61 protein-coding genes and 3 pseudogenes (1 of these 64 running past the window's edge) are annotated in these 53,625 nt (G+C 60.5%); 28 read left to right on the top strand and 36 right to left on the bottom strand.

What is annotated here, in order from left to right; genetic code table 11:
• The 3 genes from NKH01_RS06035 to NKH01_RS06025 form a co-directional block, all read right to left on the bottom strand.
• Positions 1-923: the 5' portion of an ABC transporter permease subunit gene (locus tag NKH01_RS06035; protein ID WP_353019490.1), read on the bottom strand. It extends 1,150 nt beyond the left edge of the window; only the first 923 of its 2,073 coding nucleotides appear in the window; the start codon lies at positions 921-923; its stop codon lies off the left edge, out of view.
• Complete coding sequence (locus tag NKH01_RS06030; protein WP_502912602.1) at positions 920-2,458, bottom strand: sugar ABC transporter ATP-binding protein; 1,539 nt, start codon at positions 2,456-2,458, stop codon at positions 920-922. Before NKH01_RS06030 ends, NKH01_RS06035 begins: the two co-directional genes overlap by 4 nt.
• A 73-nt stretch (positions 2,459-2,531) precedes the next feature.
• Entirely contained in the window at positions 2,532-3,659 is a 1,128-nt protein-coding gene (locus NKH01_RS06025) for a sugar ABC transporter substrate-binding protein (RefSeq protein ID WP_353019488.1), read from the bottom strand.
• 229 nt (positions 3,660-3,888) lie between these two features.
• Here NKH01_RS06025 and NKH01_RS06020 point away from each other — a divergent pair, with 229 nt between their 5' ends.
• A complete protein-coding gene (locus tag NKH01_RS06020; protein ID WP_292654482.1) occupies positions 3,889-4,569 on the top strand; it encodes a GntR family transcriptional regulator in 681 nt (226 codons plus the stop codon).
• A 168-nt stretch (positions 4,570-4,737) separates the two neighbouring features.
• On the opposite strand, the gene NKH01_RS06015 is transcribed toward NKH01_RS06020, so the two are convergent.
• The 4 genes from NKH01_RS06015 to NKH01_RS06000 all read right to left on the bottom strand — a co-directional run bounded on the left by NKH01_RS06015 (position 4,738) and on the right by NKH01_RS06000 (position 5,731).
• The gene (locus NKH01_RS06015; RefSeq protein WP_353019486.1) at positions 4,738-4,932 is read right to left on the bottom strand and encodes a ribbon-helix-helix domain-containing protein; all 195 of its coding nucleotides are present in this window, start codon (positions 4,930-4,932) and stop codon (positions 4,738-4,740) included.
• Complete coding sequence (locus tag NKH01_RS06010; RefSeq protein ID WP_353019484.1) at positions 4,932-5,057, bottom strand: hypothetical protein; 126 nt, start codon at positions 5,055-5,057, stop codon at positions 4,932-4,934. Before NKH01_RS06010 ends, NKH01_RS06015 begins: the two co-directional genes overlap by 1 nt.
• Positions 5,044-5,283: a hypothetical protein gene (locus NKH01_RS06005; RefSeq protein ID WP_353019482.1), complete on the bottom strand. Its 240-nt coding sequence runs from the start codon at positions 5,281-5,283 to the stop codon at positions 5,044-5,046. The genes NKH01_RS06010 and NKH01_RS06005 overlap by 14 nt, the downstream gene beginning before the upstream one ends.
• 133 nt (positions 5,284-5,416) lie before the next feature.
• On the bottom strand, positions 5,417-5,731 hold the full coding sequence (locus tag NKH01_RS06000; protein ID WP_353019479.1) for a hypothetical protein: 315 nt from the start codon (positions 5,729-5,731) through the stop codon (positions 5,417-5,419).
• Between the two features lie 55 nt (positions 5,732-5,786).
• Here NKH01_RS06000 and NKH01_RS05995 point away from each other — a divergent pair, with 55 nt between their 5' ends.
• A complete protein-coding gene (locus tag NKH01_RS05995; RefSeq protein ID WP_353019478.1) occupies positions 5,787-6,176 on the top strand; it encodes a VOC family protein in 390 nt (129 codons plus the stop codon).
• Positions 6,177-6,407: 231 nt separating this feature from the next.
• Here NKH01_RS05995 and NKH01_RS05990 read toward each other — a convergent pair whose 3' ends face one another.
• A complete protein-coding gene (locus NKH01_RS05990; RefSeq protein ID WP_353019477.1) occupies positions 6,408-6,707 on the bottom strand; it encodes a DUF1236 domain-containing protein in 300 nt (99 codons plus the stop codon).
• Positions 6,708-7,808: 1,101 nt separating this feature from the next.
• Between NKH01_RS05990 and NKH01_RS05985 the strand changes: the two genes are divergently transcribed.
• The 5 genes and pseudogenes from NKH01_RS05985 to NKH01_RS05965 all read left to right on the top strand — a co-directional run bounded on the left by NKH01_RS05985 (position 7,809) and on the right by NKH01_RS05965 (position 12,146).
• Positions 7,809-8,234, top strand: a complete 426-nt coding sequence (locus NKH01_RS05985) for a YidB family protein (protein WP_353019475.1) — start codon at positions 7,809-7,811, stop codon at positions 8,232-8,234.
• A 263-nt stretch (positions 8,235-8,497) separates the two neighbouring features.
• Entirely contained in the window at positions 8,498-8,983 is a 486-nt protein-coding gene (locus NKH01_RS05980; protein ID WP_353019473.1) for a YhjD/YihY/BrkB family envelope integrity protein, read from the top strand.
• A gap of 733 nt (positions 8,984-9,716) precedes the next feature.
• A complete protein-coding gene (locus NKH01_RS05975; RefSeq protein ID WP_353019470.1) occupies positions 9,717-9,959 on the top strand; it encodes a hypothetical protein in 243 nt (80 codons plus the stop codon).
• 678 nt (positions 9,960-10,637) lie between these two features.
• Positions 10,638-10,751, top strand: a pseudogene (locus NKH01_RS05970) (DUF3606 domain-containing protein); the annotation flags it as partial.
• A 690-nt stretch (positions 10,752-11,441) separates the two neighbouring features.
• Entirely contained in the window at positions 11,442-12,146 is a 705-nt protein-coding gene (locus NKH01_RS05965; RefSeq protein ID WP_353019825.1) for an SOS response-associated peptidase, read from the top strand.
• A gap of 9 nt (positions 12,147-12,155) precedes the next feature.
• On the opposite strand, the gene NKH01_RS05960 is transcribed toward NKH01_RS05965, so the two are convergent.
• Together NKH01_RS05960 and NKH01_RS05955 are read right to left on the bottom strand one after the other, a co-directional pair.
• Entirely contained in the window at positions 12,156-12,416 is a 261-nt protein-coding gene (locus NKH01_RS05960; protein WP_023677293.1) for a hypothetical protein, read from the bottom strand.
• 2 nt (positions 12,417-12,418) lie between these two features.
• Positions 12,419-12,679: a hypothetical protein gene (locus NKH01_RS05955; RefSeq protein WP_353019467.1), complete on the bottom strand. Its 261-nt coding sequence runs from the start codon at positions 12,677-12,679 to the stop codon at positions 12,419-12,421.
• Positions 12,680-12,813: 134 nt separating this feature from the next.
• Here NKH01_RS05955 and NKH01_RS05950 point away from each other — a divergent pair, with 134 nt between their 5' ends.
• From NKH01_RS05950 to NKH01_RS05925, 6 genes and pseudogenes are all read left to right on the top strand, one after another.
• On the top strand, positions 12,814-13,029 hold the full coding sequence (locus tag NKH01_RS05950; RefSeq protein WP_353019466.1) for a hypothetical protein: 216 nt from the start codon (positions 12,814-12,816) through the stop codon (positions 13,027-13,029).
• Positions 13,004-13,213, top strand: a complete 210-nt coding sequence (locus NKH01_RS05945; RefSeq protein ID WP_353019465.1) for a hypothetical protein — start codon at positions 13,004-13,006, stop codon at positions 13,211-13,213. The genes NKH01_RS05950 and NKH01_RS05945 overlap by 26 nt, the downstream gene beginning before the upstream one ends.
• Positions 13,214-13,383: 170 nt before the next feature.
• Positions 13,384-13,728, top strand: coding sequence for a hypothetical protein (locus NKH01_RS05940; RefSeq protein ID WP_353019463.1), 345 nt, complete (start codon positions 13,384-13,386; stop codon positions 13,726-13,728).
• Between the two features lie 136 nt (positions 13,729-13,864).
• Positions 13,865-14,155 carry a hypothetical protein gene (locus NKH01_RS05935; RefSeq protein ID WP_353019462.1) on the top strand — a complete coding sequence of 97 codons (291 nt, stop codon included), beginning with the start codon at positions 13,865-13,867 and terminating at the stop codon, positions 14,153-14,155.
• Positions 14,156-14,313: 158 nt separating this feature from the next.
• Positions 14,314-14,736: pseudogene (locus NKH01_RS05930) on the top strand (glucoamylase family protein); the annotation flags it as partial.
• 70 nt (positions 14,737-14,806) lie between these two features.
• Positions 14,807-15,142 carry a glucoamylase family protein gene (locus NKH01_RS05925; protein ID WP_353019461.1) on the top strand — a complete coding sequence of 112 codons (336 nt, stop codon included), beginning with the start codon at positions 14,807-14,809 and terminating at the stop codon, positions 15,140-15,142.
• 979 nt (positions 15,143-16,121) lie between these two features.
• Here NKH01_RS05925 and NKH01_RS05920 read toward each other — a convergent pair.
• Both NKH01_RS05920 and NKH01_RS05915 read right to left on the bottom strand, forming a co-directional pair.
• Positions 16,122-16,307, bottom strand: a complete 186-nt coding sequence (locus NKH01_RS05920) for a hypothetical protein (RefSeq protein ID WP_353019458.1) — start codon at positions 16,305-16,307, stop codon at positions 16,122-16,124.
• 382 nt (positions 16,308-16,689) lie between these two features.
• Entirely contained in the window at positions 16,690-19,080 is a 2,391-nt protein-coding gene (locus tag NKH01_RS05915) for a thiamine pyrophosphate-binding protein (RefSeq protein WP_353019455.1), read from the bottom strand.
• Positions 19,081-19,209: 129 nt separating this feature from the next.
• Here NKH01_RS05915 and NKH01_RS05910 point away from each other — a divergent pair, with 129 nt between their 5' ends.
• Positions 19,210-19,683 carry an Lrp/AsnC family transcriptional regulator gene (locus NKH01_RS05910; RefSeq protein ID WP_353019453.1) on the top strand — a complete coding sequence of 158 codons (474 nt, stop codon included), beginning with the start codon at positions 19,210-19,212 and terminating at the stop codon, positions 19,681-19,683.
• A 198-nt stretch (positions 19,684-19,881) separates the two neighbouring features.
• Here NKH01_RS05910 and NKH01_RS05905 read toward each other — a convergent pair whose 3' ends face one another.
• Entirely contained in the window at positions 19,882-20,514 is a 633-nt protein-coding gene (locus tag NKH01_RS05905; RefSeq protein ID WP_353019452.1) for an acyl-homoserine-lactone synthase, read from the bottom strand.
• 72 nt (positions 20,515-20,586) lie between these two features.
• Positions 20,587-21,297: an autoinducer binding domain-containing protein gene (locus NKH01_RS05900; RefSeq protein ID WP_353019450.1), complete on the bottom strand. Its 711-nt coding sequence runs from the start codon at positions 21,295-21,297 to the stop codon at positions 20,587-20,589.
• 166 nt (positions 21,298-21,463) lie between these two features.
• On the opposite strand from NKH01_RS05900, the gene NKH01_RS05895 reads away from it, so the two are divergent.
• Positions 21,464-21,679, top strand: a complete 216-nt coding sequence (locus NKH01_RS05895; RefSeq protein WP_292654544.1) for a helix-turn-helix domain-containing protein — start codon at positions 21,464-21,466, stop codon at positions 21,677-21,679.
• A gap of 26 nt (positions 21,680-21,705) precedes the next feature.
• Here the strand turns inward: NKH01_RS05895 and NKH01_RS05890 are convergent, their stop codons facing one another.
• On the bottom strand, positions 21,706-21,966 hold the full coding sequence (locus NKH01_RS05890; protein ID WP_353019446.1) for a helix-turn-helix domain-containing protein: 261 nt from the start codon (positions 21,964-21,966) through the stop codon (positions 21,706-21,708).
• A gap of 146 nt (positions 21,967-22,112) precedes the next feature.
• On the opposite strand from NKH01_RS05890, the gene NKH01_RS05885 reads away from it, so the two are divergent.
• The 6 genes from NKH01_RS05885 (at position 22,113) to NKH01_RS05860 (ending at position 27,754) form a co-directional block, all read left to right on the top strand.
• Positions 22,113-22,886, top strand: a complete 774-nt coding sequence (locus tag NKH01_RS05885; protein WP_353019443.1) for an IclR family transcriptional regulator — start codon at positions 22,113-22,115, stop codon at positions 22,884-22,886.
• Positions 22,876-24,069: a M24 family metallopeptidase gene (locus tag NKH01_RS05880; RefSeq protein WP_353019440.1), complete on the top strand. Its 1,194-nt coding sequence runs from the start codon at positions 22,876-22,878 to the stop codon at positions 24,067-24,069. The genes NKH01_RS05885 and NKH01_RS05880 overlap by 11 nt, the downstream gene beginning before the upstream one ends.
• Positions 24,066-25,358: a threonine synthase gene (locus NKH01_RS05875; protein WP_352515856.1), complete on the top strand. Its 1,293-nt coding sequence runs from the start codon at positions 24,066-24,068 to the stop codon at positions 25,356-25,358. The genes NKH01_RS05880 and NKH01_RS05875 overlap by 4 nt, the downstream gene beginning before the upstream one ends.
• 157 nt (positions 25,359-25,515) lie before the next feature.
• The gene (locus tag NKH01_RS05870; protein ID WP_352515855.1) at positions 25,516-26,262 is read left to right on the top strand and encodes a substrate-binding periplasmic protein; all 747 of its coding nucleotides are present in this window, start codon (positions 25,516-25,518) and stop codon (positions 26,260-26,262) included.
• Positions 26,263-26,369: 107 nt separating this feature from the next.
• Entirely contained in the window at positions 26,370-27,026 is a 657-nt protein-coding gene (locus NKH01_RS05865; protein ID WP_353019437.1) for an amino acid ABC transporter permease, read from the top strand.
• Entirely contained in the window at positions 27,023-27,754 is a 732-nt protein-coding gene (locus NKH01_RS05860; protein ID WP_353019435.1) for an amino acid ABC transporter ATP-binding protein, read from the top strand. The genes NKH01_RS05865 and NKH01_RS05860 overlap by 4 nt, the downstream gene beginning before the upstream one ends.
• Positions 27,755-27,799: 45 nt before the next feature.
• Here NKH01_RS05860 and NKH01_RS05855 read toward each other — a convergent pair whose 3' ends face one another.
• Both NKH01_RS05855 and NKH01_RS05850 read right to left on the bottom strand, forming a co-directional pair.
• The gene (locus tag NKH01_RS05855; RefSeq protein ID WP_353019432.1) at positions 27,800-28,846 is read right to left on the bottom strand and encodes a cysteine synthase family protein; all 1,047 of its coding nucleotides are present in this window, start codon (positions 28,844-28,846) and stop codon (positions 27,800-27,802) included.
• Positions 28,843-29,823, bottom strand: coding sequence for a GHMP family kinase ATP-binding protein (locus NKH01_RS05850; RefSeq protein ID WP_352857355.1), 981 nt, complete (start codon positions 29,821-29,823; stop codon positions 28,843-28,845). The genes NKH01_RS05855 and NKH01_RS05850 overlap by 4 nt, the downstream gene beginning before the upstream one ends.
• Positions 29,824-30,172: 349 nt before the next feature.
• On the opposite strand from NKH01_RS05850, the gene NKH01_RS05845 reads away from it, so the two are divergent.
• The gene (locus NKH01_RS05845; RefSeq protein ID WP_352589162.1) at positions 30,173-31,060 is read left to right on the top strand and encodes a LysR family transcriptional regulator; all 888 of its coding nucleotides are present in this window, start codon (positions 30,173-30,175) and stop codon (positions 31,058-31,060) included.
• 221 nt (positions 31,061-31,281) lie between these two features.
• The gene (locus NKH01_RS05840; RefSeq protein ID WP_502896868.1) at positions 31,282-32,286 is read left to right on the top strand and encodes an ATP-binding protein; all 1,005 of its coding nucleotides are present in this window, start codon (positions 31,282-31,284) and stop codon (positions 32,284-32,286) included.
• 442 nt (positions 32,287-32,728) lie between these two features.
• Here NKH01_RS05840 and NKH01_RS05835 read toward each other — a convergent pair whose 3' ends face one another.
• From NKH01_RS05835 to trbB, 11 genes and pseudogenes are all read right to left on the bottom strand, one after another.
• Complete coding sequence (locus NKH01_RS05835) at positions 32,729-32,956, bottom strand: DUF2274 domain-containing protein (protein WP_352589159.1); 228 nt, start codon at positions 32,954-32,956, stop codon at positions 32,729-32,731.
• A pseudogene (locus NKH01_RS05830) lies at positions 32,953-34,166 on the bottom strand (TraB/TrbI/VirB10 family type IV secretion system protein). Before NKH01_RS05830 ends, NKH01_RS05835 begins: the two are co-directional and overlap by 4 nt.
• Positions 34,163-35,161, bottom strand: a complete 999-nt coding sequence (trbG, locus tag NKH01_RS05825; RefSeq protein WP_352846351.1) for a P-type conjugative transfer protein TrbG — start codon at positions 35,159-35,161, stop codon at positions 34,163-34,165. The pseudogene NKH01_RS05830 and the gene trbG overlap by 4 nt, the downstream one beginning before the upstream one ends.
• 62 nt (positions 35,162-35,223) lie before the next feature.
• Positions 35,224-35,910, bottom strand: a complete 687-nt coding sequence (trbF, locus tag NKH01_RS05820; RefSeq protein WP_352790897.1) for a conjugal transfer protein TrbF — start codon at positions 35,908-35,910, stop codon at positions 35,224-35,226.
• Entirely contained in the window at positions 35,907-37,277 is a 1,371-nt protein-coding gene (gene trbL, locus NKH01_RS05815; protein WP_353019428.1) for a P-type conjugative transfer protein TrbL, read from the bottom strand. The genes trbF and trbL overlap by 4 nt, the downstream gene beginning before the upstream one ends.
• A complete protein-coding gene (gene trbK-alt, locus NKH01_RS05810) occupies positions 37,274-37,642 on the bottom strand; it encodes a putative entry exclusion protein TrbK-alt (RefSeq protein WP_353019425.1) in 369 nt (122 codons plus the stop codon). The genes trbL and trbK-alt overlap by 4 nt, the downstream gene beginning before the upstream one ends.
• A gap of 12 nt (positions 37,643-37,654) precedes the next feature.
• Positions 37,655-38,404 (bottom strand): P-type conjugative transfer protein TrbJ, encoded by a 750-nt coding sequence (gene trbJ, locus NKH01_RS05805; protein WP_353019422.1) that lies wholly within the window; start codon positions 38,402-38,404, stop codon positions 37,655-37,657.
• On the bottom strand, positions 38,401-40,908 hold the full coding sequence (trbE, locus tag NKH01_RS05800; RefSeq protein ID WP_353019420.1) for a conjugal transfer protein TrbE: 2,508 nt from the start codon (positions 40,906-40,908) through the stop codon (positions 38,401-38,403). Before trbE ends, trbJ begins: the two co-directional genes overlap by 4 nt.
• Positions 40,909-40,918: 10 nt before the next feature.
• Positions 40,919-41,182 (bottom strand): VirB3 family type IV secretion system protein, encoded by a 264-nt coding sequence (locus NKH01_RS05795; protein ID WP_352860558.1) that lies wholly within the window; start codon positions 41,180-41,182, stop codon positions 40,919-40,921.
• Positions 41,182-41,445 carry a TrbC/VirB2 family type IV secretion system protein gene (locus NKH01_RS05790; protein ID WP_254818676.1) on the bottom strand — a complete coding sequence of 88 codons (264 nt, stop codon included), beginning with the start codon at positions 41,443-41,445 and terminating at the stop codon, positions 41,182-41,184. Before NKH01_RS05790 ends, NKH01_RS05795 begins: the two co-directional genes overlap by 1 nt.
• A 74-nt stretch (positions 41,446-41,519) precedes the next feature.
• Positions 41,520-42,536: a P-type conjugative transfer ATPase TrbB gene (gene trbB, locus NKH01_RS05785; RefSeq protein WP_352589139.1), complete on the bottom strand. Its 1,017-nt coding sequence runs from the start codon at positions 42,534-42,536 to the stop codon at positions 41,520-41,522.
• A 519-nt stretch (positions 42,537-43,055) separates the two neighbouring features.
• Between trbB and NKH01_RS05780 the strand changes: the two genes are divergently transcribed.
• Positions 43,056-43,313 carry a type II toxin-antitoxin system VapB family antitoxin gene (locus tag NKH01_RS05780; protein WP_353019416.1) on the top strand — a complete coding sequence of 86 codons (258 nt, stop codon included), beginning with the start codon at positions 43,056-43,058 and terminating at the stop codon, positions 43,311-43,313.
• Positions 43,313-43,699 (top strand): type II toxin-antitoxin system VapC family toxin, encoded by a 387-nt coding sequence (locus NKH01_RS05775; RefSeq protein WP_352589137.1) that lies wholly within the window; start codon positions 43,313-43,315, stop codon positions 43,697-43,699. Before NKH01_RS05780 ends, NKH01_RS05775 begins: the two co-directional genes overlap by 1 nt.
• Positions 43,700-43,926: 227 nt before the next feature.
• Here NKH01_RS05775 and NKH01_RS05770 read toward each other — a convergent pair whose 3' ends face one another.
• On the bottom strand, positions 43,927-44,967 hold the full coding sequence (locus NKH01_RS05770; RefSeq protein ID WP_353019414.1) for a GSU2403 family nucleotidyltransferase fold protein: 1,041 nt from the start codon (positions 44,965-44,967) through the stop codon (positions 43,927-43,929).
• A gap of 268 nt (positions 44,968-45,235) precedes the next feature.
• Between NKH01_RS05770 and NKH01_RS05765 the strand changes: the two genes are divergently transcribed.
• A complete protein-coding gene (locus tag NKH01_RS05765) occupies positions 45,236-45,496 on the top strand; it encodes a DUF3072 domain-containing protein (RefSeq protein ID WP_352589131.1) in 261 nt (86 codons plus the stop codon).
• A gap of 747 nt (positions 45,497-46,243) precedes the next feature.
• Here the strand turns inward: NKH01_RS05765 and NKH01_RS05760 are convergent.
• A complete protein-coding gene (locus NKH01_RS05760; RefSeq protein WP_352515845.1) occupies positions 46,244-46,444 on the bottom strand; it encodes a DUF2905 domain-containing protein in 201 nt (66 codons plus the stop codon).
• A gap of 7 nt (positions 46,445-46,451) precedes the next feature.
• Complete coding sequence (locus NKH01_RS05755; RefSeq protein ID WP_352515844.1) at positions 46,452-46,574, bottom strand: hypothetical protein; 123 nt, start codon at positions 46,572-46,574, stop codon at positions 46,452-46,454.
• A 270-nt stretch (positions 46,575-46,844) separates the two neighbouring features.
• On the opposite strand from NKH01_RS05755, the gene NKH01_RS05750 reads away from it, so the two are divergent.
• Positions 46,845-47,729, top strand: coding sequence for a hypothetical protein (locus tag NKH01_RS05750; RefSeq protein ID WP_353019823.1), 885 nt, complete (start codon positions 46,845-46,847; stop codon positions 47,727-47,729).
• 681 nt (positions 47,730-48,410) lie between these two features.
• Complete coding sequence (locus NKH01_RS05745) at positions 48,411-48,716, top strand: hypothetical protein (protein WP_353019410.1); 306 nt, start codon at positions 48,411-48,413, stop codon at positions 48,714-48,716.
• A gap of 656 nt (positions 48,717-49,372) precedes the next feature.
• Here NKH01_RS05745 and NKH01_RS05740 read toward each other — a convergent pair.
• The 5 genes from NKH01_RS05740 to NKH01_RS05720 all read right to left on the bottom strand — a co-directional run bounded on the left by NKH01_RS05740 (position 49,373) and on the right by NKH01_RS05720 (position 53,338).
• Positions 49,373-49,549, bottom strand: coding sequence for a hypothetical protein (locus NKH01_RS05740; protein ID WP_352479403.1), 177 nt, complete (start codon positions 49,547-49,549; stop codon positions 49,373-49,375).
• Positions 49,550-49,931: 382 nt separating this feature from the next.
• Positions 49,932-50,387: a CopG family transcriptional regulator gene (locus NKH01_RS05735; protein ID WP_352661268.1), complete on the bottom strand. Its 456-nt coding sequence runs from the start codon at positions 50,385-50,387 to the stop codon at positions 49,932-49,934.
• Positions 50,371-52,368, bottom strand: a complete 1,998-nt coding sequence (locus tag NKH01_RS05730; RefSeq protein ID WP_352639212.1) for a conjugal transfer protein TraG — start codon at positions 52,366-52,368, stop codon at positions 50,371-50,373. The genes NKH01_RS05735 and NKH01_RS05730 overlap by 17 nt, the downstream gene beginning before the upstream one ends.
• 515 nt (positions 52,369-52,883) lie before the next feature.
• On the bottom strand, positions 52,884-53,087 hold the full coding sequence (locus NKH01_RS05725; protein ID WP_353019408.1) for a YybH family protein: 204 nt from the start codon (positions 53,085-53,087) through the stop codon (positions 52,884-52,886).
• Positions 53,084-53,338 (bottom strand): YybH family protein, encoded by a 255-nt coding sequence (locus NKH01_RS05720; protein WP_353019406.1) that lies wholly within the window; start codon positions 53,336-53,338, stop codon positions 53,084-53,086. Before NKH01_RS05720 ends, NKH01_RS05725 begins: the two co-directional genes overlap by 4 nt.
• Positions 53,339-53,625 lie beyond the last annotated feature (287 nt).

Raw genomic sequence — 53,625 nt, 5'->3', positions numbered from 1 at the left:
GTCGAATAGTAGGCCGAGACGTTGAGCACGAGCAGGATATTGACGACCATCATGAGGATGTAGGCGCCGAAGACAGTGCCCACCGGCCCGCCTTGACCGCCGCCCAGCCTTGTACCGCCGACCACGACCGCCGCGAACATCGACAGCAACAACGGGTTGCCGACCAGCGGATCGCCGCTGCCGGTCTGAGCGCTGATGAAAACGCCGGCAAGCCCATAGCAGCCGCCGGCAATGACATAGACCAGGAAGCGTACGAGAACGACGCGCACACCGACCGCGGCGGCGGCATCCGGATCGCTGCCGACCGCATAAAGCGCCGTCCCGAAGCGTGTGCCTTTGAGCCAGAACCAGCCGAGCAGGACGACGCCGATGACCACCAGCGGCATCGGTATCCAGCCGGCGATAGCATCACCGAGATAGAAGGCGCCAAGATCGGGCGAGACGAAGCCGCCCGGCTTGTCCATGACCAGCAGCGTTACCCCCTGCAGAATGAACATGGTCGACAGCGTGACCACGATAGGCTGCATGCGCAGGACGGCAATGAAAAAGCCGTTGAAAGCGCCGACCAGCATGCCGACCCCAATTCCGGCCAAAGTCCACAGCGCGACACTCGTGCTGGTCGCCATCGGATCCATGCCGTTTGCCAGGACGACATTGACCAGCGAGATCACCGCCCCCGCGGACAGGTCGAAACCGCCCGACAGGATGACCAGGGTCTGGCCGATCGCCGCCAGTGCCGAAGTGGCGCCGCCGCTCGACAGGAACGAAATGTCGAAATAGGTGAGCCGCCCGGCACTGACCAGATCGACGATCAGCAGGAGCGCCGCAAAGACGATCGCCGCGATGATGGCGCCGCGATGCCGCGCGAGGAGCCGCGACAATGTCGCGGCCGGTGCCGCGGCGGCCAAGCTCGTCACACTCATTCCGCCGCCTCCCGAACCACGTCGCCGTGGCCAAGCGCCGGCCGCATGATCGCGCCTTCAGTAATCTCGCCGCCGGCAAGCTCCGCCACCAGATGGCCATCATAGAGAACGAGCACCCGGTCGCATTGATGGACCAGCTCGGGAATTTCGGTTGAATGCAGGAGGATCGAGCCGCCGGCCGCCACATAGTCGCGCATCATCACGTAGAGCTCGTGCTTGGTGCCCACGTCAATGCCCCGGGTCGGATCGAAAAGCAGCAGGATCCGGCTTTCGGCGACGAGCCATTTGGCAATGGCTATCTTTTGCTGGTTGCCGCCCGAGAAGGCCCCTGCCCTCGTCCACAAGGCACTGCGGTCGACCTCCACGGTCGAGAAGGCGGACTGTACGGCCTTTGACTCCTCGTCTGTTCCAATCAGGCCAAACCGGGTGAAGCGCGCGACGACCGGCAGCGATGCATTCTGCCGGCCCGAGAGCTTCAGGAACAGGCCCTCGGTCTTGCGGTCCTCCGGCACCAGCCCGATTGCCATATTGGGCTTGAGCGCATCGGCGGGCGAGCCGAGCCATACTTTGCGGCCGTCGACCAGGATATGGCCGCGCTCGATCTCGGCCATGCCGAAACAGGCGAGGAACAGGTCGAGCTGACCCATGCCCTGCAATCCGGCAATGCCGAGGATCTCGCCCTTGCGCAGGTCGAAACCGACGCCGTCGAGCTTCCTCCCGGCTTTGAGATCGCGCACGCCGAGCACCGGCGGACCGAAGGCGGCCTCGCTTTCTGGCTTCGGCGGGAAGGTCTGGGCGATGCTGCGGCCGATGATCTTTTCGATCACCTCACCATCCGAAACGTCCGCAATCGGCGCGGTAACGATGTGGCGGCCGTTCCTGAGAATGGTCAGCGTGTCGCAGAAAGCCCGCACCTCGCGCATGCGATGGGTGATGAACACGACCGTGGTGCCGGCCGCTTTCAACTGCGCGATGATGGCGCCCAGCCACTCGACATCGCCACCCGACAGCGTCGAAGTCGGCTCGTCGAGCAGAAGGATGCGCGGCTTGCGATAGAGCGCGCGTGCGATTTCGATCTTCTGGCGGACGGCGAGATCGAGCGTCGCTACCTCGGCATCGAGATCGACCCTAAATCCCAGATCGGAGATGTGCTTGCGGACTGCCTTGCGCGCGTTTAACCGCCTGATCAGGCCGATCGGGCCAACGGGCGCGTAAGGCAGCAACATGTTATCGAGAACGCTGAGATCGCGTACCAGGGTCATTTCCTGAAAGGCTGTCTGCACACCTTTGGCGTGCGCGGCGCGAGGCGAACCGAGTGGCGCCGGTTCGCCAAACACTGTGATTTGCCCGGCGTCGGGCCGGACCAGTCCTGACAGCAGCTTGACGAGCGTGGACTTGCCCGCACCGTTCTCGCCAAGCAAGGCATGCACGCTGCCCGAAGCGATCTCAAAGGATACGTCGTCGAGGGCGACTGTTGCGCCAAACGCCTTGCGGACGCCCTCTATGCCGACAGCTGTCGAATGCGCAGACATCATGATCCCAGTCCCGCCTGCATGAAGGTGCGTGCGTGGAGTGCCTCGAAAGCACCCCACGCCCACTTTGGAGGGCCTACTCCTCGGGCTGGCCTACAAGGGCGGCCGCGAGACCGATTTCCGGTGTCTGATCGGAGAAGATCGAGGCGAACCAGCCTGGGTTCGAGACCAGCGATGGTTTGAACGCGTTGCAACCAGCCTTCATCTCCGCCCAGGTGCCTTCGTCACAAAGCTTTATCGTCTCGTTGGTGACGACAGGCAGCGGCAGGATCGTTTTCTTGGCAACGTCCTTGCCTTCAAGCGCCTCGACGGCAAGCTTGAGAGCGAGTGCCCCGGAATAAGGCGGCGAGGCGTAGGAAATGCGCGAGGCGCCGAGCGGCGCATAGGGAGACGTGGCGCCCTCGACCTCCGTGCCCTCCGGCAGCATCTGGATACGCCCGCCATTGGAACCCTCGCCGGCGCAAGGCAGGAGTTCGCTGGTCTTCTTGCCGGCCTCGAGCTGCATGGAATTGGCGGTGAAGCAGCCGACCTGCATCCATAGCCCGTTGATGTCGTCCCATCTGCGCGTCGCCAATATCTTGGAAAGTTCGGTACGGGCCACCGCCTGGCTCCACATGCCGACAGCTTCGCCGACGATCTTGATGTCGGGATGCTTGGCAAACACCTCCTTCGCGGCCTTGGTGCGCAGATCATCGACCGAGGTGCCGGGAACGCCGGTCACCGCGATGATGTTGCCCTTGCCATTGAGCTTCTTGACCAGCCACTCCGCCGTTACGCGGCCAGCCTCTTCCTGGTCGATATGGACATTGTAAGCGCAGGGCTCCGTGATCTCGGCATCATAGGCAAACACCTTCACGCCCTTATCGCAGGCGTTCTTCACCACCTGGTTGAGCGCTGTCGGCGAGATCGGGAAGATCACGATGGCTTCGGCGCCGGCCTGGACCATGGCATTGATCTGCTGGATCTGGCGCTGTGCGTTCGGCCCCGCCACCTGGACTTGGAGGTCCACCTTGTCGGCCATGCTCTTGTGCGACGCCATCGCCTTGACCATGTTGGCGGCCTCGGCCTGCCAATCATTGCCGATGAAGCTCATGCTGAGAAATATCTTGTGCTTTCCGGCCGCTTCGGCGGCGGACGTACCACAAACGCAAACAACCATGCCGGCAAGCAGCGCAAGCCGCCGGGCTTTCGATCCGATACCCATTCGAAACTCCTCCCAGTTCAGACGACCGAATGCCTCCCAAGGGTACGAAACGCACGCCTTGTCATTCGATGCGGCTGACCGTATCATGATTTGATCAAAGATCAATGATGAAATGGCTAAGAGGCAAAAGACGGAAACGGGGCGCTTGACGCGGCAATCCGAACCTTGCATCCGGACACAGGCGCCGGGTATGACAAGAGCGTCGCCGAATGGGGGAAGGTTGGCACAAATGGCTGGGGCGGCATTCAGGAAGCCGGGCGTCGAGATCACGCCGCTGTCCAGGGAAACCCTGCAAGACAGGGTTTACCGGCACGTTACCGAGTTGATCCTCGACGGCAGCATCGTTCCAGGTGAAATGGTGACGGTGCAGAGCCTCGCAGACGCTTTCGGCGTCAGCCCGATGCCGGTTCGCGAGGCTCTGAGGCGTCTGAGCGCGGCCAACGCCTTGATGGTGGTTTCGGGCCGTTCGATCGGTATCCCGGCATTAAGTCGTGCGCGGCTTATCGATCTCAGGAACGTCAGGTTCGAAATCGAGGCGATCGCCGCCGCATGGGCCGCAGAACGCATTGACGATCACGGCGTGATGCTGCTGGGCCAGCATCTGGAGGCACTCGAGCAGGCCAATGCCGCTGGCGACGTCAAATCCTATCTCAGGGCCAATTACGCCTTTCACTTTTCCATCTACCGGGCCGCGGGCTCGGAAAACATGCTCAGCATCATCGAGAACCTGTGGCTGCAGATCAGCCCCTATTTCAACATGCTGCACGATTCTGGAAACTATTCGACCGCCAACCAGCACCATCAGCAGATGTTTGCGGCTTTGCGAGACCGCAATGCGGAAGCGGTTCGGGCGGCGGTTCGCGCCGACATCGACGCGGCTTTCACAGTGCTGATCAAACTGCTGAAGTAACATTCCTCGAAGTCGCGCCGGTACGGCGGCGAGCCGCCGCTAGGCACGAATATGTCCATATGCATGTAGCGCCCGCCCGTCTGCTTCCCTGAGATCAGGAAGGTATAGACTCCGGCTCCATTTCAGAGGCTTGGAGCGCGGCGACCTCGTCCGCGCCGAGCTCCGCTGTCAGCTCGACCCGCCGGTCGCAACCTTGCGCTTACCCCACAGGCCGAAGCCATCCTCGACCTGTCCGCGATGATGGCGGTCGAGATAATCGTCTAAGGCCGCCCGGATCAGGGCCGCACGGGATTGGCGCGCCCGTTTGGCAAGACTGTCGAGGGCTTCAACCTGGGCATCGTTCAAGTCGATAAGGGCTCGCATCACACTCCAATGATATGCCTCGCGAGTTGCTGACTACCAAGCGCGGCCGGCTCTACACGCACATGGCTGGCGCGCTCGATCTCGGCAGCCCGGATAAGACGGTTCGCGATTTCACCGATGTTCATGGCCCGCCTCCTTTTCCTGGCTGTTCTGTTCCTCACCACCGTCCGTGCGGTTGATTGTCACCGTGCACGTGATCAAGGTATTCCAGTCCGGGCCGTGTTCAATGACGTTATGAAGCTCGGAACTCTCTTCCAGAAAATGCTCGATCGCAATGGGGCCGTTCTGGTGGGCGTAGACTAGAACCGCCTTCCAGCGCGTGTCACCATGAAGCGTTACGACGTTACTCATGCCGAGTGTCTCCTAGGTCACGAACAAATCCCGCTGGATGCCCGCGGGGCCAAATGCTTTGACCACCGCTCATATAGCACGCGTCGGGTGCAAACCTCAGTGGGACGACGCCGCGAAAGTCCTGGGCAACAATCTAAAGCTCACCGTTCGGGCAACCATCCCATGTCATCAATCGTTCGCCGGCGCGGCGCTCAATTTTCGCCGGGCAAGCTCGCACCAGCTCAGGCGGCGGATCGCGGCCGACAACGTGACGCAGAAGGAAACGCCAAGTGCTCGCGCGACGATGCGCATAGGCCGGCCTTGACGATTGCCAGACGGGCGCCAGATGGGGCCACGTGAAGCGGGTCAGGACTGACAACCCAAGCATTTCATCCATTGGCCGGTGTGCTGGCAGAATTTCGACGCGCACGACATCGGACAGGTGTCTCACCACGCCGAGCCGCAGCATCAGCCGCTTTGCCGAGCGGTAGCTGTTTTACGAGCGCCTAAACAGGTTGGACATTATGGCCAGACCAATCATCCACTTTGAAATAATAGGGCGCAATCCAGTGAATCTGCGGCGCTTTTACGCGCAACTCTTCGGATGGGAATTCGAGGTGGGCGGAGCGGTGTCGCCGCTTGTTTCCGACGCAGGCGACTATGGCTTCCTCGCCCCACCGACCGGGGCTCAACCGGTGGCAGGGGGTGTTGGAGGCGGGAGGAATTTTGATCCACACACCATCATTTACGTCAGCGTGACCGATATCGAGACATACCTGGCCAAAGCAGAGCAGTTGGGCGGGTCACGAGTTCTTGGGCCGGAACGCTCGCCCGGCACCCCGCTAACGATTGGTCAGTTCCGAGATCCGGAGGGTAACCTTGTCGGTCTGGCACAAATTGACGAAAACACCTGATCTCTTCAACAATCGATCCGGTGGCAGCACGGCGGCCAGCTCGTGCGACGAGCCATCGAACTCACCTGTCCAGGTGACGTTCTGCCGAGCGAGGATGCGTTCACTTGGTCTATCGACCCACGGGGTGCATGAGGGCGAGGCGTTTGCAAAGGCGATAATCGAAACTGTCGAGCGGCTGACCCGGACTATACGATTATTACCGCAATCCGGGCCAGCGCTCCCAAGATCAGATCAGTCGTAGACCTTGATGATCTTGCGCGTGCTCGGATCCACCAGAACGGTCCGGTTGTCGACCACCACGTAGCGGTATTTGACGTTCGGCACTTCATGAAGCTCGACTGTATCCGGCAGAGGCGAGCCGATGTTGAGCTCCACTCCAGGAATTTTCACCGAAGCGAGCGGCTGCTTCTTCACGTATTCCTTGATGACGGTTTCCTGCTGCGGTTCGATGATCACATCCTGGGAGGCAGCGGCACCAACGCCGGCCAACAACAGAAATCCCGCGGCTGCGGTGGAAAGATGCATTCTCATAGCCGTCTCCTTGTTGAGATTGTGCCGGGACGCAGCTTCATCGCGCCAAGCTCACCTCAACACGAGCCAACCAACGAACGTTCCTCGACGGGGCTTAAACCACTAAACCGTAAGACTTGAGTCTGGCCTGCCAGCGCAATGGTCCGGTGCACAGGACGCGGCGGGAACAGCCGCAGCCACTTTGTAGTTGGTAGCGTCATCTCCGGGAGGAGAAATCGGCGCAAGAACAGTCCCTTCATGCGCTGGTTAGGGTCCGCCGGCCATTGATGGATTTGGCAGGCGGACCCTTAGTTCCCCGACCGCCCCGGATCGTCGGCGAAGCCTAGCAGCGAAGCGTTTCGCCACGAAGAAACGCGAAACCCGACGCCTGTTGGCGCGGCGGGGCTGATCAAGCACTGAATGCACCTCGCTTAGGACTTTGGGGGTTGGGCTTGCCAGGCGCTCGCAGACCATTGCTAGAAGTAAGGCGCATGAGCTGCAACGCGCCCACGGAATAAGGCTACTGCAGAGCCGGGGGACTAGCCACCCCGGAGGCATTGGCAGCGCCGATTCCGCAGGGAACCAGAACTGCGGCCATCGCGACCCAAATCCTGGATCCCCCAACAACGCAATTTCACTGCGAAGCTGCTCCATCGCGTGGTTCCACGGGGTGAGTGGTTCCAGCCCTCAGCCGCTGCTCCCGGAGGCGAGCGGACTTTGCGTCTCGTGCCGTGCGCTCGCCGTCGATCAGCGCCCGTGCGGCGTCTGACGTGCGCTGCTCTCTATCGTGTCTTTGCTTCTCGGTGGCCAAGTGGCGCTCTCCTATGCGGGGCCTGATCTGGGCGAATAGTGCTACTGATCGAACCATCGTCACAGGCGGTTGTTCCACCCAAAACAACAAAAGCCCGCCGACCGAAGCCGACGGGCCAAGTGCGACCGACAGCTAATCACGATTTGCTGTCTGGCCGGAGTACAAAGCACCAACACGCGAAAGGGCCGAAAGTTCCGCAGATGCTAATATACAACAGGTTCGGAGCTAGCCCGGAATTCCGGTGGGAGACCCGAACCGTGGAACCTTTCAAAAGCGCATGACTTTTGCCTTCTTATTGAAGGAGATGCGAAATGAGCCTTGACATAGGAAAGGTCGCCATAGCGTTGCTTGGCCTGCTTGCCTACAAGAACAGGGACAAGATCGGCGAGTTGATCGCTGGCAGGAAATCGACAGATCCCAACGCTACCGCTGGCTCCCCCGGCGGCCTCGGCGATATCCTGGACCGTCTCAGACATGCGGGTGCGAGCGATCAGGTAGATTCTTGGGTAGGAAAAGGATCCAACCGACCCGTTCAGCGCGAACAGGTTGAGAAAGCAATCGACCCGCAAACGTTGGACGATCTGGCCGAACAAACCGGATTGTCCCATGAAGAGCTTCTCGACCGGCTCACAAGAGAACTCCCCGACGCAGTGGACAAGCTCACTCCCGACGGCCAGTTGCCAGCGAGCAAAGGTCCAAATCTCCTGGACGAGGTCCCAAGGACTGGTAGTACTTAGCGCCACCTCGCCAGCGACAGGTACGGTTGTCCCGGGTCGCTTTCGCTCGCAACCAGGCGGTTCGGAAACGGTTGCGAATGTGGTCGTTAAGTAGCGGCCCATCGCGAACGGGCCGAGGATTCCGACGAAACCAAGTGCAACTGGAGCGGCGGGCTGGACAGGAGGACCGCGGACGCAATGCCGGACGGCCATCGCGGATTTCCGGCCGCGGCTGGAGGGATGTGCTGTGGCGGGTGTTCGCTGAGGTAACAGAGGACCGTGTCATGCTGATCGCGGCCGGAGCCACGTTCTACCTGCTTCTTGCCCTGTTTCCAGCGCTTGCCACCTTCGTGTCCATCTACGGCTTCGTCGCCGATCCTCAGACCATCGCCGAGCACATTTCGTTCCTTGGCGGCATACTGCCTTCGGGCGGTTTAGATCTTACCAGATCGCAACTTAACTCATTGGCTGCTCAGAACACTGGCGCGCTCGCCCTTAATGTCGGCTCGCCCCAGGCGCTCCACGACCCGGCGCAAGACGATATTGGAGCGGATATCGGCAATCGCCTCCTCGAACGCACGCGCAGCTCGGCTCAAATCGAGTGTCATGTAAGCCGGCCCGGGCACCCTGTCGGGCCAAAGCCTAACGTCCCGACCGATAGCTTCGCTCCCGCGGGTGCCCAAGCTCGCGGCGTTGTGAGGCGGCTATTTCCCGATTTGGCACAATCGGATTGGCATCTGAGTTGCCTAGCAAGACTCGCTGGCGTGTAGCCACAGGCTCACTCAGGAGGTGGAAATGGTTTTGGCCCAGGATTTGTCTGATGTTGCGCTCACGTTCGACTGTCCGAATTGCTCGCATCCGATGGTAAGGAAGGGCTCTGCGATAAGAACGATCGCGCACTTCATATGCGACGGGTGCAAAGCCAAGGTGCCGCTCACTTATCCGCAGAAGCTGGCAATCTTCGAACTGCACAAGGGATTGGTCGGGCATCCGCGAAAGCACGAGCTGAGAGATCGTGCGCTCGCCACCGCGGCTGGATTGCCGCCGGCAAGATGACTCAGTGAGAAACGTCCAAAGTTGACGCACGGACGGGTCGCGCCATGATGTGCGCCGGAAAGACGCTCTATTCCCGAGGATCGTCGGGCGAGCGATACTGATGATACGCGATGCAGTGGACTTACGTCTGGTCGTGGTCAGCTCAAGACGAATCCCGCCGATAGGACCGTAAGGAGCAGTGACAGCGGAACGGCCAGGAGACAGCACAGTTCAAAAGTGTTGTTTTGGCGCCCGTCCATCGTGCGGATCCCGCTTTTGTGCTTTGTCATTTTGACAGCAGCGGGCGGTAGCAGGTAGCGGTTCCATACGAGTTCGTTCATGAAGCGCTTGTCGTGGCGTATATTAGCAACATCTTGACCACCTCCAAGGCTGCTCCACCCTCATTCCATGGCGCGGATCAGCATTGGAGATGAGGTTGCAATAACCGCTACAGTTCGGCGTCGGGTTATGGAGGATCGCGTAAGCGTCTCTATCCCGGGCTATAAATTCCCGCATTCCATCAGGGACAGCAACTCGAAGGTAAAGCGAGGCCAGCAAATCGAGCTTAGAGGAGAGGTTGCCCGGATCGATGAGGAGAAAGTGACGATCGATCTTGGACCGCTGGTGACAGTTGATGTGGACAATGTCCGCCTGATGGAGAAATACCGTCCCCAGCAGCGCAGAACGCACCTACACGACAAGACAGGCTAGGCCTATTCGTCAATGACTGGCCTTTGCGTCCTTCATTCGCATGCTTCGCTTCCATTAGCATGAGCTCATATTTCTATAGCCGGCGCTGCCCCTCTAACCCCGCCGGTCAGGCCCGGCATCTTGCTGACGGCCCCGCCGAGTGGGTGCCGGGCCGCACCGTTCCTCTAGCAGACGCAGCGTTTTGCCGAGCGTAGAGGCCGTGTTTGGGCCCTATGCGCCTCGCCCATCCACGAGCTGCCAAAAGCCACCATTGAGAACGTGGAACGGCTGACCGGTGCCCTGATTGAGTTACAACCGCGGCTTCACTTGGTTGCTGGCGTCATCTCCGGGAGAGATCGGCGCAGGACAGCCCTCATGTGCTGATTAGGGTCCGCAGGCCATTGCTGGATTTGGCACGCGGACCCTTGTTTGTGCACGCTTCAGATCGAAAGCGGGTAAGCTCTGGATCACTCGTCCGCCCCGAAATCCTGAACCGACCCACGGCGAATGTGGCTGTGATCGCCACGAGGATCCTTGACACGCAGCCTTCTCACACCAGGTTTGACCCCGGGCTCCTTCTTCAGGGCGGCTAGCGGTGGAACGGAAGGTGATTTCCCGGCTCCAGCGTCGCTATTGATCCAAAGGGAGCACCAGGATGGCTGACGACTACAGCAAGCTGGATATCTCCGAGATCACAACCTCGTATCGGTGTACGAAGTCTATGGGGTGGAATATTTCGCCGAGCAGAATGGCCTGACGCCAGACCAGGTTCGGCAGCTCATCAGGACCCACGGCAATGACCGGGCCCACTGAGGGAAGCTGCGAAGGCGCTGCGGGTAAGCTGATCCAGATGGCACGTTGACTTCCGAGGGCAAGCTTGCGCGGCGCGTCCAACTTTTCCACTGCAAATTTCGCCCGTTCTCAAATTTGTTCCTCCATTTCGCGCGACTCAATTAGCATCTGCTGATGGAACCTCGTCACGCCCTCCGAAGAGTCACGAACGGGTTTTGGGAGGTCTATGATATAGATGACGACGAGGTTGTCTTCACAGACGGGGTAGCTCTGACAAATTTGCAGGGGGAAGAGGCACTCGACGCCTTGGAGCTGCTAAAGGGCGGATTCCTGATTCCGAGCAAGCGAAGGCATTCCCGATACTGACCCGGCGGTGAACTGCTGTCCGACAAGGTGCGGCATGGAATTATCGCGCATTACAGATGCGCGACAATTCCTGCCGGCGCTCAGGTGGCAAGGTTTTTCGCGCACCTTAGATACGCGATATTCTTGCGCAGAGATCAGGCCGGGCGGAGCCGGCTCTCGTCGGAGGTCGCCACAGCCAACACCGCTCGGATGCATTCTAACGCTGCTAGGAGGGGCCCGCTGGTGTGAGCTTCACCAAAGCAAGTCTTGCTAAACTTCTGCTAGGCCATTTCAGGGGACTTGTAAGCCATGCCTATTGCCCTGTGGACGTTGCGACACAGCAGCGATTGGGGCACATTCCAGGCCATGTGCAATCTCTACAACATCACGACCAGCCAGGAGGCCATTCGCCAGTGGACCCGCGCCTTGCGCGATATCCTCGGCAATCTCGAACCCTCCATCGACGTCTATCCCAACCAGCCAGGCCCGGTGGTGCGCAACGCGCCGGACGGCGAACGCGAATTGGCCAATCTGCTGTGGGGCATGCCGACGCCACTGGAGCGGGTGAAGGGCAAGGCCGACTACGGCACCACCAATATCCGCAATCCGCAATACGGCCATTGGCAGCAATATCTCGGCATCGAGAACCGCTGCGTGGTGCCCGTCACCAGCTTCGCCGAGCCCAGCCCGACGCCCGGCGACAAGGACCCCGAGACCGGCATCCAGCGCAACTACTGGTTTGCACTCGGCGAGGACCGCCCACTGTTCTTCTTTGCCGGCCTGTGGACGCGCTGGCAGGGCATTCGCAAGGTCAAGGACGGCCCCGCCGATCACCAGGTCTATGGCTTCATGACGACCAGGCCCAACGCGCTGATCGCGCCGATCCACGAGAAGGCAATGCCAGTGATCCTGACCACGCCGAAAGAAACCGAGACCTGGCTCACGGCGCCGTGGTCGGAGGCAAGGCACCTGCAGCGCCCCGCGCCCGACGACACGCTGGTGATCGTCGACAAGCCGGCGACACAGATCAAGTTTCCGCAGCAGGCGCCGGCGCAAGGCTCATTGTTTTAGCGCTTGGTTTTAGCGCTTGAATTTCTGCAGCACCCAGATGTAGCCCTTGGGCGGATGATCCTGGTCGATGAACTGCGTCTTCACCGTCGTGTCCTTGCGGCTGCATCGCTTGCACCTGAACCTGATCGCTTCCAGCGGCTTGTTCCAGCCCACCACCTGCGCGACATCGTTGGCCCTGAAGCGCCCGACGTGGTAGCAGTGGCCGCACTCCACGATAAGCAGCATGTTGGCCTTGGCGGCACGCCCAACGCTGTCCATCGGCCCGGCCATGGTCATTTCCGCGTGGAGTAGTCCTCCGGGAGGGGAAGCAGGCCAAGCTCCGCCATCCGATAATCGGGCTCCTTCTCCGCGATGCTGGCCAGCACCTCGTGTAGTTTGTCGACCAGCCCACAAAGTTGCCAAAACAGCGGGCCGTTTGCTTTCAGGTTGAGTTGCGCGGAAAGCACCACGCGGCGGAGGCTTAGTGCCTCCTTTATGATCTCCTCAGCGTCCCGAGCAAACAGTCTGTCATACCTGCTTCTTCGTCTGCCCATGCGGCTCTCCTTGGCTGCAAGCACCCGCCCACACGCCGTCAAAATAGGAACCTATTCCTCGCCGAGTCAATTCGCTCTTGACTTTTTTGTTCCGTTTTTGTTCACTTGTAGAGAGAAGGTTTGGAGCAACGGCCATGGACCACATTGTGAGACTGGACAGTCGCCAGGAGGCTGCGCTGCAGGCGATCGTCGACAAATTCATCGCCCAGCACAAGGGCGACGCGGTGCAGGCGCTCAAGGAAATGATCGTCCTCAATGGCCACCTCCAGGACCGTCTTGACGAACTCTCGGCTCCGCGTCGGGCAAACATTAGGAGGAAGGACAATGGGCATTATTCGCCTGGACGCTGAAACGAAAGCTGAACTTCATTCTGAGGCGGTCAAGCTCATCGCCCGATACGAAAGCCCCCTTGAGACCGTAAAGGCTCTCATAGCTTACAATTGCGAACTTGAGACTCAAATTCTGGCCCTCGCTCACCGGCACCCTGGACTGGTGGCGCTCGGTTACGACGACACGCCGCCAATCTTGGGATGAGTCATGGACGTCCGAAAGGCCCTCATGCCGCCGGACGGCTATGGTGATGACGGCGAGCGACTCAGGATCCTCAATGAGCCCGGACAGTTCGCGACAAATAGGCCAACCAGAGCCGGCCAGCCGGTGATGACAGCAAGCTTGTCTTGCAGCATAACGGGGTCGAGTTGACGATGCAGGACCTTATCAGCTTTTTGGAAACCAACTCCGCGCTGATGCTGGCCAACCCGGCCGCCTTTGCCAGTTTTGCCGTTCTTTTCGGAGGAGGCGGATTTGCGGTCGGGCGCTATTTGTTGGCCGAGCGTCTCGCCAATCTGGAAAGCCGCATTGCCAGGCGTGATGAGGAAATCGCTGAGCTAAAAACCAGGAAAGTACAAGATGACGAGCCGCCCATGGTGCCGATAGTCGGCACTGCTGCAATAGGTCCAATCAGTCGAAGCGACCCTGTAGCTCTGGCCATCGGACGGGCCAAACGCACCGGCCCGGCAACCGCAAATGAAGGACGACGAGCATACTGAAGGCCAGCCATCCTCTGCAAAAAGCGCGGAAAATGATTGTTTACTGCCTTCGACCCACGATAGCCGCAACCTTGGCCAATCACGATCCAACTGAGCAGCAGGGCGAAGGCCGGATGCCATGCACCGAGTGATACCAATGACACGCCAGTCTGTTGCTGAAGATCTCGAAAGCGCAGCTCAGCGCATAGCCGACATGTCTCGCGCGGATTTGCAGATCCTCCTGCGTCGCGCTGCTTTGATGCTCCGAAACGTCGGTGGTGTGCCGCTGGAGTCCGCGACCGCAGATGCACTCGATTCCGTAGCAGCCGAGATGAAAATCGGCAGGCCAGACCTTATTCAGATCATTTTGCGAGAATGGCTGGAAACCAATGCCTATTTGCCGGTTCGGACGATCGACGAGGAAAGCGAGACGGACGGGAGCGCGTAACTACCCTCAGCTAGCTAGGCTGCGGACTCATAAAAGCGAAGCGACGATCTGATGACCGCCAAGGCGTGGCAACCGAGGAAGCACGCCTTCGCCAGCGCGTGGACGCGCTGTTGCTGCAGGCCGAATGGAACTGGTTTACACGCGGCGCTCGGCAACTCATGTGGCATTGGAGCCCTAATTTTGGCTGGGCGATGGACAGCCCGATCAGGGGTTGGAACGAATGCCTGCTCACTTTCGTGCTGGCGGCGGGATCGGCGCGCCACCCCATTGATCCGGGAATCTATCACGAGGGTTTTGCCGTAGGACCTGGCTTTCGGAACGGGCGCGACCATGACGGGATCGTGCTGCCGTTGGGATTGAATTCTGGTGGTCCGCTCTTCTTTTCGCACTATTCTTTCTGCGGGCTCGATCCCCGAGGCCTAAGTGACCGCTACGCCGATTACTGGCAACAGAACGTCAGTCATACGCAGATCAATTATCGACATTGCGTTCGCAATCCCCATAGCCATTTGGGATATGGACCGGACTGCTGGGGTCTGACCGCGAGCCATGGGCCGCGAGGATACGTCGCGCATGCACCCGACAGGAACTTTGGCGTGATCACTCCGTCTGCTGCCCTGTCGAGCTTTCCCTTATGCTCCGGGGGAAGCGATGCGCGCACTGCGCGGTTTCCTGACCAAGCCTCGAAACCGCATATGGGGCCGCTTCGGCTTTGTCGACGCGCTTTGCGAACCTCGCAACTGGTACTCCCGAACCTATCTGGCGATCAAGCAGGGGCCAATCATCGCGATGATCGAGAACCATCGTACAGGGCTTTTGTGGAGACTGTTCATGGGCGCGCCGGAAGTGCGCAGGGGCTTGGCGAGACTGGGCTTCACCAAGCCAGCACCTCGACACATCAACGTCTGCTCAGGGGCCACGAGCTGCCGCAGGTATGGCCCCACTGGGCTGCACTTAGCGCCGCAGGGTGGTTTCTTCCCTGAGTGATCTGCTGGCAAGTCGGAGCAGTTCGCGAAGCGCGTCCCCGCCGCGTCGTAGCTACTGCTCAGGATCGGGAAATGTCAGCGACTTGGTCTCGAGAAAGTCTAAGCGCGGGCTCCAAGCGCTATCATGTAGTCCCGAAAACCATGGAATAGATAGCGGTACCAATAAATAACGCAGTCGACATTCTCATGAATAGCTGAAATGAAAAATAATCTCTCATCGCGGCCTCCTTTGTTTCTCTTAATTTTTCTCGGCCAAGATTTGACCATATCACATAAGGATACGATCTGGTAATTTATTTCCAGGCTTTCTAGAGCAGGTCTCGATCAAGTCGCCGACCGTTTGCAGCTGCAGATCGAAGTCGGTTTCGTTAGATCGCCCGGTTTGATCGCCTCTCGCTTCGACGATACTCGCTCGCCCTTCAACTTTGGGCTGGATCGCACTACGTCAAACCAGCTTTGGGCGCAGTCGGGGCGGGCCAGTTGTCCCGTTGGCCGGTGGCCGTGCAAGGTTGCCCGCCGGTGGCACGCTGCCGCGCGAAAAGAGGCAGTATGACCGGAGAGAACGAGGCCGCAGATTTCACCTTCGATGGCTCGAACATGTTCGAGCCGCCCCTGCTGGCTGCTCCGTCATTCCGTGGGCAGTGGGACCCGTTCCCAGGGCGAGTGGCGCGATGGGCCGGAAGAACCGCCGTATCTTGCCGTCTCGGAGCTAGCACTCCACCCGATCCACAATCTTGAGGTCGGAGAGACAGATCGCTTCAGCGACATTTTCGATCTCGTCGAGCGCTGGATCGTCGAAGGCAATCGCCACGTGATGGAAGCCGCGATCGTCGCTCGAAGATCTGCAGAACGCGGACCTGCATCGCAGCACACACCCCGACGATTTCAAGCCATGGCTGCGGCCTCACTCGGCTATCTGGTGGACGAAACTCTATGGCATTCTGGTCCGACGGAACGCCATTGGTCTAAGCCAAGCGGCCTCAGGCACTGTCGCCCCAGTTCTCCCAGAGTAGTGTAACCGGCACCGGCATGGCATTGAAGGAGAAGACGGTTCGGTAGGCACCGCCCTGTCCGGTCGTTCTGGCTATCAACCCTGCCTTGGGTGGGGCGAGGCCGGCTTCACTAGCGGCGGCGCGCGAAAGCGTCCGGGGAAGACCTCGGCTCATTTGGTTTCTCCGTTTTTGAGGATTTGAGGAACGGTTCAGCTTGAGGGCCGCGGCATGTAACCTGCGGCATGTTGGGCCGGATGCGAATTGCCGATTTCAACTTAATTGTCGAATGCGAGCACGAAATTTCGCCACCCTTTCAGGACGCCAAAAGGCGCCCCCCGTTCCGCTCAGCGAAAGCTGTCATGATCGACACCGCTGCTGAATTCCGTGTCTGCTTTCGGTCGGTAGATGGGGCGGCAGAGGATGTCGAAATCACCGACTATCACTAAGGATATTGCGACTGTCGATGCCAAGGCGGCGAAGAGCCAAGCAGGCGAGGCTGCATCTTGGGCACAATATTCTCCGTCCGGTCTGCAACAGTCCTGAACGAGATCATCGGTCAATCCAGAGCGCGCAGATAGCGGATGGGGCGGCCACCAGCAATCCGGTCGGCGGCTGTGGCTATGGAATTGGCGTCGATGCCGAAGTGTCGGTAAAGATCACCGATTGTCCCCGATTGGCCAAAGTGTTCGACGCCGAGACTACGCGTGCGATGGCCGTAGATTGAGCCCAGCCAGCCGAGCGCGGCCGGGTGGCCGTCTGCGACGGTAACGATCCCACAATGGGCTGGAAGGTCGGCGAACAGCCTTTCGACATGGCTCCTGGCATGAACGAGGCCGCGCTCGCGTGCGCGGCTTGCCGCCGTCCAGCCTGCGTTCAACCGGTCGGCCGAGGTCACCGCCAAAAGACCGACGTCGCGTCGATCCTCCGCCATCATGCCGACCGCCTCGATGGCTTCCGGCGCCACGGCGCCTGTATAGGCCACGATGACATCGGCATTCGGACCCGGACGCCGCAGCCAATAGCCGCCATCTACAATGTCCTCCTCGAGCTCAGGCGTCATGGTGCGAATGATCTGCTCCACCGGGCGCGTCGAGAGCCGCAGATAGACCGAGCCGCCGGTCTCGTCGCGCAGCCAGGTGCGCTCCGACTGCACGGCGTCGCCGTCGCGCTGCATGTAGTCCAGCGCAAAACGCATGATGACGCTCAACTCATCGACGAATGCCGGCTCGTAGGCGGCAAGCCCGTCCTGCGCCATGCCGATCAACTGGGTGGCGATCGACTGATGCGCGCCACCCTCCGGTGCCAGCGTGACGCCCGACGGGGTGGCTGCAAGGAGAAAGCGGGCATCCTGGTAGCAGGCATAGTTGAGCGCATCGAGACCGCGCTGGATGAACGGATCGTAGAGCGTGCCGATCGGCAACAGCCGTTTGCCGAAGACCGAATGCGACAGCCCGAGGGCCGACAGCAGGATGAACAGATTGTTCTCGGCAATGCCGAGCTCGATGTGCTGGCCGGAGGGGCCGAATTCCCATTTCTGCGCCGAGGCTATGCGTTCACGGCGGAACGTGTCGGCGAGCGAGCGACGCGCAAACAGGCCCCGACGGTTGACCCAAGGGCCGAGATTTGTTGAAACGGTGACATCGGGCGATGTCGTGACGATCGCATCGGCAAGCGGCCCGCCGGCCCGTGCAATTTCATCCAGGATCCTGCCGAAGCCGACCTGGGTGGAAACGCTGCCCTTGGCTTCCGGGCCGAGACGATCGGGGACGAGGATGCGTTGGGCGTGCCGGCGGCGTCGACCTTTTTCGGCAAAAGGCACCGCATCGAGGAAACGTCGGAGATCAACCTTGCCGATATCCAAGCCTTCGAAGGCATCCCACTCCCGCCCCTCACCGATCGACATCGAGGCACGAAAGAGTGCCATCTGATCCCTGGTCATCAGCCCGGCGTGATTGTCTTTGTGGCCCGCGAGCGGCAGGCAGAAACCTTTTATCGTATAGGCGATGAAGCAGGTCGGCCGGTCATTGCCGCGCGCGGTTTCGAACGCCTCCATCAGGCAGGGCAGATCGTGGCCGCCGAGATTGGTCATCAGCGCGGCGAGCTCGGTATCGGAGCGCCGGTCGAGAAGTGACTTCAAGCCTGGCCTTTTACCGATGTCGGCGAGCAGGCGCCTGCGCCATGCGCCGCCGCCCTGATAGGTCAAAGCCGAATAGAGCTGGTTCGGGCAGGCGTCGATCCATGCCTTCAACGCCTCGCCGCCCGGTTCGGCAAAAGCAGCTTCGAGCAGCGAGCCGTATTTCAGGATGACCACATCCCAGCCGAAATTCCGGAAAATGCTTTCGAAGCGTTCCCACAGGCCTTCGCGAACAACGGCATCGAGGCTCTGGCGATTGTAGTCGACGATCCACCAGCAATTGCGCAAGCCGTGTTTCCAGCCTTCGAGCAGCGCCTCGAAGATGTTGCCTTCGTCCATCTCGGCATCGCCGAGCAGCGCCACCATGCGGCCCTCGGGCATGTTTTGGTCGCGAGCGCCGAGATAATCCTGCACAAGGGAGGCAAACAGCGTCTGCGCGACGCCGAGACCTACGGAGCCGGTAGAGAAATCGACGTCGTCGACATCCTTGGTCCGCGACGGATAGCTTTGCGCGCCACCGAAGGCGCGAAACCCTTCGAGCTTCTCCCTCGTCTGATTGCCCAGAAGATACTGGATGGCGTGAAACACCGGCGAGGCGTGCGGCTTCACCGCGACGCGGTCGTCCGGCCTCAGCACTAAGAAATACAGCGCGGTCATGATCGTCACCAGCGAGGCCGAGGACGCCTGGTGTCCGCCAACCTTCAAGCCGTCCGTGTTTTCCCGCAGGTGATTGGCGTTATGGATCATCCATGTCGACAGCCAGAGCACCTTCTTCTCCAGCGCCGAAAGTGCCTCCAGTTTTTGTTTGTCCATGTTGCAAGACTCCCGGTTGCGATGTCGCAATCATAGGGCTGAGCAAAAACCGATTGTCGCTAAACTTGCGTGAGATTGGCAGCTGCGTTAGCTGGTTTCGCCAATATCGACCCAATGGAGTAACGTTCGATGCCAAAAAGTCGACTGGACGATATCGACCGAAAGATCATTGGCGCGCTGCAGGTCGACGGCAGGATGACGGCGCAGCAGCTTGCCGAGCGGGTCGGCCTTTCAGCCTCGCCCTGCGCCCGCCGGGTCCGCCTGATGGAGGATATGGGGGTGATCACCGGCTATGCCGCCCTGATTGACCAGGACATGGTCGATCTGCCGATCTCGGTGTTTGCCTCAATCAAGCTTGAGCGCCAGCGCGAGAACGAGCTGAGGCGGTTCAACGCGGCGATCGCACGCTGGCCGGAGGTGGTCGATTGCTATCTGATGACTGGCCAGCGCGATTATCTGCTGCGTGTGGTGGTGCGCGACCTGCACGCCTATGAGCGCTTCCTCAAGGAAAAGCTGACGCGGCTCGATGGCGTCTCCTCCATCGAGTCCAGCTTCGCGCTTGCGCAGATCAAGCGGTCGAACCGGCTGCCGGTCGAGACATGATCTTGTCCAAACGTTGGCAAGTCAATCGCTTGGGTTCCGGTTTCGAACAGCACGATTTTTGGCCGATCGTGACCGGAGCGGCCGGTTCGCGATTGGCTCTTTTGGCTGACAGGTGGATGCTCCATCGCTGGCATGCACGAACCTGTCTGCAGGCAGAATGTTCGTTCGAGGTGTGACGCCCAAAAGGACGGCCCGCGGTCAGGCGAGCCGCTTGAGTGGCGTTTCGGCCCAAAGCGCTGGCTCCGTTATGCGGTAGAATTGTCGCGTCGCGGCCAAGGCAGACGGGCCGACGTCGACCATCACGCCGATAACGGTCATGTCATCGCATTTGAATGAAGACCCAAGCTGCCTTGGGCTCCAGCCGATCGATGCCAAGCGGTCGAACCAGTAGTCCTCGCAGACGATCGTCAGATTCGTTATACCTCGCTGAATGCAGAATTCCAGAATTCCGCAGTAGATCACGCCGGCGGCCTGGCAGGGTCGGCCGGGCTCGCGAAAATCCCGGGCCACGAAAAATCTCGTCCACTCATAGATATCGGGCCGGCGCGGAACGCCACCTTCGGCAAGTTGCGGAAAGATTTCGCTCATCAGATGCGGTCTGAGGCTCGGCACCAGGCGGGATCCGGCAACGACACCTTTTCCCGGCTGGATGCCGAGCAGATGAATCGCTTCTGGTGTGTCAAACGGGTCGATCTCGCGACTATCGGGACGCCTCAGCTCGTGCCAGCCACGTTCATCGACATAGATTTCATGTCGCAGGCGGAAGTAGCTGTCGAGATCCCCTCGATAGGCAAAGCTGTTTGACGCGTCGACGACGTGGACCTGAATCATTGCGGCTCCTCGAGTTGGACCCCATCCGACCACGCGACGATTGCCCATGAAATACCCAGATCTGAGGATGGATCAAAGTTCGATTTCGCGCCTGCGATAAGCCTCCACGATGGCGTGCACAACATTGGCGGTGCTCAGCTTCTGCTTGATGTTGCGCAGATGGGTCGTCACGGTGTTTTCCGAAATACCAAGTATTCGGGAAACCTCCCATGCGGTCTTCCCTCCCGCGACCCACTGCAGGATTTCACGTTCCCGTTCGGAAAGCCTTTGTCTCGGCCGCCTGAGCGAGCTGCCAACAAGTCGTTCGGCAGCTGAGTAGGCATGGCGCGCGAGGGCATGAATGGTGCAGCGCACCGTCGGCGCCAAATCAATTTCGCTTCCGGCAACCGTTACACAGGCCGGATCGCCAAACGCAGCCTGGATTGGGATGCAGATCCCGTCGCAAAGTCCAAACTCCTTTGCCTCATCCATCACCTTCCTGGCATTGCCGTTCGTCAAGCCGTGATGGACGTCCCTCCAAAGGAACGGCCCGATCGCACCACGGCACAAAGCAACGCAAGGGTCATGGCGATAGTGTCCGGCAGCCATATAGTGGCAGTACCATTCCTCAGGCCAACCGTTGACAAGGATGTGTCCATCCAGCGATCCGGTGTCCTGGCGTGGCAATTCGGTGACGAGACAGGCTGCATAGCCGTGACGTTCGATGCTCTTGCGCAGTTGCCGAATGATTTCGGCGGCGCTGGTTGCACGATCAATCCGCGCGGTTGCTTCAAAGATTTGCATTAGCTGATGCTGTAAGACGCTCCCGTGAACCGCCGACATTGCACGCCCTTTCAATGTACTGAGACAAAGAAAGAATAAATGACTTGGGCCTGACCGCAACCTGGGGCATGACGTTTGACTACTATAGTAGGTGGCACTAAAGGGCACGCTCTGACTGCCTCGCCGTATGAGACTGAGGTCGGTTTTTGCTCGCAATCTGAGGTTGCTTCGCCAAGGCACCGGCTTGTCGCAGGAGCAGCTCGCGGACCTTGCCGGTCTTGATCGCAACTATGTCGGCAAGCTCGAGCGGGAGGAGAACTCACCAACCGTCGATACCCTGGAGGTATTGGCGTTGGCATTGCAGGTTGACGTGGAGCAGCTCATCCGTCGCAACGCGCCGTGATCCACCGGCGAGGAGGCCGCGGGAGATCAGGGTTTTCTGCTGCGTCGCCCACGCGGCGCCACGACTGGGGCGTCTTTGCCTGACCGTTTGGTCAATTCTTCGATGTCGACCCTTAATGCAGTGGCAAGCTTTGCAAGCGACAGAATTGTGGGATTGCGCCGGCCGGCCTCGAGACCACTCAGATAGGCGCGCGTGAACCCTGAACGGAACGACAGTTCCTCTTGAGAGAGGGCTTGTGCGCGCCGAATCCTCTGTACGTTCAAGCCGACAACCACCCGTAGGTCCATGAGGGCATGGTCGTCGCTGCGTACACTTTAGGACGACACACTATAGTGAACATTCGTCATTGACAGGCGCCGCCATTGCTGCTTTTCTCATCATATTACGGAACGCCATTCCGAAATAAGGAACGCCAGTGACAGGAAATCTTTCGTTGGAACGTGGCCTTGCGGTTCTCAATGTCCTCAAGGAAGCGGACGAAGCGGTGGGAGTGCGCGACCTCGCCCGCCGGCTTGAGCAGAGTGCTCCCGCCGTGCAGCGAATTCTCAACACCCTGGCAGAACAGGGGTATGTCGAGCAGTCGCCAGACTCGCGGCGCTACCGGCTCGGCCACTCTGTTCTTGCGCTGGCGCGGAAGGTCCTGGGCAGAGATCGCATGGTTGGTTTGGCTGAAATCGAACTGCAGGCGCTGGCCGCCGAAGGTTGCTTCAACGCATTCCTGGGCATCAGGCGAGCCAATCGCGGTATTTATCTCCTGACCGTGCAAAGCAAGAGTCCGGTCGTCATTCGCTCGTCACCCGGCGAAACGTTCCCCTTGCACTCCACCGCGCTGGGTAAGGCACTCCTCATGGAGCTGAGTGGCGAAGCGGTCATTGAGATTCTCGGACGGGGTCCGCTGGAGCAGGTTGCCGTCCGCACCGTCACGGACCCGCACAAGCTCGTGGCTCAGATCAGAGCGTCCGAGTCTATCGGTTACACAACCTCCCTGGACGAGAACTTTACCGGGCTGATCGCGGTCGGCGCACCGCTTCGCGATGCATCAGCCTCAATCATCGCGGCGATAAGTGTGGCCTACCCCCGGTCTGTGGGGCCGCATGTGGAGATCGCCGAGATTGGAGAGGCAGTAATGGCGGCGGCGGCGCGCATCTCAGCCGGCCTCGGCTTTCCAGAAACAAAACAGCCTCGGGATTCCCACCATGCTGCTTAGCGAGGCCCGCCTGAAACAATGCATGTCGGCAGCCCGACTTGATGCCGTCATAGCGACGACGCCGGAAAACGTGACCTATATGAGCGGCTTCTGGGCTCTGCCGCAATGGATTCGTCGTGGCCCGCAGGCCTATGTGGTGTGGCCGGCTCCTGACAAGGGCACGCCTGAAATCATCGCCAGCACCAGCACCCTCGACCTCGTTGCCGATCAGGAAGTCTGGATAAGCAAGGTGCGACGCTACGGCGACTTTTACGCCGATGTCGGTTCCTCCACCACCCTGGACCGCGCCAATGAACGACACCTCCAGCTTCGCGACCTGCCGAGGCATGGTGATGCCATAGCGGCCTTGGTCGCCGCATTGGTACAAGCCCAGCTCGGCCGTGGGCGGATCGGCATAGACGAGGCGGGGCTCGCGCCAGGATACCAGGAAACCCTCAGAGCCCATTTTCCCAATGCGTCGTTCCTACCAGCCACGGCGCTGCTTCGCGCGGTTCGTGCCGTAAAGACGGCGGATGAAATCGAACGGCTCGGCCAAGTTGCCCAGATTGCCGAACGCTCCATTCAAGCAGCACTCGCAGTTGCTCGGGAAGGCGCCACCGAAGCAGACCTGGCGCGTGCTTTTCATGTCAAGACGGTTGAGGAAGGCGCCCTGCCCGTACTGGGATGCATCGGCTTTGGCGAGCGCAGCGCGCTCATGAACGTCCAGCCGTCGGACCGCAAGTTGCGCGCTGGAGAAATCATCCGCTTCGACGTCGGTGGCCGGTTTCGGCACTACCGCGCCGACATTGCCCGCATCGCCACGCTGGGCGAGCCGCCGCCGCAGGCGCATCGGCTTCAGCAGGCTCTGCTGCGCGGCGTTCAGCACGCCTGCGACATTATCCGGCCCGGCATGGCAGCAGCACAGCTCTTCGAGGCGGTGATGCGTGTGGTTCAGCGCGAAGGAATTGCCCACTACGAGCGCGATCACGTCGGCCATGGCATCGGCCTTGATGGTTATGATGCGCCGACGCTCTCGGCGCGCAGTACAGACGTCCTTGAAGAAGGCATGGTGCTGTGCGTGGAGACGCCCTACTACGAAATCGGCCGCTGGGGCCTCCAGGTGGAGGACATGGTTGTTGTTCGCCAGGGCGGAGTGGAGCGGCTGACGCAGACGCGCGATGCAATCACGCGGGTGCCGTCATGAACCGCGCGGCAGGTCTTTCCTGTATTCGATGCGGCGTCTTGTTCCGGATCGATACCAAAATCGATTCTCGCGGCTGCCCGATATGCTGTGCGGAAGCGCCAGCCAATCTTAGGGTCGTCTACGATCCATCAGGAGCTACATCGGCCGCTTCCGCAGCGGGTGCCGCGCTGCCCTCGCTCTGGCGCTACGCCAACATGCTCCCTTGTGCGCTCAGCGATGCAATCTCTCTGGGCGAGGGTCTGACGCCGTTGCTGAGCGCCGAGAGGCTGGGGAAGCAGCTCGATGTCCCCAAGTTGCTTATCAAGGACGAGGGCGCAAACCCCACCTGGTCCCACAAGGACCGCTTCTCGACCGTGGCGGTGTCGATGGCACGTTTGAGTGGCGCACGCGTCGTGGCGACGGCTTCGTCGGGCAACGCCGGGGCCTCACTTGCCGCCTATGCTGCTCGGGCAGGCTTGAAATGCGTCGTTGTCACATTCTCAGGCACTGCTGGCGCAATGTTGGCGCAGATCCGCAAATACGGCGCCAGCGTCGTATCCCTGGCCGACAAGTCCCATCGCTGGCCATTGCTGGCCGCTGGTACCGAGCGCCTCGGATGGTTTGCGACGTCGCCGTTTCACAGCCCCGTCGTCGGCAGTCATCCTGTTGGGATCGAGGGCTACAAGACCTTGGCTTACGAGATCGTCGAACAGATGCACGGAGCCGTGCCGGACTGGTGCGCCTTGCCTGTTTGCTATGGCGACGCGCTTGCCGGGCTCTGGGCGGGATTCAAGGATCTTCTTAGCCAAGGCAGGATCGATCGGTTGCCGAGACTCGTGGCGGCGGAAGTGCACGGATCCTTGGCCAAAGCGCTTGCCGGGAAGGCCGATCTGGTCGCCGAGGTTCCCGCGGGTTTCGACACGCTTGCCATCTCGATCGGCACCACACGAAGCACGTTTCAGGCGCTCAACGCGCTGCGTGAATCTGGCGGCATGGCAATGCCGGTCGGCAACTTCGGCCTGATAGACATGCAGCAGCAGCTTGCGGCCACCGAGGGAGTGTTTGCCGAGCTTGCCTCGGTGACGCCATTTGCGGCCATTGAATCCTTGAGACGGGAGGGCACGATCGCGCGCTCGGACAGCGTCGTTGCCATCGTGACAGCGAGCGGCCTCAAGGATTTGGATCGTTCGACCGGCCCGGACCACGCACCACAATCGTTTCGGTCAGTTGCCGACGCGTGGCAACACCTGGCCGGGGACTGTGACCATTTCACGCCCTCTCATGAACAACGCGCGGCGAAGATGTCCTGAAGAGAAGATAGAGACGATCATGAACAGATGCGACTTCTGATCGACTGATCTCGTCCATCACTGGGCGGTATTGCGACTTCCAAAAACTATCCACGAGAGGCAAATTCAACTCGCTTAGCGAGCGGAACCTCGATTCAAACATGAAAGGGGAATTTTCATGCTTTGCAAAACACTCATCGGCTGGCTCGCAGCCCTCGGTGTCGCAATGGCAACTCAGACGATGGCTGAGGAAACCCTCAGGGTCGGCGTCACGCCGACCGGGGTGCCGTTCACGTTTGTGGACACGGCAACCCGAAAGCCAACTGGCGCGATGGTCGATCTGGCAAGTGCGATTGCGGCGAACCTTGGTACGACCGCCGACTTCCAGGTAAACGCTTTTCCAGCCCTGATCCCGGCATTGACGACCGACAAGATCAATCTGATTTCCGCAAGCATGTTCATAACGGACAAGCGCAAGCAGGTGATCGATTTCAGCACGCCGGTTTACGCCTATGGCGAGGCGATGTTTGTTGCTGCCGGCGACAGCAAGAACTACACGATCGAAGAGCTGAGAGGTGAGACCGTCGGGGCGCAGATCGGCTCGACCTACGCTGACGCCCTGGAAGCGATTGGCGTCTTCGGTCAAGTCAAGCTCTACGACTCAATCGCTGACATGATGCGTGATGTGGTCTTGGGCCGCATCAAGGCCGGCTTTGGTGACGCCCCGATCGTCGCATATCAGCTTTCAAAGAACCCCGAACTGGGTGTTCGCCTCGTCGACGGCTATCGGCCGATGAAAAAAGGCGAAGTCGCGTTGGCGGTTGCCAAGGAAAATCCACTGCTTCTCGAAAAGGTGAATGCCTCCATCGCCAAGCTGAAGGAAAGCGGCGAATTAACCCGAATATTTGCCAAATATGGCCTCTGAAGCCATCCCGCAATGACCTCGAAACAAGCGCCGGCTGGCAGGGCCATAGGATTGCATCGGAATGACCGGCTGTGACGGCCGGGGTACGTGCCAAAAGGAAGCCGGCCATGACCAAGTTCATCGCGCACGCAACGGAATATCTACCGCTTCTTCTTCAAGGCGTTTGGCTGACCGTCATGATAACCCTTCTTGCGCTGTGTCTTGCGACGGCGCTAGGCCTTGTCTGGGCGCTGTTTAGGACATCGGGGATACGCTGTCTCGCCGTGCCGACGCGGCTCCTTGTCGACTTCGTGCGCGGCATACCACTGCTGGTGGTTCTCTTTTATATCTACTTTGTCGCGCCCGAGATCGGCATCAACTTGACTGCGCTCCAGGCCGGTACGATCGGGCTGGGCCTGGCTCACTCCTGCTATCTCGGGGAAACCTTCCGGGCGGGCATCGAGGCGGTCGATAAGGGTCAGGTCGAAGCGGCAAAATCGATCGGGATGAAGCGTCCGTTGATGATGCGCCGCGTCGTGCTACCGCAGGCAGTCAAGATTATTCTGCCGCCCTACGCCAACAACATGATCATGCTGCTGAAGGACTCCTCGCTTGTGTCGGTGATTTCGGTTCAGGAGTTGACCATGCAGGGTAAGATGCTTGCCTCGTCCACATTCGACAACGTGACGGTTTTTACCTTGGTGGCACTGCTTTACCTGTGCCTGACGGTTCCGCTGAACCTGTTCATGCGTAGAGTCGAGAGCTATCTTGGGGCGGCGGGATGATCACCTTCGACGACGTGCACAAGTCCTTCGGCGCCCATGAAGTCCTCAAGGGAATCAACGCCGAGATCGCCAAGGGACAGGTCGTATGTTTGATCGGGCCTTCGGGTTCCGGCAAATCGACGCTTCTACGATGTGTGAACGGGCTTGAGACCTATCAGCGCGGTCGCATCAGCATCGACGGCACCGTGGTGGATGCCGCCTCACCTCAGGTTCACGCCATCTGCACCCGTGTTTCCATGGTTTTCCAACGCTTCAACCTGTTTCCGCACCGCACAGCCCTGGAAAACGTCATGGAAGGCCCGCTCTACGTGCTGAAGGAAAATAGGAACCAGGTGCGCGAGCGGGCCGTGGCATTGCTCAATCGCGTCGGCTTGGCCGACAAGACGAATGCCTATCCCGCGTCATTGTCGGGCGGCCAGCAGCAGCGCGTGGCCATCGCCCGCGCCCTGGCGATGCGCCCACAGGCCATTCTTTTCGACGAGCCTACCTCCGCACTTGACCCCGAAACGGTCGGTGAGGTCCTGCAGGTCATGCGCGCGCTCGCAAACGAGAACATGACCATGCTCGTCGTTACGCACGAAATTCAGTTCGCGCGCGAGGTTTCTGACAGCGTCCTCTTTCTCGACGGCGGCAGGATCGTTGAGCAAGGCCCGGCCAAGGAGCTCCTTCGACATCCGAAACACGAACGCACTAAGGATTTTCTTCACCGGGTCATGCACCCTGTCTGACTCCTAGCCGATGTTGGTTTGTCGCCTAGCCTGAATTCGGACCTGTCACTGCGTAGGGGACAGGCCGTCCAGCCCTGCGAGGACGACGTTTAAAGCTCTGCGGTTCCAAGGGAATCTCGTCCATGCCGTCTCCTCGGCCGGACGAATTTGCGTGAGAACAGTTGGTTCAAGAGGAATTGAGATTGGCCAATCCTTCAAACCGGCGAGCCAGTCGGGGTTGTAGACTGTGTCGGAATGACGATGCCCTTCATCTGGCATTATCACGACGGTGGAGGCTTCCGGATTTTGCCTGGCGAACCAAGCGCCGACCAAGGCTGCGGCGCCGCTGGTCGGACCCATGAAGAGCCCGTGATCGCGAAACAGCACATGCGCCATTGCGTAAGCCGGCAATGCGCCCACCCAATGAATATCGTCGATCATCTCATGACGAACATTGTCCGGCAAAACACTGTTGCCGAGTCCGCGCAGCATGCGGCGTCCGACAGGCTGGCCAAAGAGCATGCTTCTGTGGGTATCGACAGCAATCATCCTGAGATCAGGAAAGAGCTCACGAAGAAAGCCTCCGGTTCCACAGAGCGATCCCCCAGTGCCCACGCAGCCGACGAGGCAATCGATACGGCCGAATGAGCGGACTACGAGGTCGGCCAGGCGCGCGTAGGCAAGGCGGTTTTCCGGACTGTCGTATTGTCTAGGCCAATACGTGCCCGGGCTATCTTGCAGGGTCTGCTGAAGATACTGAAGCCGACCGCGCTGATTGCCGTCTCCTTGAGGATCGTCAATGGCCATGACTTTGGCACCAAGTTGTTCCAGTCGCCGCCTGAGTTTCAGGTCGATGAGGCTGGAGGCCGTGACAAGTGTAAGCGCATAGCCACGAACCGCAGCTAGCATGGCAATTGCGAGGCCGAATGTGCCCGACGTCGTTTCGATGATATGCCCTTGCCGCCTGAGGCGCCCTGACGCTTCCGCCTGATCGACCATGAAGCGGGCGGGAATGAGCTTCATGAGGGAGAAGCAGGCGGCGTTGAGGTTAGGTGCGAGTTGGGCAAATCGCGGCGTCTCGTAGGCGCGCAAATAGTCTTGCGCCGCGCTCACTGGATTAGCCCCGTTTCGGCATTGAGGGCAAACGTATGGACACCTTGGAGGCCTGCGCCACTCACCTGCCTTGCGAGTTCAGCAGCGCGCATGGCCGCCCTGGGTGCAGTGGCATCGAGAAGGATCCCGATCAATGTGCCACTGTGGGCCACCTGCACACCGCACGCGTCATGCGCCCGCGCGATATCCAAAACGGTATTGAAGGATGCCTTCGGCAGGTGCCTCTGACTGATACTGGCGCTGATGGTTGCGACACGTCCAAGCAGGCGGGGATCTTGTTGCCGGACGGAGCGGTTCGCCAGTCCCCGCAGAACACGGAACAGCCCGATTTCCTCACCATCGTAGCGTGCCCGCGGCATACTTAGGGTATCGATCGGCCGGGCACTGCCGTCCCTGAAACCTACCAAGAGAAGGGGTGGGAACTCGCCACCGAAGTGTTCGATCGTACGGCCTTCCCGGTGGGCGAAGAGGAGGGGTTGGTCGCCGTAGGCAATGGCGTCGCTTGCGCCTTCTGCGGCCACCGCCAGTCGCGCAATCGTTGACTGGCGCAGCGTGAGGCACGCTGCAGCTGCCACCGCACGAATCGCCGCAATGACGTCCGCGGTCGAGGAACCGTAGCCATGCCCTATCAGAATAGGGCTTTCGATCGTAAGCTCTCCACCTCCATCAGCCATTCCGATATGCTTGAGCGTGAGGGCTGCCGCGCGAGCCGCTTTGGTCCGGTTTGCGGGCCGCGGTCGAATCCCTTTTTGTTCATGCGGCCAGAAAGTCGCTAGCGACTCTTGCGACGTGAGCGGCAAGGTTACGAGTCCGCGGCAAAGCCTTCCGTTTTCCCCTTCAAAGACGCCTTGGAGGAATTCCCCATGATGGGCGTGCGCTCGTCCGACTCCTACCGCCAGAGGCAGCCTGATAGTCTCGTTGTTGATGTTGTTCGAGCTTGTCCGATGGCCAGATCTCGTCATCTCCGTCTTTGTCACCACGTCACCTCCTCACCTGGAATTGACAGATGATGCGTATGACTGATCCATGCTGTCACTCGCCAAATCTTGGTAGTGCCACTGGCAAGCGCATCATGCAAAGATACGGATAAGATCGCCCCACCAGTTTGGGCGTCCAATACTGGACTAGACACAGCAGCACTCGCCGAGCGCGGTTGGCCATGCGGACAACTGTTTCCGAAACGAGTGCGTCATGCACGGTGTTTTCATTATTGCTCTTGTAAGGAGAATTGGACTGCTCACCCTGTCAATACTGAGATTTGGCGATAGCCCGCAACGGCCAAAAACGCTCAAACGCGTTTTGTCGCCAACTTGACTTTGGGCAGAGATGCGGAGCTCCATCCAACTCGCGACCCTCAATTATGCGCTTGTGGTCGCGGAGGAGGGCAGCTTTCTTCGCGCCTCGCAACGCGCAGGGATCGATCACTCCGCGCTCAGCCGGCGCATACGCGATCTCGAATATGCGATGGGAACGAGGATATTTCATCGCCATGCTCGCGGCGTCGGCCCAACCCCGGCAGGCGAGCGCTTCCTGGAGCGTCTGCGCTCCGTTCTGCTCGAGCTTGACAATACTCTCACCCTGGCCAGGACCGGCATCAAAGATGAACACCAAAAGCTTTCCATCGGCTCCAACGGGATCATCCTTGCCGGGCGAGCGTTGGATGCAATCATCGAGTTCGGGCAATCTCATCCCAATGTGACCGTCAGCTTGACAGAGAGTCCTTACCCTTCGCCTGAGGCTACACTGGGTGCCACGCAGGTCGACGTCGTCGTGACCTCCTCGTCCCGATTTAGCGGCGGCGCATTCGAACTGACGCTATGGAAAGACACTTTGGCTATCGTTCTTGCCTCAAATCATCCTCTGGCAACCCGTTCCGTGATCGAGTGGCACGAGTTGCACCAGGAGACATTGCTGGTGCGCCAGGGCGAAGCATTTCTGCTCGCCGACGTTGTTGGACGCGGCGTGCAGCTTCCTCCAATCGTCGAACATCACGTCAGTGCGGGCATCCTTTTGCGCCTTGTCGGAAACGGGCTTGGAGTCGCCTTGATCCACGATCAAGATGCCGACAGAGTTCCTCAGGATGCGGTCTGTCGTAAGCTGCGGATCGGGGGCAAACCAATCCAGATCTCCAGTTTAGCCCGTTGGCGTCCCGACAACGCCAATCCTGCCCTGCCGACCTTCATCTCATTCCTGCGCGATCGGTATTCGTCCTGACAGTCATCCGACCGGCATGACCCGAACAGTCACCCGGTTTCAGAGTGCGTTGGGGCCTAGCAACGCTCTGTCTGTTGTCATGAACCGTGTCAGCATCGGTTTGAGCGGTTCGGGGCCAATCTAACCAAGGCGTCCGCGCTTTAACGCCACTTCCTCTTCCGCCCGTCTCGCGCCGCCGGGCCGCGGTTCTTCCTTGCAAAACTGGAACCATACTTGCAAGGATGATTGAACCCCGCATCAGCACAGAACTCACCGAGATGCTGGATAGCATGCCGGCTGTGGCGCTGCTCGGGCCGCGTCAGGTCGGCAAGACAACCCTGGCGCTGGAGATAGCCGAACGGCGTCCTTCGATCTATCTCGACCTCGAATCGGACGCTGACCGCGCTCGGCTTGCCGAGCCGGAGCTTTACCTGGCCGAGCATCAGGACAAGCTGGTTATCCTGGACGAGGTCCACCGGCTACCGAACCTGTTCCAGAGCCTACGCGGGCTGATCGACCGCGGTCGGCATGGCGGTCGCAAAGCCGGCCGGTTCCTGCTCTTAGGTTCGGCGTCGATCGATCTTATGAGGCAGTCAGGCGAGACCCTTGCCGGCCGCATTGCCTATCTCGAAATGCATCCGATCGATGGCCTCGAGGTCGGCGTCGCCCACCTTGGGCCGCTATGGGTACGCGGCGGCTTCCCCGACAGCTTTCTGGCCGCGAGTGACCGCGCCAGCCAGCGATGGCGGCTGGATTTCATCCGCACTTATCTGGAACGCGACATCCCCCTCCTCGGTCCGCGCATTCCGGCCGAGACGCTGCGCCGCTTCTGGACTATGCTGGCGCACCACCAAGCCGGCCTGCTCAACGCTGCCGAGTTCGCCCGCGCACTCGGCGTCGACGCCAAGACAGCCGCGTCCTATCTCGCCCTACTCGTTGATCTCCTGCTGGTTCGCCGGCTGGAACCTTGGCATGTCAATGTCGGCAAGCGCTTGGTGAAATCCCCGCGCGTCTATGTCCGCGACAGCGGAATCACCCATGCACTGCTTGGTCTCGCCACGCAGGAAGACGTGCTTGGGCACCCAGTGGCCGGCGCCTCCTGGGAAGGCTTTGTGATCGAAACCCTGACCGCCGCCGCCCCCGCCGGCACGCTGAGCAATTTCTATCGAACAACCGCAGGCGCGGAGATCGACCTGCTACTCACGTTGCCGGGCCAACGCCTCTGGGCCATGTCAAGCGCAGCCTGACGCCGAAGGTGGAAAAGGGTTTTCATCAGGCCTGCGAGGATCTTGCTCTGGCACGGCGCATCGTCGTCTTTCCCGGGATCGGAGCGTTTTCCGCTCCGGCATGGCGTCGAAGCGATGCCCCTGCAGGACCTAGGCCAGGCGCTGCTTGGCGAAGCATAATAAAATGGCTTTGGTATTCATCCCGTCAGAGCGGAGGCTCAAAAGACCCCACTCGTCCCAGGCTCGAGGCGATGGTGAGGTCGACGGTTCGTTTGTTTGGTCTGAGATGAGGCCACCTACAGGTCCGTCAGCCCTGCTGTCCTTCGTGTTCGTCTGGCCGGTTTCATAGGGTGCGACCTTGATCGCTGGCGGACCGCAATGCTGATCTTGAGCAGATGCGGGGTGGCTCTCAGTGCGGACAACCGTCAGGCCGAGCAGACAACAGGCCGATCGCTGCCGTTGATTACCCTGACTTCGTGTTGGAACGCATTCGGCCGAATGCCCTGTCCGTTGCCATGAACCGTGCCAGCATCGGTGCGATCAGCTTTGCCGGATCTGCGATTGTCTGGCCGCTTTCACGGCCAAGCACATCGGCATAAGCGACAAGGTCGCGATGAACGGCGGCAGGCAGTTCGGCCGTGATCTTGACCGGACGGTCATCGGGAATGGCGGAAAGTTTCAGCTTGGTCATGATGGATCCTTCGGCGTGCGGTGAGGTATAAGAACAAGGTCGCGATTGACAATCACGCGAACCGGAAAACCGGGCCGCACGGTGAGCGTAGGCTGGACATTGAGCTGATTGCGTACGAGCTGCTGGCCAATATTGGCGGCCGAATCCTGCGCGCTTTCGCGGATGGCCTTGGCGATTTCGCTTTCGTCGTCGCTGGACCCAAGCGATGTCCCAATGCCCAGCAATGTCGAGAGTGCTGCGGCCCGGAACATCTGGCCCCAATGACGGTCGACCTCGTCCTCCAGCCCGGAAAATCCTTCAGCGTCTGCGCCCTGCTGGCGCTCCAGCACGATCGAGGTGCCGTCAGGCATGATCAGCCGGTTCCAGACCAGCAGCACGCGCGACTGGCCGAAGGCGACGTGGCTGTCGTACTGGCCGATCAGCCTCGCACCCTGGGGGATCAGAAGATTGGATCCTGTCGGGCTGTCGTAGACATTTTCCGTGACCTGAGCGGTGATCTCGCCGGGCAGGTCGGAGCGGATGCCGGTGATAAGGGCAGCCGGTATAACGGTACCAGCTTGCACCACATAGGGCGAGGCTTCTCGGCGAGCCGATTGGGACTGACGGTGCGACGTTCTGGCTCGGCATTGACGAAGGCGAGCTTGCGGTCCTGCATGTTTTGCGCGGCACCAGGCTCGAGCGATGGCTCCTCTATCGGCAATATCGGGCCGGACAACGCGTTTGCGACGGTATTTCCCGCACCAGCACCTTGTGTCACCGGACTTGGCCGCACATTGGTATCGGTGAAAAGTTTTGCCACTCGTGCGGCCTCGATCTCGGCCAGTCGGCGTTGTTCTTCCGGATCGGCGCGCAGCGCACTGATGTTGGACGGCACAACCGGCTGGCCGCGCTCCTGGGCACGCAAGATCGGCCGGCCGAGGTCGCCAGGCAGCGCGGGGCCGAGTTGCGGAACGCCAGCATAATCCTTAGGCAGGGTCTGCAGCCCGTCGGCTGTCGTGCGGTTTTCGGTGGTGAAGAGCTCGGGCGGTTGCTCGATCCCGCGCCGTCTGGTGTCGAGCGCCCAAATCAACGTGCCGAGGATCGCAGCGCTGGCAATTCCACCAACGCCTAACAGCGTCTTGCGCGACAATCGCGTGACCCTGGCCGGCTCGGGCCGCAGGCGCAGTTCCGCTCGAATGTCCTGGTTGGGCACATTTGCAGGGTCGCTCATCGGAACAGCCTGGTGCTGGGCGAGGTTCGTTTCCCGTCCGTGCGTACGATGCGGACGCGCTTCTCGCTCGTCTTGTCGCCGAGCCTCAATTCAGCGGCGGCAAACAGCCGATCGACGACGTAGTAATTCTGGCGAGCACGGTAGTTGACCAGTTCCGAGCCGCCCGATGGGCCGATGACAAAGAGCGGCGGCATTTCGCCCTGCCCTATGCCTGACGGGAACTCGATATAGACTTTTGCACCGTCGTCGAAGGCGCGAAGCGGCCGCCAGGGTGCTGTGTCGCCCTCGATGCGATAGCGGAAATTCAGCTTCTGAATGTCGACGCCGGACGCGACCGGCTGTGCGGCGGAAGCCTGCGCATTCTGCCGCCGCAGCGCAATCAGCTGGTCCTGCGGGTACTGCCAGGAGACGGAAGCCATGTAGGTCTTTTCGGTCGAGCGCAGCTCGAGATGATAGGTGCGGCGGTCGCTGTTGATGACGAGATTGGTCTGGAGATCTGGCCGTGTCGGCTTCACAAGAATATGGACCTGCTGGCGCTCCCCTGCCCCACTTTGTGTATCGCCGATGATCCAGCGCACCGTGTCGCCGGCGGCCACAGGCCCGGAGCCGACAAGCTGCTCCCCGGGCTGCAAGGCGATGTCTGTGACCTGGCCGGGCGCGGCATAGATCTGGTAGAGCGCGCCCTCACTCCAGGGATAAAGCTGGATGGCATTGACGAACCCGTCGCGAACCGGCTGCATCCTCGCTGCCTCGTTCGCCTGGCTGATCCGCTGCTTCGGATCGGTCGGTTCCGGCTTCACCTTCATGGCCTCGACCGGTTTCAACTGACCTGGCAGCGGAAGCGGTTTCGGCACTTCCACCACCTTCACCGGACCAGGCGGGTCGACCTTGCGCACGGCAGCCACCGCATCGTCATAGGCGATTTCCGGCGGAATATATTTCTTCGAAGCACAGCCGGCGAGCGCCGTTGCTGACAGCAGTGCCAGGACAAGCATACGCGCCTTGGGCGCATTGCGCGTGGCCGGTCTCGCCGATGTTCTTGTTCGTGCCGCACGCATCATGAAAGCTCCTTCGACCAGTTGATGGCGTTGACATAGACGCCGAGCGGATTGGCTTTGAGCCGGTCGGCGTCGCGGGGTTGTTGAATCACGATGGTGAGGATTGCGGTCCAGCGCTCGGTGCCGGCCAGATTGCCATTCTCGTAGCGGCGCTCGATCCAGGCGACGCGGAACGAATCCGGCGAAGCACGTATGACGCTGGAAACCTCGATGGCGACCTGGAGTTTGCCCACTTTGGCAAAAGGGTCGTTCAAGCGAGCGTAATCATTGAGGGAAATGGCGCCGCGGTCTGTGGTGTAATCGTAGGCGCGAAGCCAGTTTTGGCGGACGATGACCGGGTCGGCCGGAATGCTTCTGACCTGTTCGATGAGGCGGGCCAGATGCCAGGCGATCTGAGGATCGGTCGGCCGATAGTCGGCAACGGCCGGGGCGACAACCTGCGCCTCGCCAAACTTGTCGACCTGAACCACCCAGGGAACCACCGAGCCGCGCGTCGACTGCCAGACCAATGCGGATGCAAAACCGCCGGCCAGGACGAGCGAGCCGAAGGCCATCAGCCGCCAGTTTTTCGCCTGGACGCGAGCCGAGCCGATGCGCTCGTCCCAAATCTGGGCGGCACGCTGATATGGCGTCTCGGGATGAGGCGTTTTTCCGTAACGAACAAAAGGGCGTTTAAAGGGGGTCATCGGCGGTCGTCCTGATCGAGGGAAACATTCATTGAGCCGCCGCCATGATCACTCGAGTGAACTGAATGCGCGGCGATGCTGACGCCATGGCTCGTGGCTTGGGCGCGCTTCATGCGTTTTGCCCATGCGGGCGGCGAGGCAGCACTGGATTCGGCGCCCGCCCAGTCATCCGAGGAAGCCCTCCCGGACGACCGCTCTCCACTCGTTGCCGTCCAAGCTGCGAAGCGGCCGGCCTCATAGCTGTCGGACAGGGCCGACGCAGCACGCGACATGGCCTGCCTCACCGGTTGAACGGCAGCTCTGGCGCCAGTCCTCGCGACACCCGCCATGCCGGCGGCGACCGAGCCTGCACCACCTCTTCCAGATGTCGCTGCGCCAAGTTCCCAGGCGGCAGAAGTGCTGCCGGCCAGATGCGCGCCGCCGCGGGCGGCTGCTGCCGATATGCGCCCACCGGCATTGAGCGCGCCTGCACCACCGCCTATTGCGGCGCGCGCACCCATGGCGCCGGCCACGCCAAGACCGCCAGCGGCGAGGCTTGTGCCAACAGCGGCACCTGCGCCCAGTTGCGGGGCACCAGAAACCAGCCCCGTCGCAATGCCGGGACCAAAGATCGACAGCCCCATCAGCGACAGAGCGCCCAGGACAAGCGACAGCGCATCCGTGATTGTGGGCTGTTCGGCGCCGAAGCCTTGGGTGAACTCGCCGAACAGGCCCGAGCCGATGCCGACGATGACGGCAAGGACCAGGATCTTAACGCCGGAGGCAACGATGTTGCCGAGCACTTTTTCGGCAAGGAAGGCGGTCCGGTTGAACAGCGCAAAGGGGAGCAGCACAAACCCGGCAAGCGTCGTCAGCTTGAATTCGACCAGCGTGACGAAGATCTGGACGGCCAGAAGAAAGAACGCAATCAGTACGATTGCCCAGGCGATCATCAGGACTGCGATCTGGACAAAATTCTCGAAGAACGAGACATAGCCCATCAGCTGGCTGGCGGCCTCGAGGATCGGATTGCCGGCGTCTATTCCAACCTGCGCGACGCGGCCCGGCTGCAGCAATGCCGAGCCTGAAAGTGCCGAGCCTCCAGCCTTCAGGCCCAGCCCGGAAAAGCTCTCGAAGACGATGCCGGCCAGACGATTGAAGTTGCCGATGATGAAGGCGAAGAAGCCAACATAGAGCGTCTTCTTCACCAGCCGGTGCAGCACGTCCTCGTCAGCACCCCAAGCCCAGAACAGGCCGGCAATCGTGAGGTCGATGACGATCAGAGTGGAGGTGAGGAATGCCACCTCGCCGCCGAGCAGGCCAAACCCGGAATCGATGTAGCGAGTGAAAGTCTCGAGGAAGCGGTCGATAACGCCGGTGTCGTTCATGGCGCCACCGTTTCCGGATGGAGCCGGTCTTCCGCGGGAGACGGCTTTGGCGGTTGCAGCGGCAACATTCGGCTCGAGTCCTTTTCGGTCGACGGAGCCGCGTTTGGCGCTACGGGACGAGATGGCCGCAGGAAGCGCCGGCGGTTTTCCGCCCAGGCTTTCCTGCAGGCGTCGTCATCAATCGCCGCCATGCCGATGTCCCGGCATCGGGCAAGTTCGATGCTTGCCGGCTCGCCGCCCGGATGTGCGGAGCGCGGGGAGGACGCGTCCTGCGAGCCGTCGCCGCGCAGCGCCATGAAGGCGGCGGTCATGGCGGCGCCAAGGGCAAGAACGGCTGTCATCCGGGCGGCGATCTTGAGATCCATGCGCTCTTCGCCTCAGTCGTGGAACATTTTTACGGATGACGGGCTGTAGCTGCTGCCCGTCATGAAACGGCTGAACTGTTCCCGCGCCTGCTCCTGCGCGGCTGCCCGCCTCGCCTGCTCAAGGGCCTCGGCCCTTCCTTGTGCCGCCAGCATCGCGGTGAGATCGGCAACTTGCTTGGCCTGCACGGCAAGAAGCTGGTTGCCGGCCTGCGCCGCCTGCAGCACGCCCACAGCCGACTGGCTGGCGCTGACCAGCGCACTCGTCTGCTCTTGTGTCCCTGCGATGTTGTCGACCGCGACGGCCGCCGCCTTCAGCGAATGCTCGAAGGCAGACACCGAGGTCTGCCAGCGTTGATGCGCGCCCTCAACAAGCTGCTGGCTGGAGAGATCCGACCCGAAATTCTTGTAAGTGGAGGTAAACTGGCTCTCGATGTCCTGGACGCTATAGGCCAGCTTCTCGGCCTCGCCGAGCAGGGTCTTCATCTCGGAAAAATTGGCCTCAATCTGGCCAAGCAGCGAGGTCGGCAGCGAAGTGAGATTCTTCGCCTGGTTAATCAGCATCTGCGCTTCATTTTGCAGCGAGGTGATCTGGTTGTGGATCTGCTCCAGGGCACGCGACGCCGAAAGCAGGTTTTCGGCGTAATTCCTGGGATCGAACACGATCAGCGCTGATGCTGGTGCCGATGACAGCACCGTGGCGACGGCGATGGCGCCGGCTGCCGCCAGGCGGCGGATACGGTTGCCCGCAAGAATGGAATTCATGACGAAATCTCCTCTGTGGACTGGTCGATCACATTGGTGAGATTTTGGATGAGGTCTGCCGCCCAGGAGAGACCGCGCTCCGCTAGCCAGGCCTCGAGGAAATGGTCACGGCCGGCCTCGGCGATAATCCGGTCGATCGCGGCCTGCTCGGATTTGGACGATGTGGCGCAGAGCGCCAGCGCGATCGGGCCGAGCCCCAGTTCGAACAGACGGTTGCCGCGGCGGCTTTGACAGTAATAGTCGCGCTTCGGTATCGCCCGGGCGATGATCTCGATCTGGCGATCGTTGAGACCAAAGCGTCGGTAGATCTCGGTGATCTGCGGCTCGATGGCGCGCTCGTTCGGCAAGAACAGCCGCGTCGGGCAGCTTTCGACTATTGCCGGCGCGATTGGCGATCCATCGATGTCGGAAAGCGACTGCGTGGCGAAGACCACGCTGGCGTTCTTCTTTCTCAGCGTCTTCAGCCATTCGCGCAGCTGGTCGGCGAAACCGCCATCGTCGAGCGCCAGCCAGCCCTCGTCGATGAGCAGCAGTGTTGGCCGGCCGTCCATCCTCTGCTCGATGCGGTGGAAAAGATAGGCAAGCACGGCGGGAGCGGCACCTGTACCGATCAGGCCCTCGGTTTCGAACGCCTGGACGGAGGCTTCGCCGAGACGCTCATGCTCGGCATCAAGCAGATGACCATAAGCGCCGCCGATGCAATAGGGACCAAGCGCCTGCTTCAGCGGCGAGGACTGCAGCAGCACGGACAGGCCAGTCAGCGTCCTCTCCTGGACTGGCGCCGAAGCGAGCGACGTCAGCGCCGACCACAGATGTTCCTTGACCTGTGGCGTGATGGGCACGCCTTCGCGCAGTAGAATGTCGACAAGCCAGTCGGCCGCCCAGGCCCGCTCTGGCGTATGATGGATGCCGGCAAGCGGCTGCAGCGACACGATGTGAACGTCGTCCGACAGATCGGCCAAGGTGAGCAAGGGCAACGGATCGTCAGACCCCTGCCCGCCTGCTGCATTGCTTCCGAGACTGTGCCAATCACCATTCATGGCGAGCACGGCCGCGCGAATTGAGCCGCCGAAATCGAAGGCAAAGACCTGGCTGTTCTCGTAACGCCGGAACTGAACCGCGATCATCGCCAACAGGACCGACTTGCCGGCGCCGGTCGGGCCGATGACGAGGGTGTGGCCGACGTCGCCGACATGCAGGCTGAACCGGAACGGTGTGGCGCCTTCCGTTCTGGCGAAGAACAGCGGCGGAGCGCCAAGATGCTCGTCCTCGATCGGCCCTGCCCAGACCGCGGAGAGCGGAATCATGTGCGCGAGGTTGAGCGTGGAAAGCGGCGGCTGGCGAATATTGGCATAGACATGGCCAGGGATACTGCCCAGCCAAGCCTCGACAGCGTTGACGCCCTCGGCGATACAAGTGAAGTCCCTGCCCTGAATGATCTTCTCGACCAGACGCAGCTTTTCGTCGGCAATCGAGGGATCGGCATCCCAGACAGTCACGGTGGCGGTGACATAGGCTTCGCCGATCTGATCAGAGCCCAGATCCTGGAGCGCCGCGTCCGCGTCGGCCGCCTTGTTGGCGGCATCCGTGTCGACGAGGACGGACGCCTCGTTGGTCATCACCTCCTTGAGGATCGCGGCGACGGATTTCCGTTTCGCGAACCACTGACGGCGTATCTTCGTCACCAACTTGGTGGCGTCGGTCTTGTCGAGCATGATCGCCCGCGTCGACCAGCGGTAGGGGAAGGCAAGGCGATTAAGATCGTCGAGAATCCCCGGGAAGGTCATCGTCGGAAACCCGGTGACGGTGAGCGTGCGCAGATGCGCATCGCCAAGCCTCGGCTCCAACCCGCCGGCCAACGGCTGATCGACAAGCAGAGCGTCCAGATGCATCGGCGTTTCTGGCACGCGAACGCGATGCCGCTTGGTCGAAATGGTTGAGTGTAGGTAACTCAGTGTCTCTCCGTCATCGAGCCAGCCGGCTTCCGGAACGAAGCCCTCGATGAGGTTGAGCACGCGGTCGGTGCGATCGACAAAAGTCTTCAGGAGCTCCCAAGGATCGACACCCGCCTTTTCCCGGCCTTCGTAGAGGAAGCTCTCCATTCGCGACGCTTCCTCGCCCGGAGGCAGCCACACGAAAGTGAGGAAGTAGCTGCTTTCAAACAGCACACGAGAGTCTTCGAACTGTTCGCGACGCTCGATGTCGAGAAGCGCGGATGCGCAATCCGGGAACCGGCTGTCGGGGTAGCCGCTGGCAGGATTGCGCTGGGCTTCGACAAAGATTGCCCAGCCGGAGCCGAGGCGGCGCAGCGCGCCGTTGAGCCGCGCGGTTGTGCCGACCAGCTCGGCCGGCGTGGCGGAGTCCAGATCCGGCCCGCGAAAGCGCGCCGTTCTTTGAAAACTGCCGTCCTTGTTCAGCGCGACGCCCAGCGCCACCAGGGCGGCCCAAGGCAGATAATCGACGAGGCTGGCACCCTTCTTTCGGTATTCCGCGAGGTTCATCATGGCGAAAACCTCAACATCCGAAATGCGTGGGATAGCGAAGGTGCCGGCGAACCACATCGATGAATTGCGCATCGCGCTTTGCCGCCCAGACGGCCACGAGATGCCCGACCGCCCAGATGATGAGCCCCGCGATCCACAAACGAAGTCCCAATCCGACCGCGCCGGCCAGCGTGCCGTTGGCAATCGCGACTGCACGTGGCGCGCCGCCGAGCAGGATCGGTTCGGTGAGTGCGCGATGAATCGGCGCGAAAAACCCACGGATCTCCTCATCCATCAGATCAGCGCTCCGCCGCCGAAGGAGAAAAAGGACAGGAAGAACGAACTTGCCGCGAAAGCGATCGACAGCCCGAAGACGATCTGGATCAGCCGGCGAAATCCGCCTGAGGTGTCGCCGAAGGCGAGCGAAAGGCCGGTGATGATGATGATGATCACCGCCACGATCTTGGCGACTGGTCCCTCGATCGATTCGAGGATTTGCTGAAGCGGCTCCTCCCAGGGCATGGAAGAACCGGCAGCATGGGCGGGCGCAATCATCATGATCGCAGCGGTAGCCGCATACGACAGCTCCACGGCAAGCTTACGGATAGCCGATGAATTGAAGCGGATCTGGGTCATTCTGAAGCTCCATAGGGCGAGTGGTGATTCAAGGTCGTTGTGGTCTCGAGATTTGCTTCCAGGGTGCGATAGTCGCCGGTGGCCGGATCGAGCCCGTCGACCAAGGCGATCTCGACGAGCCGGCGCGCTGAGCCGCGGCCAGCGAGAACCGCGATGAGATCTATGGTTTCGCCAATCAGTGCGCGCGGAACCGTAACGACGGCCTCCTGCACGAGCTGCTCCAGTCGGCGCAGTGCGCCAATGGCAGAATTGGCGTGAATGGTGCCGATGCCGCCGGGATGGCCGGTGCCCCAGGCCTTCAACAGATCGAGCGCTTCCGCGCCGCGTACCTCGCCGATCGGAATGCGATCGGGCCGAAGCCGCAACGACGACTTCACCAGATCGGAAAGCGAGGCGACACCATCCTTGGTGCGCAGCGCCACAAGATTGGGCGCAGCACACTGCAACTCGCGCGTATCCTCGATCAGCACGACGCGGTCGGCGGATTTAGCCAGCTCCGCCAAAAGCGCGTTGACCAGCGTGGTCTTGCCCGTCGATGTGCCGCCGGCCACCAGCACGTTCTTCCGTGTCTCCACGGCAAGCTGCAGGACGTCAGCCTGGCCTTCGGTCATGATGCCGGCGGCGACATAGTCTTGAAGCGTGAACACCGCGACTGCCGGCTTGCGGATGGCGAATGTTGGTGCCGCGACAACAGGCGGCAACAGACCCTCGAACCGGTCGCCGGTTCCAGGCAGTTCAGCCGAAACGCGCGGCGAGCCCGAATGCACCTCCGCACCGACATGGTGCGCCACCAGCCTGACGATCCGTTCGCCGTCGGCCGCGATCAGGATTTCATTGCTTGCAACGAGTCCTTCGCTGAGACGATCAACCCACAGGCGACCGTCGGGATTCAGCATCACCTCGACAATGGCTGGATCGTCAAGGAAGGCTGCTATGGCCGGGCCGAGGGCGGTGCGGAGCATGCGCGCGCCGCGCGACACCACTCTCTTGCTGGCATGATGGTTGGTCGCCATGCGGTGTCCCCGTTTCTCGCCACGAACTGTTTCGTGCCGCGGTCGGGGATCATTAGAAAAGGCAGGAGCGTCGGCCTTGCAACAAGCAAAGCCGGCGATCGTGCCATGACGTGCAGAGACTTGCGAAATGCGGTGCCGCGACCGCGATAGCTCAGCAACCCGGTGCCCGACTGGCCATCGCCGCTCAAAAAGAACAGGCGGCTATATCTACGAGAAGGCATATCTGCTGCCGGCATCGACCAACAAGGATCGCTTTCGCCGATCGAGACCCACCGACCAGTGTCATCGACCGCCCGACACTTCAAGGGGTGATGTCTTCCATCAGCAGCGCCACCATCTCGTCGGCGTCCCTGCCGCGAAGTTCGGCGCCGCCGCGAGCAGCCGGTTGGCGCGACGAGCCAGGTCCACACAGAGGTCGGCCCCGGCGCGGCGCGGCTGTAGGCGAGCCTGGCAGGTATGTTGAAGAGCCTAGAGAACTATGGTAGAAATTGCCAGAAAGGTAGATTTTTGGAGTTTCTCGTGTCCCTGAACATCAAAAATCCGGCCACCGTTGCTCTCGCCGATGAACTCGCACGCCGCCAGGGTATCAGTAAGACAGCAGCCATTCATCAGGCCCTTAGCGAGCGCTTGCATCGCTTGGGCTTTGGAGAGACCGCTCAGGAGCGTCTGCTGGCAGAATTGCGCGCCATCCGAGAAAGAGTGGCACGATTGCCTGAACTGGATAGTCGCGGCGACGAGGAGATCATCGGGTACGACGAGCATGGAATCCCTAACTGATGGTGATCGATACCTCAGCTGTTGTAGCGATCCTTCGGAGCGAGCCTGAGGCAGCACGGCTGGAACGAGCGCTGGTCTCCGACCCAATCCGTCTGGTCCCGGCAACCTGCGTGCTCGAGGCACGCATGGTGCTGGTCAGCAGGCGCGGCGAACACGCGTTGGCCGAGATCGATCTTTGGCTGCGCAAAATCGAGGCCGACATCATTCCTGTCGACTCCGAATTGGTTGATCTGGCGACCCAGGGTTGGCTGACCTACGGCAAGGGCCACCACCCGGCGGCGCTGAATTTTGCCGATTGCCTCTCCTATGCTTTGGCAAAGCGTGCAGACGAACCGCTGCTTTTCATCGGCAAAGACTTCTCCCAAACGGATATCGAACCGGCATGAGCACGAGACTCTAAGATCATCGGCTGTCTCCAGCTTGAACCCTGTAATAGCGCCCAATCAGTTTCGATTCTGTCGGCTGGGCCTGCATCAAGGGGTGTCATGCCAATTGGTCCCAAAGCAGAGCAAGCTGGCGTCTTTCGTCCCTTCGATCTGGCGCTGCTGGGCCGCGTCTTCGATCGGTTGGAAGTTGAGGGCCAATCCAGCCGGCCAACATGTAGCTCAGACATTCACGGCCGCGACGCTGGTCGCGCGAATAAATGATGGGCTTCATCGAAAACGGCCCTTGGTAGGACCCGAAGCTCGCTTGCTTTGTAGGGGAGATGCTCGAGATATTGCGTCGTCAGCCAGGCAACCACTTGCGCTTGGGCCAGGTCGCGACGGCGCTTGATTGGCTCGCGATCAGCTCGTTTTGAGACCCAGAATTTGTGAGCGGCAAAAATACGCGGATCGGGAACCACGAGCCGCAACGGTCCGCCTTTTTCATCGATGGCGATTGCTTCGAAAGCAGGGGCATTTTCCAACCATGCCAGGCCGGCGATCTCGGCGGGCACCAATTCGTCGTCGGCCTTCCCGACAGTTTCCCGGCTCGGCTTCCACGCCGGGTTTGCAAGCGGTTTGATCAGATCCACGAGGTATCCGTCGCGGTTCACCGCGCGGAACGTAGCGGATGAACGCTCGAAAGACCGATCGACCTTGCGCAAAAGGTTGATGAGCGCTCCATGTTCGACGTTGGCGCCAGACATGATCCGGAGGGACTGGCGCGAGTCCATGAGGAGATCGATATCTTGGGTCGATGTGATTCCGGGATCCACGAACACTCCGGCCGCCGCCTCATAGGCGTAGATCGCATTCGTGCCGGCAATACGAATGCCTTCCCCGAGAAGACCGCCGTTATCTATTGCCCTGATAATTCTTGCGGCGATCAGGGGAACACGTCCAAGTCGGAGCGCGCGATTGACAGCAGATTGGCGCTCCATCTGCTCCTGTCGCGCAGAGAGCGTTTCTTGGGCGGACGCGCGAGCTGTTTCCCAATCCGCCTTGACAGCTTCGCTCGCCGGCGAGCGCCGACCCTCTGCCTTTTGGTGTCGCACGCCAGCGGCGTCGTAGTAGCTTCGCATCAAGTGGTCAATGCCGTTCACGGTGTGCCAGACGAGGGATCCCCGAAAGCTCTTCGCCTTCCTTTGGGCCTCCTTGAGCGCAATGAAGCGTTGGTCGGAATTGACTTTTTCCCGACGCTGATCGTTATTTAATTCAACAAAATCAGCCAATTCAACAGTTACCCTGCATTTAGCTCCGAGCTGTTGCAATACACAATAGGCGGCGGAGCGGCCAGTTGCAACAGCTCTCACGTGATTCCATTGCGACTGTTGAAGTAGCTGTATTAATTAAAAAATATGACGACAGAGCAGCTTTTCTACGGCAACGCAGTCGAAGCAAAAGCGCCGCTCGGACACGGCCTTCGCTGGTTCCATTCGATCCGCAGACCGGGCCAGTGCAAACGGTGTGAGAAAGCCTACCAAAGTGGCGGAACAAATCATGATCATTTCTCATTGTGGTGATCATCAAGGGAGATTGATCATGGCCGACCGGCACAACCCAAAAATCGAGACATCGGCAAATGTCGAAAAGGACCCGGAAGATTGGGTCAGCGGAGATGACCCAATGACTCCCGCACAAGCCTCCTATTTGAAAACTCTGGCCGAACAGGCCGACGACCCTGACGCCTATGCTGACGGCCTCAGCAAGGCGGAAGCTTCTAAACGCATTGATGTACTCCGGGAGAAGTTAGGCCTGTAGCGTCCGGTTGTGGCTTTTCGTCTCCCGGCGAAGGACAGCCGATCGGGTCGGATTGGGACAGTTTTGCTGCAGGTTGTGACTCGCGCAATTAGTTTTTCTGAATTGAGCGCGTTGCTGCTCGACTTGCGATCGAGACGACAAAACGGCGGAAGGGAGCGGCTTATGGGGTGCAGCAGCCCGGCATCCCTCTACGCTCGCCAAGACCTCGCGCCCGCCGGTCCAATCCTGCAGTCGAAACAGATCAGGACGTCCCGATGAGGGATATGGCCAGCAGCGACACAAAAAGGACAAGGGCGATTGCAGCGCCCCAGATGAGGACTTTTTCGGCGCCGCGTTGCTCTTCCTCGCGAGTATGTCTTTCGCCATTGCATGCATCCTTTGCGAAGGCAACGACTTAGCAACGTGCCGCGCCAAGGCTGAGTTCCCGGCAAAGCTCTCGGAATCAAACTTCGTGTTCTCCAACCGTCGGTTGGTGGACGCATTGCAACTGATGCATCTAAAGTTTCCTTGATCCGCGCGCACCGGGCATGCCCGACCCCGAGCCCCCGCCCTGCAACAGCGCTTGATCGGCCCCGCCGCATCAAACTGTGCGGCGGGTTTTTTTCCTCACGCGATGGAACACCGGCGCGCAGGGAAAGTTCTGCCCACGCAGCAAACTCTTTCCCTCATATTTTTGCTGCCAAATCGGATAGCTCCGATCGGCCCGCGTCGTTCTTTTCCTCCGGCGACGCGGGCTCGCCGTCCTCGCTATCGGTTGAGTAGCCACAGAACAAACGAGAGCACGATGCTGATCAGAATACCGGTGCCGATCGGAGCATAAAACGTGAAGTTCTCACGTTGGATCACGATGTCACCGGGCAATTTGCCCAGACCGACCCGCGACAACCAGGGCCACAATAGGCCGATGGCAACTATGATCAAACCAATGACAATCAGAGTTCTGGACATGGCGGCATCAGCTGTCGTCCTTATAAGACTTGGCGGCTTCATCGATCTTACGCCAATCGTTTCCGTGGCGCCGCACAAGCTCCCGCGCCTGGACTGGCGATATACTTTGCGTTTCGACGATGTGGTTCACTTCCGTCTCCTCGCCTTTCAAGGGACGCGAACGAGGGCTCGTTGGCCGTCTGGCCGTTGGGTTTTTTGCATCTCGTCTGGGCATGAATGGACCTCTCCTGGAGCAGAATAAACGGTCCGGCGCGGCGAAGGTTCTCCACGCTGGCGCGTTGAGCAGTTCACCGATCGCCTCATTGGCTTCCCCTTGCGGGCAGACCATACGTTCTGGTGGTCTTGGACCCAAATGACCTGCACCGCGTTCTTTGCGAGCAGTGCTGTGCTTCGCAATCTGATGGAAAAATCCGACGCCCCTGCTGCACCGCAGACAGCTCCTGGTGCCGAAGCGCGCTTTCCGTACGATCGAGCGGCGGTTGAGCGGTTTCGACAGACATTCCCGCGCGCCAGGTGGAGCGACGAGCGCAGAAGCTGGTTCGTGCCGGGAAAGACTGCAGCACGGCGCATCCAGCGCTGGCTTGCGCAAGAGGCGGATCTACGAGCAGCACATGACGACAGCAAGGGACGGGATGCCCTCGCCTTCGATCCCCTGTCGAGCCGGTATCTGGAAGTCGCAGACGACCTGCGCATCCGCACGCCATATTCGCCGGCGGTTCTCGAGGAACTGCGAGCCGTTCCATGGGCGAGCTGGGACGACGAACTGCGGGCCTGGAGGGTGCCTTTCCGCTCCTACGAGGAGTTGAAGCGCCATTGGCCAAGCATCGAAAGGGCCGCACGCCACGCAGAACCGGAGGAGAGGAAACGGCGACGGGAAGCGTCCAAAGACTCCGAGGAATATAAAGCCGCCAGATTGCGGTATGCCGAACGCAGGCGACGTCGCTATCCACTGCCTCCTGACGATTTACCCCAGCTTGGCCGTGCCGTGGCAACGGAGCAATACGGCATCGTGGTCTTCACCGACATTTCGGGTGAACTCGTCGACGCCTCGGAGTTAGCGGCGTTCTATCCGCATTTGATCGAGGCGAACGTCGACCATGTCTGGGGCAGATGGCGTCCGGCGACGTTGGCTGAATTGATTAGAACATGGCCCGCTCGGCGTACTGCCGGGTTAACGGAACGGCAGCGAGGCTGGTGGCAACCAACGCTGCCCGAGCTCAGGATAGCTCGCCAAAAAGCTCGAAGTCTGGCGCGAAGAAGGGCAAGGCTTGTGTCATCGTTCTAGCCTTTCAAGCTGGGGTCGCTTCCAGCGTCTGTCCGGTTGCTCTAGCGTTGAAATGTCACGCGATCGGAGCCTCCATGTGCAACGATTGCGAACAACCTATGGCCTGGCTGAACGTTGCCGGATGATGGCATCGCTGGCGTTGAAGTTCCCGACGCACGAAACCGAACTTGACCTGCGCGTAGGCGCACGACACCCGCATCGATGATCCGGCTCCAATAACCCGCGTGGCAGGTACAGCCATCGACCGGCTTCTATGACGTTTGGAATCCCACCGGCAAGACCTAACGGGGGCCGGTGGTCAGCTTCCACTCCGAGGGAGGCGTCAGTTTGGGAACAGCAGACGATACCTGCTTCCTGCATCGGCGTTCCTCGAGTTTACCGGAACGACGTACCTGAAGGCGAAAGATCCATTTCCGCTCCACGCTCCGCGTTTATGGCCATCGCCAACCGAGAGGAAGTCCGCCGCTCCGCTAACACGTAGCTGGGCGGGACGCACCAAAGTCATCGCTGAAGGTCAAACCATTTTCTGCAGAATTTGACGCACCAAGGCCGATCCGAGGCCAACTGGGAGTGCATACCAGCTTGGAATTGAACCGCCGAAGTCGATTGCAAGCAACCAACCTGGTTGGCCGGGCATTAATTTAGCAAAGCGTGAATTAGGAAAGCATCGGGAGGAAGACCATGCTGCACGTTAACATGCCTCGCGAATTTGAGGTCGGCGATGCGGTTGCGCTAGCAAGTATGGTCATCACGATTCTCCCCAGCGGGCGCGCCAGGGTGAGCATTCCTTCGTATGACCATCCTTATACGATTGATCCGCCGCCCAAAGTCCGGGCCGGCGACCGAGTGGTTCTTGTTGGGGACGTCACCCGCATCGATCGCGGGGCGAACAAACTCACTGTACGGATTGACTGCGGCGGGGTGATCACGGTCGACAAGTCGGCGATCACTCGGCTGAGAAAGCAGCGCCGGACTTCAGCGGGTTGACGCTCCGGCGATACAACGGCCGATGTCGGCATAGGATGCAAGCGCCTTTGAACAGCCCAAGGGCGCAGCGCGGTCCAGCCGGATATGGGGCGGACGAACCGATAAATGGGAGCTCGACGGCTAGGGCACGAGTCCAGCGTAGTGCGTCCCTGGCGTCTTCGGATTACTGGTGAAGCAAGTCAGATCTTCGCATTCGCGATCGTCGCTCTCGGCAACAGGCGGCGCGCCCGTCCAGGACGCGTGGCACGTGTGCGCTGTGGAAGGAGACGACCAGCACATCCCGTGTGAAGGCAACCCGGCATCCCGCTCGACGGGAACTTTTCTCTGCAGCGAGCGCTTGGTCGCCGGTCAGACGCGATGGGCGCCGGCTCGTATCCATTATGGAGATCACATGTTCGTCCCGCCACCGATGCCCGCAAAAAGTCTGCTTCGGTGCGTCGCGACGGAACTGGACGACATGGTTGCGGTGGAGTAAGCGCCCTCCCCTGGGTTAACAACCGGTCGGTGACAGCCACGGCCACATCGACAACAACCGCAACGGCAATCAAGTCGTCGCTGAAAGCCTGCAAGGTGTCTGTCACGACACAGCGTGCCGGCAAAGCTACGCCCTCGCGACAGGGATTCGTTGTAAGCTGACCCGACGGCAACGCCGGCGACTACGAGTCGAGGTCGTAGGGCTGATGGCCCAGCTCGTTGTGATGAAGCGCCTCTGCCATACACCTGATGTCGAACGCCTGGCCGCACGCCGGGCAGACGACGAAATACTCCTCCTCCCGAAGTGGCAATGCGTCGTGGTCTTGGGGGATGACGATGTCATTGTATTCGTCGGGCATTGGGTCCTCCGGAAACCCGCCCGCTATGCTGGAACGCCTGCCAGCAGGATTTGTTTCAAAGTTATTGCGCCAAGGAAAGACCTGATGTCCGGTTCGGCAGCGATACCGTGCCACCGGGCAGTTTCAAAGTGATTATCAATCTTTGGTACGGCGCGGGCAAGAACCTGTTCCTCGGGGCGGCGAGGCTCGAATTCAACCAAGCATGCGCGGTCGAAAGAACTCCAATCCGGCAAGGCACACTGCTAGCCGAGATCGACTGTGGAGACGAATGCCGAGGTCCGCCGCTCCGATGAAAGGTGATCTGATGGGTATCAGCTGCGCAAAATAGCTCCGCAATCGGGCACCGGGGTTGGGCTTTTGAAGCGCCTGTCTTGCCGGCAGCTCATCCAGTTGCCGGCGGCGCTGGCGGAACATCGTCGGCTATCTCCTGCCTGAGCCTTGGTCCTTTGCTGAGCCGGCGACCGAGCGCATCGACGAAATTGTCGTAGCGCTGCAAGCCCTTGGCGCGCGCCTCCGCTTGCGCCGATTCCGGCAAGGCTGGAGTCGAGTTGAGCCAAAACCGGACGAACAATGCTAGCGTCTCAATAGCAATTCCGACGTCACGCTCGACCCGCTGCACGCGTCGATCGATCTGGTCGAGGCGGCGAGTGATCGCCGCTTGCTTTCGTTCTTCGGCGTCCGGCGACAGGAACGACGCGAGCGCAGCCTCGGCGACCAGTGACAGCGAGACCTCGCGCCGCCCAGCGTAATCTGCCAGTGCCCTCATTACGTCAGGGTCGAGATAGGCAGAGAGACGTCTTTTCTTGGCGTTCTTCATGCGCTCAAAGCTCAATGCCATCATTGGGGTCAAGGGCGGCCTGACGAGCTGCGCGTCTCATGGCTTGATCGACACTGCGGCGACGAACGGCGTCATCATCGGGCTCGTCCCTGTCGAGGTCGAACTCATCGTCGCAGCGTGGCGTTCGTTCCGGCGCGATGTCTTCGTGTTCGGGAAGCTCGGGCTGGCGGCGAATGCCGCCATTGGCCGGATCCTCGTCCTGCTGATCCCTGGCAAGCCTCAGCTTGCGAGATTTGCCTTCCGGCTCAGCAAGAAGTGTCGTGTCGGTCCAGTCCTCAGAGCGAGCGTTCTTCATTGTCCCTCCGGTCCTTGGCGGCGGCAAGACACGCTCGGCAAGACGCGGGTCGGCAAAGTAGCGTGCCTTCGTCGCACGGATTGGGAACTGGCCCGAGATCATAATGATCGCCTCGGTCGGGGGCAGCTGCATGATCTCGCCCGGCGTCATTAGTGCACGCGCCGTTTCCTGCCGCGAGACCATCAGATGCCCGAGCCAGGGCGACAATCTGTGCCCCGCATAGTTTTTCATGGCGCGCAACTCGGTCGCGGTCCCCAGAGAGTCTGAGACGCGCTTGGCCGTCCTCTCGTCATTCGTGGCGAAGCTCACCCGCACATGACAATTGTCGAGGATGGAATTGTTCGGTCCGTAGGCCTTCTCGATCTGATTGAGCGATTGTGCAATCAGGAACGACTTGATGCCATACCCGGCCATGAAGGCCAGCACGCTTTCGAAGAAATCGAGCCTGCCGAGCGCGGGAAACTCGTCCAGCAGCATCAAAAGACGCTGCCGGTGATCCTTCGCGTGAAGATCTTCGGTGAGCCTGCGGCCGATCTGGTTAAGCACGAGTCGCATCAGCGGCTTTGTGCGACTGATGTCCGATGGCGGCACGACCAGATAGAGCGTCGTCGGCCGTGCCTCCTCGACAAGGTCTGCGATCCGCCAGTCACAGCATGACGTCACCTTGGCCACAACTGGATCGCGGTAGAGGCCCAGAAAACTCATGGCCGTCGAGAGCACGCCGGAACGCTCGTTCTCGGACTTGTTAAGCAGTTCCCGAGCAGCCGACGCCACGACGGGATGCGGGCCTGCATCACCCAAATGCCGCGTCAGCATCATGGCGCGCAGCGTTGCCTCGATTGGCCGCTCTGGATCGGAAAGGAAGTTCGCCACGCCTGCGAGGGTCTTGTCTTTCTCCGCATAGAGCACGTGCAGTATTGCGCCGACCAGCAACGCATGGCTGGTCTTCTCCCAGTGGTTGCGGCGTTCCAATGTGCCTTCTGGGTCGACCAGGACATCCGCCACGTTCTGCACATCTCGAACTTCCCACTCGCCCCGTCGCACCTCCAGCAGAGGATTGTAGGCTGCGGATCCAGCATTGGTCGGGTCGAACAGAAGCACCTGGCCGAAACGGGCCCGCCATCCGGCCGTCAGTTCCCAGTTTTCGCCTTTGATGTCGTGGACGATTGCCGAACCCGGCCAGGTCAGTAGTGACGGCACGACCAGGCCGACGCCTTTGCCGCTTCGGGTCGGTGCGAAACATAGCACGTGTTCCGGACCGTCGTGGCGCAGATAGTGTCGGCCCAACATACCCAGGATCACCCCATCCTGACCGATCATCCCAGCGGCCTTGATTTCGTCTCGCGTCGCCCAGCGCGCCGAGCCGTAAGTCGTGGTATCCTTTGCCTCGCGCGCCCGCCACAGCGACGTCCCGATCGCTGCGACGATAGCCATGAGGCTTCCGCTCGCCGCAATCGCCGCGCCCTCCAGGAAGACGTTCGGCGCGTAGGCGTCGTAGAAAAACCACCACCAGAAAAAGGCTGGCGGCGGATAAACGGGGTGTCCAGCCAATTCGAACCACGGCGGACCGAGTTGGCTTTGAAAGCCGAGCCGCCCTGCCGTCCACTGTGTTGCTCCCCATGTTGTCGCGACGACGATCAGAAAGGCGGTGAGGATCTGGCCCCATAAAACCTTGCTTGCCGGCATCGGTCGTTTCCCAAATGGATGATCGGAACAACCGAAAAGCTCGAATTCCTAAATCCGCAAGAAAAAAGGGGCGGTCGAAGCAGCATGGCGTACCCGGACGTGGAAAGACTTGCCCGATGCGATCTCGAATGTTGAACGAGCATAGGGGGGCTGCTTTCTTCTGGAGCGTTGAGCCGCTACTTGCCCAATGATAGTTAGTTGTCTCGGCTCAGATGGCATTTGACGAGATGGACGGGTTCTTGGAGAACCACGGATTGCGCATGACCAAATGAACAAGAGTCCTCAGCGGCGCGCCGAGCCGGAGAACACTCTAGTCCCGGCAAGTGGTGGTCAGCCGTTCTGCTGAGCTCGAATCTTACCGCCTCCCTGATCGGTAGCGCGATAGATCCAGAGCCGACTCGATGAGCAGACCCATCAAGTCTGTTCAATTCTTAATCAATTCAGTCACATCAACTATTGCCATGGACTTTCGTTGGAACTGTTGCAAGCCGCGCCGGCCTCACGGATCGCGGAATCTATTGGGCCGCACCTAAGTTCCAGATGTCCCGATGCAGGCGCCATGTCCCGTCGCCCCCTTTTTTCCAAACGACAATGTACTTGCCCGCAACGGTGGAAGGGGCACCGCCTTTGCTCGGCACACTGAGCGTAAATGCGCCAACTTCGTAGGCGAGATTCCCGCTCCCTTCCACTTCCAGCGCCTTCAGGGTGAGATTCTTCATCCCGGCCTTGATTGCGCCTGCCAGAATTCTTCCACGCCCTTGCGGTCATCGACGCGTTTGCCGTCGGGTGGCAGCAGGGCGGCATCGTCGGTATACATTTGACCTACCGCTGCTGCGTTTCCGCTGTTGAAGGCGTCCATGAATTTTACCAACGCCGCTTCGATGTCCTCACGAGCCGAGTGGGCGGCCGCAGACAATGCAGACGAAAGAAGCAGCACAGCAGCAAATGCAAATGACTGAACCAGTCTCATTTCGTCCTCCCTTGCGTACCCGACATGCCCACCCGATGAATAGCGCCGACCCGAGGGCGCCGCGGCGTTCGATGGCTAGGCGCGAATTATATTAGACTTATCTGATATGACGGCGCAAGCGCAGCTGCGACCCTCTGAACGACCAGCGTAGCAGCTGCCGGAGAGCTTCAAAGCGGCGGCTACCGCCTCACTGCCCTCCTCGTCTCGACGAAGAGTTCGTTCGAATGATGCTTTTCCGTGGCTTTGCTCGCAAGTTTTCGTCAGCCAGCGCAGGGCCTCCTCTTACG

Source organism: Mesorhizobium sp. M1403 (genome assembly GCF_040317695.1).
In the GTDB taxonomy this organism is placed as follows: domain Bacteria; phylum Pseudomonadota; class Alphaproteobacteria; order Rhizobiales; family Rhizobiaceae; genus Mesorhizobium.
This window is presented reverse-complemented; position numbering and strand designations above follow the sequence as displayed.

Excerpts from the sequence above, each read along its gene's own strand:
- trbG (WP_352846351.1), bottom strand. The coding sequence starts at position 35,161 with ATGCTTGTCCTGGCACTGCTGTCAGCAACGGCGCTCGCCGGCTGTGCT.
- NKH01_RS05760 (WP_352515845.1), bottom strand. The coding sequence starts at position 46,444 with ATGTCCAGAACTCTGATTGTCATTGGTTTGATCATAGTTGCCATCGGC.
- NKH01_RS05890 (WP_353019446.1), bottom strand. The coding sequence starts at position 21,966 with ATGGACCTACGGGTGGTTGTCGGCTTGAACGTACAGAGGATTCGGCGC.
- trbJ (WP_353019422.1), bottom strand. The coding sequence starts at position 38,404 with ATGAATTCCATTCTTGCGGGCAACCGTATCCGCCGCCTGGCGGCAGCC.
- NKH01_RS05880 (WP_353019440.1), top strand. The coding sequence starts at position 22,876 with ATGCTGCTTAGCGAGGCCCGCCTGAAACAATGCATGTCGGCAGCCCGA.
- NKH01_RS05965 (WP_353019825.1), top strand. The coding sequence starts at position 11,442 with ATGTGCAATCTCTACAACATCACGACCAGCCAGGAGGCCATTCGCCAG.
- NKH01_RS05875 (WP_352515856.1), top strand. The coding sequence starts at position 24,066 with ATGAACCGCGCGGCAGGTCTTTCCTGTATTCGATGCGGCGTCTTGTTC.
- NKH01_RS06015 (WP_353019486.1), bottom strand. The coding sequence starts at position 4,932 with ATGCGAGCCCTTATCGACTTGAACGATGCCCAGGTTGAAGCCCTCGAC.
- NKH01_RS05845 (WP_352589162.1), top strand. The coding sequence starts at position 30,173 with ATGCGGAGCTCCATCCAACTCGCGACCCTCAATTATGCGCTTGTGGTC.
- NKH01_RS06030 (WP_502912602.1), bottom strand. The coding sequence starts at position 2,458 with ATGATGTCTGCGCATTCGACAGCTGTCGGCATAGAGGGCGTCCGCAAG.
- NKH01_RS05935 (WP_353019462.1), top strand. The coding sequence starts at position 13,865 with ATGACACGCCAGTCTGTTGCTGAAGATCTCGAAAGCGCAGCTCAGCGC.
- NKH01_RS05840 (WP_502896868.1), top strand. The coding sequence starts at position 31,282 with ATGATTGAACCCCGCATCAGCACAGAACTCACCGAGATGCTGGATAGC.
- NKH01_RS05765 (WP_352589131.1), top strand. The coding sequence starts at position 45,236 with ATGATCATTTCTCATTGTGGTGATCATCAAGGGAGATTGATCATGGCC.
- NKH01_RS05790 (WP_254818676.1), bottom strand. The coding sequence starts at position 41,445 with ATGATGATTGCGCCCGCCCATGCTGCCGGTTCTTCCATGCCCTGGGAG.
- NKH01_RS05870 (WP_352515855.1), top strand. The coding sequence starts at position 25,516 with ATGCTTTGCAAAACACTCATCGGCTGGCTCGCAGCCCTCGGTGTCGCA.
- trbB (WP_352589139.1), bottom strand. The coding sequence starts at position 42,536 with ATGGCGACCAACCATCATGCCAGCAAGAGAGTGGTGTCGCGCGGCGCG.
- NKH01_RS05730 (WP_352639212.1), bottom strand. The coding sequence starts at position 52,368 with ATGCCGGCAAGCAAGGTTTTATGGGGCCAGATCCTCACCGCCTTTCTG.
- NKH01_RS05950 (WP_353019466.1), top strand. The coding sequence starts at position 12,814 with ATGGACCACATTGTGAGACTGGACAGTCGCCAGGAGGCTGCGCTGCAG.
- NKH01_RS05865 (WP_353019437.1), top strand. The coding sequence starts at position 26,370 with ATGACCAAGTTCATCGCGCACGCAACGGAATATCTACCGCTTCTTCTT.
- trbF (WP_352790897.1), bottom strand. The coding sequence starts at position 35,910 with ATGACCCCCTTTAAACGCCCTTTTGTTCGTTACGGAAAAACGCCTCAT.
- NKH01_RS06000 (WP_353019479.1), bottom strand. The coding sequence starts at position 5,731 with ATGCTGCGGCTCGGCGTGGTGAGACACCTGTCCGATGTCGTGCGCGTC.
- NKH01_RS05775 (WP_352589137.1), top strand. The coding sequence starts at position 43,313 with ATGGTGATCGATACCTCAGCTGTTGTAGCGATCCTTCGGAGCGAGCCT.
- NKH01_RS05940 (WP_353019463.1), top strand. The coding sequence starts at position 13,384 with ATGCAGGACCTTATCAGCTTTTTGGAAACCAACTCCGCGCTGATGCTG.
- trbK-alt (WP_353019425.1), bottom strand. The coding sequence starts at position 37,642 with ATGGATCTCAAGATCGCCGCCCGGATGACAGCCGTTCTTGCCCTTGGC.
- NKH01_RS05895 (WP_292654544.1), top strand. The coding sequence starts at position 21,464 with ATGAGACTGAGGTCGGTTTTTGCTCGCAATCTGAGGTTGCTTCGCCAA.
- NKH01_RS05920 (WP_353019458.1), bottom strand. The coding sequence starts at position 16,307 with ATGAGCCGAGGTCTTCCCCGGACGCTTTCGCGCGCCGCCGCTAGTGAA.
- NKH01_RS05985 (WP_353019475.1), top strand. The coding sequence starts at position 7,809 with ATGAGCCTTGACATAGGAAAGGTCGCCATAGCGTTGCTTGGCCTGCTT.
- NKH01_RS05750 (WP_353019823.1), top strand. The coding sequence starts at position 46,845 with ATGGAAAAATCCGACGCCCCTGCTGCACCGCAGACAGCTCCTGGTGCC.
- NKH01_RS05860 (WP_353019435.1), top strand. The coding sequence starts at position 27,023 with ATGATCACCTTCGACGACGTGCACAAGTCCTTCGGCGCCCATGAAGTC.
- NKH01_RS05835 (WP_352589159.1), bottom strand. The coding sequence starts at position 32,956 with ATGACCAAGCTGAAACTTTCCGCCATTCCCGATGACCGTCCGGTCAAG.
- trbL (WP_353019428.1), bottom strand. The coding sequence starts at position 37,277 with ATGAACGACACCGGCGTTATCGACCGCTTCCTCGAGACTTTCACTCGC.
- NKH01_RS06010 (WP_353019484.1), bottom strand. The coding sequence starts at position 5,057 with ATGAACATCGGTGAAATCGCGAACCGTCTTATCCGGGCTGCCGAGATC.
- NKH01_RS05925 (WP_353019461.1), top strand. The coding sequence starts at position 14,807 with ATGCGCGCACTGCGCGGTTTCCTGACCAAGCCTCGAAACCGCATATGG.
- NKH01_RS06025 (WP_353019488.1), bottom strand. The coding sequence starts at position 3,659 with ATGGGTATCGGATCGAAAGCCCGGCGGCTTGCGCTGCTTGCCGGCATG.
- NKH01_RS06020 (WP_292654482.1), top strand. The coding sequence starts at position 3,889 with ATGGCTGGGGCGGCATTCAGGAAGCCGGGCGTCGAGATCACGCCGCTG.
- NKH01_RS05915 (WP_353019455.1), bottom strand. The coding sequence starts at position 19,080 with ATGGACAAACAAAAACTGGAGGCACTTTCGGCGCTGGAGAAGAAGGTG.
- NKH01_RS05980 (WP_353019473.1), top strand. The coding sequence starts at position 8,498 with ATGCTGATCGCGGCCGGAGCCACGTTCTACCTGCTTCTTGCCCTGTTT.
- NKH01_RS05740 (WP_352479403.1), bottom strand. The coding sequence starts at position 49,549 with ATGCCCGACGAATACAATGACATCGTCATCCCCCAAGACCACGACGCA.
- NKH01_RS05725 (WP_353019408.1), bottom strand. The coding sequence starts at position 53,087 with ATGAAGAATCTCACCCTGAAGGCGCTGGAAGTGGAAGGGAGCGGGAAT.
- NKH01_RS05975 (WP_353019470.1), top strand. The coding sequence starts at position 9,717 with ATGGAGGATCGCGTAAGCGTCTCTATCCCGGGCTATAAATTCCCGCAT.
- NKH01_RS05905 (WP_353019452.1), bottom strand. The coding sequence starts at position 20,514 with ATGATTCAGGTCCACGTCGTCGACGCGTCAAACAGCTTTGCCTATCGA.
- NKH01_RS05945 (WP_353019465.1), top strand. The coding sequence starts at position 13,004 with ATGGGCATTATTCGCCTGGACGCTGAAACGAAAGCTGAACTTCATTCT.
- trbE (WP_353019420.1), bottom strand. The coding sequence starts at position 40,908 with ATGATGAACCTCGCGGAATACCGAAAGAAGGGTGCCAGCCTCGTCGAT.
- NKH01_RS05995 (WP_353019478.1), top strand. The coding sequence starts at position 5,787 with ATGGCCAGACCAATCATCCACTTTGAAATAATAGGGCGCAATCCAGTG.
- NKH01_RS05960 (WP_023677293.1), bottom strand. The coding sequence starts at position 12,416 with ATGGCCGGGCCGATGGACAGCGTTGGGCGTGCCGCCAAGGCCAACATG.
- NKH01_RS05900 (WP_353019450.1), bottom strand. The coding sequence starts at position 21,297 with ATGCAAATCTTTGAAGCAACCGCGCGGATTGATCGTGCAACCAGCGCC.
- NKH01_RS05735 (WP_352661268.1), bottom strand. The coding sequence starts at position 50,387 with ATGGCATTGAGCTTTGAGCGCATGAAGAACGCCAAGAAAAGACGTCTC.
- NKH01_RS06005 (WP_353019482.1), bottom strand. The coding sequence starts at position 5,283 with ATGAGTAACGTCGTAACGCTTCATGGTGACACGCGCTGGAAGGCGGTT.
- NKH01_RS05745 (WP_353019410.1), top strand. The coding sequence starts at position 48,411 with ATGCTGCACGTTAACATGCCTCGCGAATTTGAGGTCGGCGATGCGGTT.
- NKH01_RS05720 (WP_353019406.1), bottom strand. The coding sequence starts at position 53,338 with ATGAGACTGGTTCAGTCATTTGCATTTGCTGCTGTGCTGCTTCTTTCG.
- NKH01_RS05795 (WP_352860558.1), bottom strand. The coding sequence starts at position 41,182 with ATGGATGAGGAGATCCGTGGGTTTTTCGCGCCGATTCATCGCGCACTC.
- NKH01_RS05910 (WP_353019453.1), top strand. The coding sequence starts at position 19,210 with ATGCCAAAAAGTCGACTGGACGATATCGACCGAAAGATCATTGGCGCG.
- NKH01_RS05955 (WP_353019467.1), bottom strand. The coding sequence starts at position 12,679 with ATGGGCAGACGAAGAAGCAGGTATGACAGACTGTTTGCTCGGGACGCT.
- NKH01_RS05990 (WP_353019477.1), bottom strand. The coding sequence starts at position 6,707 with ATGAGAATGCATCTTTCCACCGCAGCCGCGGGATTTCTGTTGTTGGCC.